This is a genomic window from Bacteroides sp. D2 (assembly GCF_025147085.1).
GTDB lineage: Bacteria > Bacteroidota > Bacteroidia > Bacteroidales > Bacteroidaceae > Bacteroides.
On sequence record NZ_CP102261.1, the window covers coordinates 6,285,924 to 6,343,594 of the forward strand.

Consider the following 57,671-nt stretch of genomic DNA (forward strand, 5'->3'; position numbering starts at 1 on the left):
ATAAGACAAAGAGTATACTTATTCCCCTGTTTTCCCACCAGAAGGCAGGGGCTTTCTATATCTGTACATAACTAATATATAGCACTCCCTACTGTCATCTGATATACTGTCTCCCTGATATTTTTAATTTTTATTTTCAATTTCTGTAAACTTGATACCTACAAGTGCACTCTAAGTCACAAAATCTCCCTCCCCTTACCTTAAGAGTGGGATATCCCCCCTGTGCATATTGGGGATTATTGGATTTACATTATAAGCTCATTACAGTTAGCTCATTACCCCACCATAGTAACTGAATCAACAGCAGCAGAATAGTCTGTCTGCACAACAATAAAATTACAAGATTATGGAAAGATTAAAGTTCTTAGAGACAGTGACAGTGAATGAGTTCAAGGCTCAAAAGGGAGTAAGTAAGATTGAAATCAAGCAGAATCCTCATACAGGGAAGTGCTTCTTTGTTTATGGCTGTGAAACTGGAGCAGTAAGTGACAAGTTCATTAATGGAGAGGTTACCAATCCTGTTATCTCCCAAGTATGCTCACCTGATACAGGTGACATGTTCTATATGCTGCATCAAAGAGGTGAAGGTGGAGCTATGACACTAGCAACTCTATGATGGTTGTTAATGTTGACCTCAAGGAAGTAAGTCTATTAGGGCTTGCTTCCTTTTTTCTTTATAGATTATACATCAACTATTAATATTATTCAGATATGTTGAACTTAAGAGTTTCATCCAAGAAGCAGGCTAAAATTAAGCTTGCTTTACAAGGTTGTGCAGGTAGTGGAAAGACCTATTCTGCATTACTTTTAGCTTATGGTCTATGTAATGACTGGACTAAGATAGCCATTATTGACAGTGAGAATGGAAGTGCTGACCTTTATGCTCACTTAGGTGCTTATAATGTATTAAGTCTAAGTGATAACTTTACACCTGAAACTTATATACAAGCTATTGAAATATGTGAAGGTGCAGGTATGGAAGTTATCATAATTGATAGCATCTCACAGTGTTGGGATAACTTGCTTGAATACCATGCAGGATTACAAGGAAACAGCTTCACTAATTGGCAGAAGGTGACACCCAGAATCAATGCTTTTATGCAGAAAGTATTGCAGTCTGGAAGTCATGTTATATGCACTATGAGATGCAAACAGGACTATGTTTTAAGTGAGAAGAATGGCAAGATGATACCAGAGAAAGTAGGACTAAAAGCAGTCATGAGGGATGGTATTGATTATGAGTTTACCATAGTCTTTGACATCAACATGAAGCACCAAACTATTGCATCTAAAGACAGAACAAACCTGTTCATAGGTAAGCCTGATTTTACCATTACACCTGCTACAGGACAAATCATATTAGATTGGTGTAATGATGGTGTCAATCTGGAGATGATAAGGAGCAAGATTAACAGCAGTAAAACCATTGAAGAACTGACTGCCATCTATCATCAATTTCCTGAATGGTATCAGCAGTTAACATCAGACTTCATGCAGAAGAAAGCAGCACTTCAGGTACAAAAGAATCAACCAACTATTGACTATACCCCTAATTACATTAGATATGGAAACAATGCAGTTGCAGCCAGTCAGAGCTAATCTGATATACCCTAATAGAAATAAGGTAGATAATCCTTATATTCAAACAGTTGAGCCAATAGAAATCATCAACACAGGTATTGCATCAACAAATCCTGTGGGAGTTGAACCAATAAGCACCAGAGAAGGCAATAAGTTACCTTTTATTGAGGCTAATACAAAGGAAGTCACTATGCAGTACCTCAAGGAAGAATGTATTACACCTGTGTTCTCTAAAGATAATGAGGTTACTATATCACACTCCAGTTTCATTGAAACAGTATGGGAAGCAGCTAATAAAGTGTTCTCTAATGAGAGAATAGAAGAACCTGCCATCAGGGTAAGCCATGTTATCAAAGGCAGAATACCGGAAGCTATTCATAAACCAGTAAATCAGCTACTAGAGACAGACAAGACCATTTACTTTGAGAGAATGATGTTCTGTTTTGAGATACCTACTATATATGAAGATATTGCAGGTAACAGACTGAATTTAACCATAGGTGGAGTAAGAGCTTATAATCATGAGAACCTCTACAGCAAGAAGGGTGCAGAGAAGTTCAAGGTGTTCATTGGCTTCAAAAATTTAGTCTGCTGTAACATGTGTGTATCAACAGATGGTTATAGGTCAGAATTAAAGGTTATGAGTACTGCTGAACTATTTAATGCAGTGGTGAGGCTGTTCCAAGAGTACAATATAGCCCAACACTTGTATTATATGTCAGCTTATAAGGATAGCTATATAAGAGAATCCCAATTTGCCCAGTTCTTAGGCAGATGCAGATTATATCAGTTCCTTCCCATAGACCAGAAGAAGAAGTTACCACAGATGCTGATGACTGATACCCAGATAGGATTAGTTGCCAAAGCATATTACAATGATGATAACTTTAGCACCCTTTTGGACAGCAGGGAAATCAGCATGTGGAATGTGTACAACTTATTAACTGGAGCTAACAAGAGCAGTTACATTGATAACTTCTTGGACAGGTCACTTAATGCCACTCAATTGGCAGAAGGACTTAATAAGGCTTTATATGGTGAAAATGAATATAGTTGGTTTATTAATTAGTGCATCTTATGGATAATATAATGAATGTATCAGAGGTTCAATTGAGCTATAAAAGCAATGTCAAATCATCAACCAGATACAAGATAAATAGCTCACTGGATGCCTATGAACTATTGATAAAGTACTTCCCTGATGATACAATAGGTTACAGGGAAAGCTTTAAAGTGGTACTACTTAATCAGTCTAACAGAGTACTGGGTATAGTACCTATTTCAGAAGGTGGAATCTCTGCAACTTATGTAGATGTAAGGCTGATATTACAAGCTGCCTTACTGGCTAATGCAACACAGGTAATATTGGCACATAATCACCCTTCTGGAAGCATGAAACCCAGTACTCTGGATGATGCTTTGACTGAAAAGGTCAAGAAGGCAGCAGAACTCATGGAGATTCATATAGCAGACCATGTAATCTTAAGTCCAGAGAAGGAGTACTATTCCTATAATGATGAAGGAAAGCTATAAATACTTAACTTTCTAAGGTCTACATTACCCTACTTTCTATAAATCCATCTCTCTCTGCTGTTATTATACCATTATGATGGGAAATTTCTCCTGTCTCACTTTCTTACATATTATATATACAAAGTAAGTGAGATTAAGTAGCATACTAGAAGGTAGTCAAATTGTAGAAGATAAGTGTCTTTTCTTGTATTAGTTGAGTGCATTTAGCTGCAAAGAAGAGAGATGTACTGCTAATAACTTAACCACTTGAGGACTGATGAGGTATGTAAACATGAATTATAGCAATAGTTAGTAAGTTAGACTAAATTAAATATTGATTGAATTATGTGTGAGATTATCTTGATTCTAGTGGGGTTTGTCCTCACTAGTATGATACTTAAGGATTAAGAGGTTATATACCTCTTACTATGTGTTTTTATTGTTGTTGATAGCCCTAGTTCTGTAATGGACTGGGGCTTTAACTAGTGTATATATGACAGCATTAGATATGATATTACAGTGGCTATTATTGATAGTAACTGGTGCTCTATTTATCAGTTTTGCATATAGAAAGTGAATAATTAAGTCTACCTTTGTGCAATAAGGATATAAGCCTACACCTATGGTACTAATATGACTTGAAACCTATCAAATTATGATAGTCAGATGATGAAGTATGACTAGAAAGTTCTATCTTTGTAGCTGTATCAACTAAATGACAACTAATGAAATAGAAGTTTAACAAGACATATTAGATAAAGAAGTGTCAGCTTCTTACTTGTGACAGTCCTAAAATTACCACCTTGAAGACTAACAATCACAGCAGTAAGTAGTGGATACTCATACCATTAGGTGTGGGCTTCCCTTATATTGTGTGATTGTAAGCGTGTGGTAATGCTTTGGACTCCCAATAAGGTTAAGCTCACATCTTCTTTTTGTAGTATGCTACAAAAGGAAATACCATGAAATATTATTATGTATTATTACTAACATTAGTTATTGTATCTTGTAACAGCAACCGACAGAAATCCTCCTCATCTAATAAGGAGACACCTCAACTTAGCACTGCCCAAGATTCAGTACCAGAAGGTTGGTACAATGAAACACTCACCCCTTATACAGGTAAAGATAAAGCTGAAAAGAATATGATCAGCCAAATGAATACCTACAATCAAGCCTTGTTGAGAGGAGATATAAATAATGCTTCCCTATACATATATCCTGATGTTATTAAATATTGTAAGAAGTACTATCCAGAATTATCTGATAGAGCTATTATACAAACCTTATATAAGGATATGTCAGAAATGTATCACACTTTAAAGACCACCTATGATGAGAAAGGCATTGATTACAACATCATAGTTAGTAACATAACTAACAGGGTAGCAGATAAGGAGTATATCATTATCACATTTGAAGTGGTAGGTGTACTTACACAAGGAGAGAAGTGCATCCACGACAACCCAGAAACTAATATAGGTGTATCACATAATAAAGGTAAGAATTGGACATTCCTTGCCCTTACTGATGATGTTCCTAATATATTAAGAATGAAGTTTGATGAAGAGATAATTAACAAAATAATGAATTACTAAAAATTAAGAATTATGGAACTTATGGATTTATTTAGGAAGCAGTCCAGAGAGAAAGCTTTAAGAGAAAAAATCAGACAAGGATTTGAAGATTCAGTCATGGAAGTCATTAGGGAGGGAGCAGCAGAATCTCCAATGGGAGGATTAATTGTTAAGGCAGCTATTGCTAGCTTCTATCAAGGAATGAAGTCTAGTGAGCTTAAAAACATCTGCCTAGAGACTGGAGTCAATTTTCAGGATATACTTGATGAAGAATGCCAGAATGCACTACATAAATACCTGGAGGAATAGAATATGTGGTGGATAATAATTATAGGAATAGTAGTCATTATGCTAATTAGATTTGCCAGTGACTACAATAAGCAAGCAAATACAGTTATCAAGCAAGGTGGAATGAGAGGCAAATACAAAACTTTAATCAACCACATTTTAAGGCAAGATTCCAGTGCAAGAATAATTCAAGAAACTAATACTTTTATATCTGTTGGTCTCACGGGAATAAGTGGCTCTACTATATTCTTCATACATCAAACTTTTGGTACTGTAACAATACAATATAAGGTGGATAGTAAGGTATTTGGGAAACATCAACTAGAATGGAAGTTCAATGAGTTTGCTGACCAAGAGAAAATGATAGAAAAGATAACTAATGATATTAGTGCTTACAACAACAATATGATACAAAAATTCATGTAATATGGGATTCTTCAAGAAGCTAGTTAATGAAGGTAAAGATTATACCAAAATGGCAAATGCTGTTGGGAATGTAAAAGCTATTTTAGATGATATTGAACAAAGTTATACTACAATAGATAAAGAAACTTTTCTTATTGCAGCATGGATTTGTAGAGTAGGTATTATAGATATTATTGAAAGGAACAACTGGACAATGAATCATAAGTTACTCATACCAATCAATGGTCATTATATCAATCTAACCTTTCATGAAGTATACTTAATGACTATTGGTAGGCTTTCTATTAAGGCAGAGGAACATGGTGATAATATTAAAGAGATGGTTTTAGATGTATTTGAGAAAGGAGATTGGTTCAATCAAATAGATGCCATAGTCCCCTATGAACAAAGGAAGCTATTTCAATAATATAATGAAATATTCATTATCACATGGATTGACCTCAATAGGTCTACCTACAATCCCCGCTAAAGTAAAAGATAAATATCTTTGCTTAATCTTAGATACTGGAAGCACCTGTAGTCTGATAGACAGTACTGTAGTAGAATATTTCAAAGATATAGTAGAGCCAGTTGGTGATTATTATATCAGTGGGATAGAAGGAACTAAGCACAAGGTAGATATAGTTACTCTACCTTTTAACTTTGAAGGTCAGATATATAAGCCCAAGTTCTGTGTTAAACCTCTACTTGATACCTTTAAAGGCATTGAGGATGAAAGTGGAATACAAGTACAAGGACTACTTGGCACTGACTTTCTACTAGAGAACAAGTGGGTGATTAATTTCAACAAACTAATAGTAAGCAATTATGAATAAAATAAGAAAAACAATACTCCTTATAATATTAGCAATAGGACTTGTAGTAACAACAATTATACTATATAACCATCAAGGGTCATCAGATACTCAAAATTATATAGCTAAAATAGTACCTCTTGAAACAAAGTATATAGTAGATCTAAGTTCTGTTGAAGATAAAGGGTATAAACTCTCATATATGGATTACAAAAGTCCTGAACTTACAGCTAGAGTTATTATAGATAATGCCAGAGATTATATAATGCTATTTATGGAAAAGAATAATTATGATGAGGGTGACTTTCATCCAAAAGTATCACTATTTAATGAGTATTCTCCAGTGCTTATAATAACAAAAGACAACAAGGTGTATCTTAAAATGAAGAAAAAAGAATAATTATGAAAGCAATAAGACTTATGTTATGGTTATCCTTACCATTATAGCTACATCTCATCTATAGAGAAGGTGTTCTAAATAAATAGAAGTGTAATGTTGGATAAATCAGACTGATTTACTACATTTGCATCAACCACTTTAACAGATTAAAGTATGGATAGAACATATATTAATGAATTCCACAAGCAATGGATAGAGAGTACTCTCAAGTCAATAACCTCTTGGCAGAAGCAACCAATCTCATTAGAAGAGAAAAAGAAGCAACAGGAAATGTTGAACCAGCAGAAGGCTATAAGAGAAGGCAAATTGAAGAGCTAAAACTATTTGCTACTCAACATAACTTATGGATTAACATTAACTCTCTCCCCTTATCTTACCTTAGTAAAGGGGGAGAAAATGAAGTATTCACAGGGCATGAAGATGTTGTATTCAAATTAAACAACTTTGAGTATGCAGGTGAAGACCTTGAGAACTTCTTCATTAGGATAGAAGCTCATAACCTATTCTTTAGCAATGTCACTTATCAGATGATTGGCTTTGCGTATAACAGTCAATATGAGTTTTGTGCTGTGTTAGTTCAACCTTATGTCAGAGCTAAAAGAGAAGCTACAGAGGAAGAAATAGCAGAACACATGCAAGCATTAGGCTTTGAAATGGTCTATGAGGATGAATATCACAATGCAAAATATGAGGTTTTTGATGCAGTACCTAATAATGTGCTGTATGGTATTGATGATAAACTCTACTTCATTGATACACAAATCAGATTTAGACCTATTGAGATAACACTTTAAATAAATTTAGTTATGAAACAGAAGCAAGTAACTTAGCACATCTAAGTGTTATTGGTAGCATGATATTAGCATAGTAGTAATGCAAGAAAAGCTCAACTACAACATAAAGCCAGAGATTGTTTGGAGAACCAAACATATTCACTATATTTGCATCAATCATTAAAATCAAAAGTAATGAAGAAAGCACCTTAGAGTTTAACAGTGATTAGCAGGTAAACCTGTTACACTGACACCATATAAAATGGTGGAGAAGCTAGCCAAATTAGTAGCAATACTATCATGTTGACTAATAGTTGACTAATGAGCTAGCAAGGAGATATTTAACTTGCTGACAGTTGAGACCACTATAAGGCTACTCGTTAAAGATTGTGGTTCTGAATGTCGCCGGTTCGAGTCCGGTCTTCCACCCAACAAAAACCCTTGTAAGTTAAATACTTATGAGGGTTTTCTGCTTTCAGGAAATAGGCATCTTAGAGAGCAAATCATGCTAAATCCTACCTAATATTCCTTGTTGTTGGTCTATTGTTGACCCCCAATTAAGTAAGTTAAAATGCTAACAAATAATACATAAATCTTTCCGTTTAACCCATAAACCAAATATATTCTCTATATTTGTGTAGCATTTGCATTAAAAGAACATAGTATATCATGGAAAATGAAAAGAAATTAACCCGCTCTTCCAATCGAATGATTGCAGGTGTATGTGCCGGAATAGCCGAATATTTCGGATGGGATGCTACTTTATTGAGAATAGTATATATATTGGCTACATTCTTCACTGCTTTCGCCGGAGTGATTATATATATTATCTTGTGGATTGTCATGCCGGGAAGAAAACCTTCAGACGGATATGAAGACCGCATGAATCAACGCCTACATTGATATAAAAATCAAGAATATCGACCATATCGTCATACCGGTGTCCGATATAGATAAAAGCCTACATTTCTACACAGAAGTCCTGGGAATGGAAGCCGATACAAGCAACCAACGCTTTGCCGTCAAGTTCGGTAATCAGAAAATCAATCTTCACGTAGGAAAAGCACAGTTCCTTCCTACTGCCAAGCATCCTGCTTTCGGAAGTGCGGACATCTGTTTACTTACAGAAGGAAACATAGAGGAAATAAAAGTCGAAGTAGAATCCAAAGGAATAGAAATAGAAGTCGGTATAGTCCAGCGTCAAGGTGCGCAGGGTGCCATCCGGAGTATTTATTTCAGAGATCCGGATGGTAATCTGATAGAAGTAAGTACATTAATATAATTCCAGCCCGAACTCATCTTTCAGTTGCATCAATGCCTGATTCTTTTGAGCCATCATCTGGAATTTCTCGACACGTCCCACAGGACGTACTGTTTCTGTTGCCTCACTTACCCGCACTGTCATCATCACTTTACTGTTCTTCAGTCTGCCGCGAAGATAATCCTGCAATTCGGGAATCAAAGCTGTAAAATCCTTTGCAGCAAACTCATTATCAACCACCACTTCAAAAGTAGTTGAGTTGTTAAGCAACGCCGGACGGAGCATCTGCATACGTTTTGCAAGAGCATCCTGTTCTTTCGGCAACTGGCCGGCATACTCCTGCCAATAATAATTCAAATCCCGGTCATTGAACATAAAATCCTCTTCCGGTTGTTGCACCTTAGGAACATAAGTTGTAGTCGCATTCTGCGATACTTGGTCACGCTGCGGATTCTTGATAGATACCCCCAAGCTGGACATCTTCATCACGGGAATTTTTCGTTCTTCCTTGGCAGTCTGAGCAACTCCCGCTCCTTGTGACGGAGCAGACGAAGCCGCACCAGGAGAAGCCGGTGCTCCCGGTTGCACAGCCGCAGAAGCCTGCGGATGCTGGGCAGTAGTGCCATTAGCAGCCTGTGTTGTAACTGAAGACGGAGACGAATGAACTGGAGCCTGCTGAACCTGAGTGCCAGAAGCTACCTGCGGCTGCTGTGCTGCGGCAGGCTGAGTGAATACGGGTTTTATAGTCTTCTTAGGGCCACGCCCACCACTCACGTCATCCCCCTCGGTGGTAAGCTGTGCAACCTGTATCAAGGTCAGTTCTACCAGCAAACGCTTATTTTTGCTGATGCGGTAATTCAAATCGCACTCATTACACAGCTTCATAGCCCGGTACAAGAAAGGTAACGGACATTTCTGCGCCTGTTCCTGATAACGTTGGCGTATGCTCGCTCCCACTTCCAGTAAAGGCAATGTCACCGGGTCTTTCCCGACCAACAAGTCACGGAAATGAGACGACAATCCGGTAATAAAGTGACTTCCGTCAAAACCTTTATTCAATATATCATTGAAAAGCAACAATGCGTCGCTCACCTTGTTTTCGAGGAAGCAATCCGTCAGACGGAAATAATATTCATAATCAAGTACGTTCAGATTATCAATCACACTCTTATAGGTGATATTTCCTCCGGTGAAACTAACCACCTGATCGAAGATAGACAATGCATCACGCATACCACCGTCCGCCTTCATGGCTATCACGTTCAGCGCTTCCGGCTCTGCCGTGATTCCTTCTTTCGAAGCAACATACGACAGATGATTCACCGTATCTTCCACGCTTATCCGGTTAAAGTCATAAATCTGACAACGTGAAAGAATGGTAGGAAGAATCTTATGCTTCTCCGTCGTAGCCAGAATAAAAATCGCATGACGGGGAGGTTCTTCCAGCGTTTTTAGGAACGCATTGAAAGCAGATGCCGAGAGCATGTGCACCTCGTCGATGATATATACCTTATACTTACCAATCTGTGGCGGGATACGCACTTGCTCCACCAACTGGCGAATGTCATCCACCGAGTTATTAGAAGCAGCATCGAGTTCGTGAATATTATATGACCGCTGTTCGTTGAAAGCTACACATGACTCACACTGATTGCAAGCCTCTCCGTCAGCGGTAGGCGTCATACAATTAATGGTTTTGGCAAAGATACGCGCGCAAGTCGTTTTTCCTACCCCGCGCGGTCCGCAAAACAAATAAGCATGAGCCAGTTTTTGGGTAGCAATTGCATTTTTCAGCGTAGTAGTCAACGCCCGCTGCCCCACCACCGATTCGAACGTGGACGGACGGTATTTACGGGCTGAAACAATATAGTTTTCCATATCCGGGATTCTCTCTGTTTTTGAAATTTCGCTTATTCTGCAAATGTACACAAAAAAAGTGATAAGTAATAAGGGATAAAGAGAGAAGTTTTGAAGCCGAAGCGATAAGTTTTTAAGTTATTAGTTTTATCTTTGCAGATATTAAAAGGAGAAATTATGGGTAAACTAATCAGTATCTGGAGTTTCATATGCAGACGCAAGTACCTCATTACGGTCGTTGCATTTGCTGTTATCATTGGCTTTCTGGACGAGAACAGCCTGGTTCGTCGTTTCGGATATGAACGGGAAATCAGCCAGTTGAAAGAAGAGATAGAAAAGTACCGGGCAGATTACGAAGAGAACACCAAACGTCTCAACGAAATAAGTACCAATCCGGACGCCATCGAACAGATCGCCCGTGAAAAGTATCTGATGAAGAAACCCAACGAAGATATTTACGTTTTTGAAGATTAAAGAATGAAACAATTAGTACCCGCCCTTTTCACCGCAGGCGCCATAATGGCTCTCACCGGAGCAGCTGTGTTTATTACCGGATGGATATACGCTCCTTACATATATACTGTTGGAGCCGGATGTATCGCATTGGCACAAGTGAACACACCCGTCAAAGGAAAGAGCAAAACATTGAAACGCCTGCGTGTTCAGCAGATATTCGGCGCACTGGCACTTATCCTGACCGGAGCCTTTATGTTTACCACACGAGGCAATGAATGGATTGCCTGCCTCACAGTTGCTGCCATCCTCGAACTTTACACCGCTTTCCGTATTCCACAGGAAGAAGAAAAAGAAAGGTCATAAAAAAAGCCCGTTCATAGCTTTTCAGTCTTGAACAGGCATCACTTTTTTTAATTCGATAATGTTTCGTCCTTTTATAAAGAACGGAACAGTTTTATATCATTTATTTCTTCACAGGTGAATATCTTGCATTCAACCCGTCAACAATTTCTTTTGTAATATTGAAAGTGCTGTCAGCATAAAGCAGGTTATCGAAACCAGTGTTGCTGAAGATCAGGCTATATCCGTGAGTCTTATTATATTCTTTCAGGAAAGCGTTGATAGAATCGCGGAACTGCAAGCTATTCTTGTTGTTCTCTTCCATCAAACCATTCTGAAGTTTGTTGCTCAACTCTTGCAAATCTTGTTCCAACTTCACCAGACGGTTGTACTCTTGCTGCGCTCTATCTTGTGACAGGAAAGCATTGTTTTCAACTTTCTTCTGAAAATCTTGCTTTTCCTTGTTCAAAGAGGTAGCCTTCTGATTCAATGTCATACGAACGTTTTCGCTCTTCTTTACCATCGCCTCATTCAAGTCAATACAGAAATTGTATTTGGCAAGCAGCGTATCTATTTCAACATAGGCAATTTTCATTCCTGACAGTTCGGCATTAGCCTGAGCCGGAGCATTGGTAGTTTGATTGTCAGTTTTGCCAGCACATTGTGAAAATAAAACGATAAACGCAAGAGCAGCCAAACCGTTCATGAGGTAGTTCATTCTATTCATAATTAATAAGTATTGTTTTTAATAAATTTAATTCATACTATCGTTCAAGGCTTTTTCCAACTCGTTAATAGAAAAACGCGGCTTCTTTTGTGCTTCGCGATCTTGCGACTGTGCGCATCCGATTCCTTTCTGACGCAACGCTTTATTCCCACTCACGTGACCATTCGGGAATTTCCCACCCTTCGTAAAGAATACTTTCACCCCTAATAATACCAGGGAAATAGCAACTATTAACAAAGTTATCAGTATAGTCTCAACCATTTCTATTAATTTTGTGAGTGCAAAGATAGGCTTTAATGAGATATGAGTTCAGATAAGTCAATCAAATTAACCATATTTAGCAATAGAAGAAGCGAAAACAACCCTTCTATTCCTATTATAAAATAGAAACAGCATGGAAAAAAAAGACTTAAAGCCGGCTGGCGTATTCAAGTATTTCGAAGAAATCTGCCAAGTGCCACGCCCTTCGAAGAAGGAAGAGAAAATGATTGCCTACCTGAAGGCATTCGGAGCAAAACATAATCTCGAAACCAAGGTGGACGAAGCCGGTAATGTATTGATTAAAAAGCCCGCTACTCCGGGAAAAGAAAATCTTCAAACCGTCGTTCTGCAATCGCATATCGACATGGTGTGCGAAAAGAATAACGATGTTCAACATGACTTCCTCACCGATCCCATCGAAACTGAAATTGACGGTGAATGGCTGAAAGCCAAAGGCACAACCCTCGGAGCCGACAACGGTATCGGTGTAGCTACCGAGCTGGCTATCCTGGCTGACGACAGCATTGAGCACGGCCCGCTGGAATGTCTGTTTACTGTAGACGAAGAAACGGGGCTTACCGGAGCTTTTGCCCTACAAGAAGGTTTTATGAGCGGTGACATCCTTCTGAACCTTGATTCGGAAGATGAAGGAGAAATCTTTATCGGATGTGCCGGAGGTATTGACTCCGTTGCAGAATTTACGTATAAAGAGGTAGAAGTTCCCGCCGGATATTTCTTCTTCAAGGTGGAAGTGAAAGGTTTGAAAGGCGGTCACTCCGGTGGTGACATTCATTTGGGACGGGGCAATGCCAACAAAATACTGAACCGTTTTCTTTCACGCATGGCTGGCAGACATGATCTGTACCTTTGTGAAATCAACGGAGGTAATCTGCGTAACGCTATTCCCCGCGAGGCTTATGCCATCTGTGCTGTTCCCGAAGACGCCAAGCATGATGTCCGCACCGAACTGAATATTTTCACCAGCGAAATGGAAGACGAATTATCCGTTGTAGAGCCTGACTTAAAGTTGGTACTCGAATCGGAAGCTCCCCGTAAGATAGCTATCGACCAGGATACCACTACCCGCTTATTAAAAGCTCTGTATGCAGCTCCTCACGGTGTATATGCTATGAGCCAGGATATTCCCGGACTGGTGGAAACGTCTACCAATCTGGCATCTGTCAAGATGAAACCGAATCATATCATCCGTATTGAAACCAGTCAGCGAAGTTCTATACTGTCCGCACGCAACGATATGGCGAACACGGTTCGCGCCGTATTCCAACTGGCAGGAGCTAATGTTACGTTCGGTGAAGGTTATCCGGGATGGAAACCGAATCCGCACTCGGCTATCCTCGAAGTGGCAGTTGAATCTTACAAGCGTCTATTTGGTGTAGATGCGAAAGTTAAAGCCATCCATGCAGGATTGGAATGTGGTCTGTTCCTTGATAAATATCCAACGCTGGATATGATCTCTTTCGGACCGACACTGACAGGTGTTCATTCTCCTGACGAACGAATGCTTATTCCTACTGTAGAAAAGTTCTGGAAACACCTGTTGGACATCCTGGCACATGTACCTGCCAAGAAGTAGCGGGCAAATAAGTCAACATAAAGAAGAGTATGGTAACAGTCAAAAAAGAATAGCTGTTATCGTACTCTTTTTTACTATGATTTTATCAGGTGTAAGTTTCCTCGCTCCTTCCAATATCATTGCACAAGAGGTTCACGGCAGACAAGCCTCCTCTCAACAAGAAAGAATCTCTTTCCGTGTTGTAAGTTGGAACATAGAAAACCTGTTCGACACACACCACGACAGTCTGAAGAACGATCATGAATATCTTCCCGATGCGATACGTCATTGGAATTATAGCAGATATAAGAAAAAACTGGCTGATGTTGCCCGTGTAATTACTGCTATTGGCGAATGGAATCCTCCCGCATTAGTTGGATTATGTGAAGTAGAAAATGATACAGTGCTTCGTGACCTTACCCGTCGTTCTCCTTTAAAAGAGCTCAGCTATCGTTATGTAATGACCAACTCCCCTGATTTAAGAGGAATTGACGTAGCCTTGCTTTATCAACGGGATCTATTCAAACTATTATCTTCCCGTTCCATCTCCATTCCTCCGTTTAAGCAGCACCGTCCGACAAGAGATTTGCTACACGTCAGCGGGCTTCTACTGGCGGGAGATACACTCGACGTATTTGTCTGCCACTTTCCCAGCCGTTCGGGTGGAGCCAAAGAATCGGAACCTTATCGTTTATATGTAGCTCACATACTGCGTACGGAAGTCGATAGCATTATGAATATTCGTTCTCATCCGCAAGCCATTATCATGGGGGATTTCAACGATTACCCGACGAATCAGTCCATTCTGAAAATACTGAAAGCCGAAGCGCCTCCTGTTAAAACCAATGACCTAGCTTCAACAACCGACTCCGCCAACGCCTCAACAGTTACCCCCTCCTCACTAAAACTATATCATCTACTTGCCCGAAAAGCAAAATCAGAAAACTTCGGTTCTTACAAATTTCGTGGTGAATGGGGATTACTCGACCACTTGATTGTATCAGGCACGCTATTAAATCAATCAAATCACTTTTTCACTAGCGAAGAAAAAGCAAATGTATGCCTTCTCCCTTTTTTACTGAAAGACGACGAAAAATATGGTGACAAAGAACCTTTCCGCACTTATAAGGGAATGAAATATCAAGGAGGCATCAGTGACCATCTTCCTATCTACACAGACTTTGAATTGATTGTATATTAATTATGGCAAACGATAGTAGCCAATATTATCAGGTTATTACAAATAAAGATAGTCAACCATTATCAGAGAAGTACAAACGCCGCTACAGCATACTCTGACAAGAGACTATTCTCATCGTAGTGAGAATACTTGAGAAATATAACGCCTCATCATAGCTTCATAAATTAAATTATCAAACAAGAGTTCCGAACTTCTATTTCTCCATGTCCTCTATGATGCAAATGATGAATTAGTCCGAATACTGATAAACCTTCAAATCGAACTTCGGAACCATTGCCAGCAAATGGTCGAAGATATCCGACTGAATACGCTCGTATTCTTTCCAGACCTTATTGCGGGAGAAGAAATAAACCTGAATAGGTACTCCGTACATCGTAGCTTCTTTCTGACTGATAATCAAATCCAACTCCTGATTGACCACAGGCAGACTACACAAATAGCGTTCAATATATACCCTGTACACTTGAGAATTGGTAGGAACGACTCCTTCTTCCGGCTGATAATCCGCCATTAATGGAATTTCTTTCCGGTAACGGTCCAACATTTCCGGAGTACAGAATTGAAGTGTAGTCAAATCCAAAGTTATACTCTTCATCACCCGTCGTCCTCCCGACTGTGTCATTCCCCGCCAATTCTGAAAAGGACTGCTCACTAATGTATAAGGAGGAATAGTGGAAATGGTATTATCAAAATTCTGGATCTTGACTGTATTCAGCGTTATTTCCTGTACAATGCCATTTGCGTCACCGGAAGGAAGCGTCACCCAGTCCCCCGGACGAACCATATCGTTGGCAGAAAGCTGGATACCCGCCACAAAACCTAATATGGAATCTTTGAATACTAACATTAAAATAGCCGCTGAAGCGCCCAAGCCCGCAAACAAAGTAGCCGGAGACTTATTCACGATAATAGCAATGATTACAATCCCGCCAACAAAGAAAAGAAGCACCTGCAACACTTGGATAAAACCTTTCATCGGGCGGTCTTTCATCGACTCTCTTCCGTCATAGATATCCATTATCATCAACAGAATCCCATTTATAGCCAATAGTAAAGAGAAAATAATATAAATGACGCACGCCTTCTGGGAAATCAGCAACAGCTCTTTTCCACGGATAAAAGCCATCGGCAACAACGAATAAACCAGAAAAGCCGGGATGGTATGAATCAAATTATGAAATACCCTACGCTTCATCAACAATGTATTCCATTGATGAGGTTTACGTCTCGTATACTGTTTCATACCTCCAATAAGAATTGCCTGGCAAAGATAATTCAAAACGATAGCAACCACTATCATCAGTAAAGCCATAATAGTCTCATCAAAACGATCGGCAACTGCCGGATCTATTCCCCAATTAATGAGGGTTTTATTCATCCATTTTCCTAAATCTACTACTAACATAACTTCTGTCTTTTTTTATAAATAACAGTAAAATATTCATTTGGTTTAGAAAAAAAGAGACTAGTATCCGATTTATCAAGAATCAAGACACCGGTCTCCACTGCTACTCTCTAAGCATATCATTTTTCGATGAGGGCTCCATCAGGGAATCACCATCACCCCTATTTCATTCATATTTACTTTAGCAACGGTAGCATCAGGTGTAGTGGCCTCCAGTTTAATGAAACGTGCCTGTACTTTCTGACTGAAAGCAACCGTCTGTGGCAACGGATTATGCATAATATTGCTGAACTCTCCACTGGCAGGCACTTCTTTCCAGCTCTTACCATCCATGCTTACAAAGAATTGATAACGGAATGCCATCGTCGGCTTTGCCTCCGCTTTTGAAGGCGCGTACGTGAAACTGCTCAATGTTACCGTCTTCCCCAAATCAATCGTTAATGGAGAAGCAGCAACCTGTTTCCATCCGGAACGCGGCAAATTATTCCAGTCTTCTTTCGTTGTTTCTTCCTGCAAAGGTTCTGCATAATAAGCGGCAACCTGACTAACGTAAGCAGTCAACCGGCACTCGTCTATTCTCACCCGGAGCTTATTGGCATTAACTGCCGGAAAGCGCAACATACGTTTATATCCTATCGTCGTACCTTTTCCTACTTCTTTCCAGCCATTATCCGTCAAGGCTTCCACAGTAAAAGCCTCTACCCTCTGCCCTTTCGTTATATCTTCCTGCAACATGACCAGATTGATTTCCGATTTGGACTTCAAGGCATAGACAGCCTCACCGCCCGAAGTAGTGCTCCAGTATTTTCTTCCGTTTTTCACCCGGTTGTCAGCAAATGTTTGTTGCCGATAATCAGCAAACTCTTTCAACCGCTTGATATCAGCTTCATGAATCAGTCCCCTCCGGTCAGGTGGAATATTCAGTAGAAGCACTGAATTATATCCTACCGACTGGAAATAAATATCTGATAAATGCTTCAAAGATTTCACTTTACCATCTTCCTCCGCATGATAGAACCATCCCGGACGGATAGATACGTCGACTTCCGAAGGATACCAGAATAATTCCGTAGCTTTCTCCAATATCTTACGACTTCCCAAATCCTCTGCTTTACTGAAAACACCCAAACGTTTGTTGTTCTCTTGTGAACGGGCATATATACCGGGAGTCAACACAGTTGCGTTCCATTCCGTTTCACGGCCTACTCCTTTCTCGTTTCCGACCCAGCGGACATCATCCCCCATAATTGCCATCACAGCTTTGGGTTGGAGGCGTTGGATGGTTTGGTAAAAAGCGTCCCAGTCATACACTTGCTTCTTTCCGTTCGGACCTTCTCCATTCGCCCCGTCGAACCAGACTTCATGTACTTCACCATAATTGGTGAGCAATTCCGTCAATTGCCGAATAAAAAAATCATTGTAACGGGGAGAGTCTCCATAACATTCCGCATTCCGGTCCCAGGGAGAAAGATATACTCCAAACTTCATATCATATTTGTCACAGGCAGCACGAAGTTCTTTCACTACATCGCCTTGTCCGTTTTTCCAGGGAGAAGAGGCCACGGAATGTTTGGTAGTAGCCGTTGGCCAAAGGCAGAAACCGTCGTGATGTTTTGCAGTCAGAAGCACCATTTTAAAGCCGGCTTCCTTGAGGGTACGTACCCATTGTTCAGCATCCAGTTCCGAAGGATTAAAGAGCGCGGGATCTTCTTTCCCGTCCCCCCATTCACGTCCGGTAAAGGTGTTGATACCAAAATGAAGGAAAGCTGTTAATTCCATTTGTTGCCAAGCGTATTGCTGTGGAGTAGGTACCAGACGCGCTGCCATATCAACCTTCTGTTCGATAGTTGCACTTTGAGGAAATTCAACATGCTTCACATAGTAATTTTCTTTTTTCTGCGCCTGCGCTCCACTCATGAGAGTAACAGACAATAAAAGAGAGGTTAGTAGTTTATTCATGGTCTATTAATTATTGCAATCGTACAAAGATAAAATAAAGGTGCAGATTTCACGATCCTCATGGAATATTTTCTTACGACATTCCATCCAATCAGTGTAACCCCCACCTTTATATATAATCTAAATAACCTATTGATTTAGTATCTATTTCACCGGATAAAGGGTAAATTCAAAACTCTGTTTCTTTAATGGAACCAAGTATTGCGGTAATACTCCGGGACCACAAGTAGCCGTTCCCACACCTGCCTGTTCAGCATCCAGATGCACTGTCAACAATCCATCGCGTTCCAGTTCATTGATATGGCGGGCCTTCTCTAATAATACATCCGAGAAAGGAATGATACTAAACTGGAAAGCACGATCCGACTCAACAAAGATACCTTCGCCGGAAGTATCTGCCAACTTCACCCAACGTACATCGGTGCGGTTGCCTGTAGATTGCGGAGCAACATAATAGTGGAACATCCGTTCCGGTGTGGTCTGATATACACCGATTTTACCGGACTGATTGCGGTCAATATAGGTTTCATTATCTCCACGTCCCAAGTAAGAAACCTGATCGTAGGCGTTCGACACACGGAACGTCAATCCCAGGCGTGCCATTGATTTCACGATGGTCGTGTCGGGTTGGAAAGTTGTATGTACTTTCAGTGCACCGTTTCTATCCAGTGAATAAACAAAGTCAGCAATTCCTACCCTTTGCGTTTTTGCATTTAGAATTTCTACACGGGCAGTGGTCGAAGTCTTACTTTCCTTCAATGACACTACTTTCTGGGTCAGACAATCCAATCCCGCATCACGCCACAAGCGTGCGCCGTTCTTATCCCGGTTGTCATTATCCGTTGCCGGGCGGTAAAGGCTCAATGTCAGCGGAGTAGCCAATAATTCTTTGCCGTTCAGGTTCAATGAAGTCAGCGCGCCTGTTTGCTTATCAACGGTGAAAGTCGTTTCACCTGCTTTTTGCGGACGGTAGCCTGTGTAGTTCTTATTACCGGCAAATACAAACTGGTCGTATGCCACCTCCCAATCCTTATCTATCATTGAAGAAGCTTCACGACGGGTCCAGCTGATATTCAAATAAGCCTCACGGACTGTATTCGGAAGTTTTACAGCACCCAAAGTAACATCAACAGTAGCGTGCGGTGCACAATCAACCGTTTTTGTACCTTCCGCCAAAATCTTGCCATTATCTGCCGTCACATTCCAGTTCAGTACATACTCATTCAAGTTAGAGAAATCATACCAGTTCTTGACACGGATAGTCAGATTCTTCTGATTCGCCAGCGTTACTTTTATGTTCTGATATACTTTCTTTACTTCGAGCAAATGCGGGTGCGGTTCACGGTTGGCGCCCACCAAACCGTTACAGCAGAAGTTTCCGAAACTTGGAATTCCTTCCGGTCCGTAATCACCGCCATACGTCCAGTACCATTTACCATTCTTGTCTATTTCGCGGAATGACTGATCCACCCAGTCCCAAACGCAGCCACCTTGTGCCATCGGATTGTTTTCAAATACGTCCCAGTATTCTTTCAGTCCGCCGCAACTGTTGCCCATCGCATGAAGATATTCACAAAGAATGAAAGGGCGGTAGATGTCTTTCTCTTTTACGTATGCTTTGATATCGTCTACACTGCGGTACATACGACAGTAAATATCCGTATTATAGTTCAATTCGGCACGTTCATACTGTACAGGGCGAGTTTTCTCTACCGATTTCAGCCAGTCATAAGTACGTTCGAAGTTAATTCCGTTTCCTGCTTCATTCCCCAATGACCAGATAACGATAGCCGGGTGATTCTTAGAACGTTCATACATCCGGTGAGTACGATCCATGTGTGCAGTCAGCCAGGTACTATCCTTGGCTAGGGAAGCAGGACCATATCCCATTCCGTGAGATTCGATGTTTGCCTCATCAATCATGTACAAACCGTAACGGTCGCAAAGTTGATACCAGTAAGGATGCGTAGGATAATGCGAGTTACGCACCATGTTGATGTTGTGCTGCTTCATCAGTTTGATGTCCAGTTCCATCAGCTCCTTGCTCACGGTACGTCCCAGTTGAGAATGCTCGTGTCGGTTGGTTCCCTTCACCAATACCGGAACGCCGTTGATGCAGAAACGTCCGTCTTTGATTTCCGAGGTACGGAAACCGACTTCACAACCAGTCAGTTCGGTTACCTTGCCTTGTTCATCCTTCAGTTCGAGTATTAATGTGTAAAGATGAGGATGCTCTGCACTCCAAGCCTTTACATCGGGAATATTCTTTTCATCAAACGTGATAAAATTGCTCAATCCGCGGGATTTTATCCGGATAGCATCCTGCAGGACAGCTTTACCATTGGCGTCTTTCAGGGTATAAGCAATAGAAGTAGCTCCAGATATAGCAGAATGTCCCTCTACGGTCACTTCAAGTCCGAAAATACCATCTTTGTATTTCTCTTTTTCTAAAGAAGCATTCAGTTTATAATCCGCAATGTACTGTTTGGGAGTACTGTAAAGATACACGTCACGTTCGATACCACTCAAACGCCACATATCCTGACATTCCAGATAAGCACCCGAACTCCAGCGATACACTTCCAAAGCAACCACATTTTCGCCTTCATTGAGGACATCTGTAATATCCCATTCGGCAGCCGTCTTTGATCCCTGATTATATCCAAGTAATTTTCCATTCACCCATACATAATAGAAAGAAATGACTCCTTCACAACACAGTACTACCCTGCGTCCTTTCCAGTCGGCAGGCACTTTGAAGGTACGTCGGTAGGAGCCGACTTCATTCTCCGCATAAGGCACCAGCGGCGGATTCTTCTTGAAGTTGAACATTTTATCATCAAACTCATACGTTTCGTTGACATAGATAGCCGTGCCATACCCCTGGCGTTCCCAGTTACCGGGCACATTGATATCCGCCCATCCTCCTGCATAATAAGAAGGTTGGTAAAAGTCCTTCGGACGATTATCGGGATTCTTCACCCAATGGAATTTCCACTTTCCATTGAGACTCATATAAAAAGGAGACTGTTCATACCCTCCCGGCTTTTCAATGTCGGAAGCGTTGGCGTAAGGCCATACGTATGTGTGAGGAGCGAGTTTGTTCAGTCCCACCGCATACTGGCTTTGCCATTCGGGCAACGGTTGTTGCTGCGCTAAAGTGAAAGTAGCAGTCAGTCCTGACAATAGAACTAAAAGAGTTCGTTTCTTTAAGCTAATATTCATAAGCATGTCATCATAATTGGTTTATATAATAAATTAGGCACAGATTAAGCTGATTGACGCTATTATTTTATATACTCATCATTCTAAAAACCGTGAAATTCGTGTAATCCGTCTCTAATAATATAAGATTATTCTGCAAGAGCACTTAATTGCTGTTTTTAACTATTTGATTACTATTCTATAATCACTTCATCAAAATAGACTCTCGCTTCCTGACCGGGACGGACATGCTCGTCGGGACATATCCCCGCACCTTCCGCCGTCACTCGGACATAACGAGCAGATACTCCGCCCATATCTATCGAATAGTCATTTCTAAAAGTTCCTTCCAGATAGATTTCTTTCGGAGAGAAGTTCAATTCTCCCATAGTATGGTAGGTTCGATTGTCATCGGAAACTTCTACGCGAATCATCTTCGGTTTATGTGCTCCCATTCCATAATTCGTAATGCAACCGATGGTAAATTTATTCAAAATCTCCCGCCCCTGCAAATCTATCGTGAAAGATATAGAATCATTTTGATTCCAGTTACACCATTCAAAATCAGTATATTTCAGGCTTCCCCGCAATCCGTTGACTAATAACATTTCGTTCTTCTTATTGCCAAGCAAAGGTTTTGCCGTAGCTTTGTTCCATGTGAGTTGCAACTCTAAAGTTTCTCCCATTTGCTTGCCGTTCATAAAGGTAGCGGCTTTCACCATTTGTGTCTTCGTCACACGGATAGGTCCGTCGTAACGATGAGAAGACATTGCCGGATTACTTCCGTTCAGTGTATAATGAATCTCTACATCCGGGCGGATACATTCCAAATTCACTTCCAAATGTCCGTCCACTGATGTCACCGTCTGTTGTATGTTATACATTGAACGGGCATAGACAATTCCTTTTTCCGCAATATGCGCGTTGTATGCGTCCATCCGCTTCAAGAATCCAGACCAGTCCTTCGTTCCTGCGGGCGTCCATGCCACTTCTGCTAAAGCGGCCAGGCGGGGAAACAAAAGATAATCCACATCTTCGGGTTTATTACAGAACTCTGTCCACATACAAGCCTGTACTCCCATTAACAAAGACTCATATTCCGGTTTCCAATCCTTCTGTACAGGTTCGTAATCGAAAACATCTTTCAGGGTATTGTTGCCAAAATAGGTTACCGGTTCAAACCATTGCGGTCCCTGATAACGAATCAAGTATAAGACACGCGCCGGAGTCATGATAAAACGATGTCCCTTTTCGGCAGCTTTCAGAGCAGCCGTACCCATTCCCTGCCAGCCTAGGATAATAGATTCTTCAGGAAGAAAAGAGCTGTTTGTCAACTCATCCCAGCCAATCACTTCACGACCTTTCTTACGCAGATAATCACTGATACGTTTCATGAAGTAACCCTGCAAATCTTCTTCATTGGCCAAACGCTGTTTTTTCATCCGTTTTTGGCAAAGCGGGCATTTCTCCCAGTTTGTCTTTCGCGCCTCATCTCCACCAACATGAATATAGCGAGAAGGGAAAAGCTCTAGAATTTCGTCAAAAACATCTTGCAAGAATGTAAATACGCTATCATTTCCCGCACAGTAGATAATCTCGGAATTTCGTCCTCCCAGTCCGGGAAGTACACCGACAAAGTCTTTCACAACCGGACAGGCAAGCTGGGGATAAGCAGCCAGAGCAGAGTTACTGTGTGCCGGTACATCTATTTCCGGAATGACTTCAATCTGCCTGTCGGCAGCATAAGCCACTATTTCCCGAATCTCCTCCTGCGTATAAAAACCACCTATTGGAGTGGGTTCTCCCCGTTTCGGGTTGCGACGTGAGTGGAAAGGTACATCGGTATGATCTACTCTCCACGCCCCTACTTCCGTCAAACGGGGATACTTCTTAATTTCAATCCGCCAGCCGTTATCGTCCGTCAGATGAAAATGAAGTTTGTTTATTTTCAGCATCGCCATACAGTCGATGATTCGCAGTACATTCTTTTTAGGAATAAAGCAACGCACCGGATCCAACAGTAATCCGCGGAAACCGAAACGGGGTTCATCCTGAATGGTCATTGCGGGAACTCTCCAATCAACATTCCGGACCGGTTGTTCCGATTCTATGGCAGCTGGCAGAAGTTGGCGGACAGATTGCAGAGCATAGAAGAAGCCCTTTGTATCCGAAGCTTTAATAAGTATCTGTTGCGGTGTAATCTCCAACAAATATGCTTCACTTTTTAAAGAAGAATCCGTCACAAAACGGACTTGTCCCTCTTCACGCCCGACATTCAAAGCCGGAGTTATTCCGGCAGCATGAGTAAACAAGTCAATAAAATTGCGGGCAATCACGGCTTGTTCCTGATTTTCTACCGCAAACACCGTTTGGGCTGAAAAGGTGAAGTTGCCACGGCCCGGCACAATCTGTGTCGGGCGTGGTACTATTGAAATTAAAGGGGATGTTAAGTTATCAGCCTGCAAAAACGCTGTCAGTGGCGAAAGCAGTATGAGAATGATTAAGATGTATTTTTTCATGGCGTATGTACATTGGTATTATTCCTTGTCTCTCTCCGGTGAGAAGCGGACAGGATCATTGTATTGCTCCTGAAGTTTCAGCATTTCTTCTTTTAGTTCTTTCACTACCGGTTCATATTCAGGTTGTCCGTAGAGATTGTGCATTTCCGACGGGTCTGCCTGCAAGTCATAGAGTTCCCACCAGTTGATATCATTATAGAAATGAATCAGTTTATAGCGGTCTGTACGTACACCGTAATGACGTTTCACCATGTGTTCAGCGGGATATTCGTAGAAATGATAGTAGAGAGCCTTCCGCCAATCTTTCGGATGTTCGCCTTTCAGCAAGGGGACGAGGGATACACCTTGTATGTCTGAAGGAATCTCTGCTCCTGCCAATTCGAGGAAGGTAGGTGCATAATCGATGTTCTGAACCATTTCGGTGATGTCGCCCCTACGGTCGAATCCTTTCGGCAGACGCATGATGAGTGGTGTACGCATGGATTCTTCGTACATGAAACGTTTGTCGAACCAACCGTGTTCGCCCATGTAGAATCCTTGGTCGGAAGTATAGACAACAAGTGTGTTATCCAGTAATCCCTTCTCTTTCAGGTAGTCGAGTACACGACCAACATTGTCGTCCAGCGACTTCACCGTCTTCATATAATCGCGCATATAACGCTGGAATTTCCAGTTGGCTAGTTCCTTGCCTTGCAGGTTCTGTTTATAGAAATCGTCTATTATTGGGGTGTAGAATTTGTCCCATGCAGCACGTTGTGCTTCATCCATACGACCAATATATTTCTCATATAAGGATTTCAGACGGGTATTTTTGTCGGGACGAAGCATTTTGAGGTCATAAATCATGTCCATGTCTTTCATAATACTCATCTCTTGTGCGGCAGCGGCAGGGCGTCCTTCGTAATTGTCAAAGAAATTGTCCGGTAGCGGGAAGGTTTTATCTTCGTACAAAGCCAGGTTGCAAGTATCTGCCAACCAATTACGGTGAATAGCCTTATGGTGAATCAAAAGACAGAAAGGTTTCTCCGGATTGCGTTTGTTTTCTATCCAGTCAATGGCATCGTCAGTGATAAGGTTCGTGATATATCCATGTTTTTGGATAGTGTCATTGTTCTGTGTGATGAAATCCGGATTGTAGTAGTCGCCTTGTCCGGGGACAATCTGCCAGTAATCAAAACCGGAAGGCAAACTTTCAAGATGCCATTTACCTACCAGTGCTGTCTGATAACCGATTTTCTGCAACAGCTTCGGAAAAGTCTGTTGCGAACTGTCGAATACGCAAGTGGTATTATCATAGAATTTATTAGCACAACTATGTTTACCCGTTATCATGCAGGCACGACTGGGACCGCTTAATGAATTGGCTACAAAACTTTGAGTAAAGCGTACACCATCGGCAGCAATACGATCGAGATTGGGTGTTTCCATGTAGCGTGTGTCATAACAGCTCATCATCTGAGCTGTGTGATCGTCTGTCATAATGTAGACGATATTCAAAGGTTTCTGTTCCACAGGCTTTTGCTTGTTTGAACAGGAAGCAAAGGAAGCTACAGCTGCTACTCCTGCTAAAGGAAAGAATAAGTTTGGTTGCAATTTTTCCATAAATACTAATTTGTATAAGATTGTGTCAGCAAAGATAGAGGACAGCCATCTATTTAACTTCCACAAATTACCATTTAATTTCCAATAATCTCCATTTCTGCATAATTGACTAATAAATAGCCGGAAGCATATCGCCTTCTAACGATAGCTTCCGGCATAAAATTCATTTCACACTATTGAAAGCTAATTGAAAGAGATAGCATTAATAAAATAACTGATTAGCCCAGACTTTTTCAGCATCAGTCTGTACATAATTCTTATTTGTATAGATACGAATCCAATCAATTTCCATTCGAGGCGTATTATCATCCGTTTCACAATTGGCAATACTTTTCAGTACATTATCCCAACCTTCAGGCGCTTTACCAGCAGCCCGTTCCGAGCTTTCAGCCAATCTCATAAAGAAGTAGAGACCGGCACTGCCACCAGCAGCAGTAGCAGGATCAGGATTAGCAGTAGCAGGAGTTCCAGCCTTGTCGAATGGCCACCTGTCAGGAGATTGTGTACGATTCACAGTCAGATTGGTTGCTCCATTAATTCCTAAATTGATTATATTTTCATCCACAAGTTCCACCCAATATATATTCCATTCATTCGCTTGAGGTATTGCTACACTCTTTGAACCTATCTCATTATCAACAGTTACAGCCTGAGTAATTACAGAACCTTGAGTGTTCTTGAGAATATCGATCTCATCTTTCGTGTTCGGAAGGGAATTTTTCTGATTTTTAAGTCCGATTGTCGGAACAAAACCAGTCCGTATTCCTCTCAAACGCGCCTTCACTTCAATTCTCATACCAGGAAAGAACCGAGTATGTTGTGGGGCAAAAATACCACCAAATTTAGAACATTGCAATGCGGCGACACCGTAATCCTTGGTAGCAGTCATGGCACCAGTCCCCTGAACATTTTTATCCACCCACATATTTAAAATACCTTCATTGGTTATATTTGTACATTTTGCATTATTCACAGCTTGTATTTTCTGTGACGGTGCATCATTAATATCAGAAAAGGCCCAAGAAATACGATGTCCGAAAGCATTAGGGGTATTATTTCCGCCACTAAAACTATTATTAATATAATGGAACTCTATCGCATTGCATAATACCCAATCTTTATCTTTCAAAGCTGAAGTGGGATGAGCGCTATTCTTATTCATAGCTATTTTATCTCCCGTAAACCAACTTTCAATTGCAGTTTTATTTTTATCAGACATAAACGGCCTATCCGGGAATTCATACACCTTCGTTATATCAAACAGATTAGGATCTCCCATAGATTCCAAATCAGTCATAGTTATAGTCAGAGTAGAATTTATCATCGGATTCGCTGGAGAATCACTCTCCAGATTCAATACCAGTTGCAAATCCCCTGTCATTTCAAAATCCTGTTTAATAGTCACAGCATCACTTTTTGCCGAAGTTCTTCCTGCAGGAATTGTTAATGTAGAAGGTAAATTTTCATACCTATCTCCTTCCCCTTCTTTCGGAGTAATTTTCATATTAAGAGGTACGGAACTTGGTTTTTCAATCTTTGCAACTAATACAAACTTACCACCTTCCATTACTACATTATCCGCATTGTTCTCCAATGATGCCATTATCCGATAATAATCGGAAACCTTAATTACCTGACTGGAGCCTTCCATCTTATAACCACGGGCAAAAGCCGTAAAGTTTATAGCAGTACTACCCGTCAGTCCGGATGCCTTTATCGGAAAATCCACCTGAATCTGTTTCTCCCCCTTCGGAAAAGTGACGATTCCATTGAACTGTTCGAATACATTCGAAGCATCCTCCGTTCCGGCTTTCGCCGTAAAGTAAATATCAAAATCTTCATTTGCTACAACCTCCTTGCCATCAGCATCCGGTTCCACATTAATATTCACTTTCAAGTGTTCTCCCATCGCAAATGCGTTGTCATTGATGCTCATCGTTAATGGCACGATTTCCGGCAGAGGGCGGTATTTCGTTTCTTCCTCACACCCAGTCAACCCCATGGTCAACAAGCATATCGGAAATATTTTATATAATATGTTCTTCATATCTTTATCTATCTAATTATCATAAATGAATTTTATTCAGTTCCCTTACTTAGTCGGCCATCCCGGATTCTGATTCAGCTCATGGTCCATCTGGATTTCATCCGGTGGTATGGGTAACAAGTAATCACGATCTTCATTAAACTTGTAGCCTTCAGGCAAGTACTCTTTCAACGGATCCATCCATCCTTCATTATCTGTCAGTACATGATTCAGTCCTTCTTTCCGCAATGTAGGCGAAAAGCTCAGATAAAGTACACCGTCTTTGCCCAGATAAGCTCCACGTCCGCGTCCTTCCACACCTTTCAACGTTCCGGCTACCCTCCAACGCATCAGGTCATCCAAACGAAAACCTTGCAGAGATAGCTCTGAGCGTCTTTCCCGACGTACCTCCTGCACTGCCGGCGGCAGGCCTTGGAAAGGGAAGTGAGGATCAGCCGCCGGAGTAACATAGGCCACACCGGCTCTTTGACGCAATGGCTTCAATGTTTTCTCTGCCACGCCATCGTTATACAGCCCCAATTCGGCGGCAGCTTCAGCATAACAAAGCAATCCTTCGGCATAGCGGAACATGACATGAGCCGTTTCACAATTGCCGGTTACATAGGTCGTATCAATGCCAAGGCGAGTATGGAACCCGGTCACGTTCTTGTAAATACCATCCCCATTCAAGCGCGGAGATGAAATATCTTTATTCTTTTCCTTTTGTTCTTCTTCGGTACCTGTCTCGTCATACGCTCTCACATTCATCAAGCTATTAGATTTGAACTTACAACCGGTATGCATCACCATGGCCAAAAGTCTTCCGTCACGATCTTTAAATACCTCATTAAAGTCCTTATACTTTTCATCGGTTGGGTCAACCGGCGTACCATCCACATTCAGAAAGTTATCCACCAAAGACTTGGATAGTCCCGAAGGCTTCACATTATCTGTTACTCCACCGCTAAGCTGTTGAGTAACGGTATTGAACACGCCATCAGCTATTGAATATTTTTTCCAAAAAGTCACTTCGCTAATGTTGGAAAGATCGTTTGAATTGAATAGCTCCGAAAAAGCGTCATCTATATTGGTAGCTTTTGGATTGGTTGCTGTCATATGCAAAGTCAGTCCGACCGGGAACAAATATTGATCTCCCCAGTTCATCACTTCCTTAAAAAACTCTTCAGAGTTATCTTCCGTTGCAAAATCAGTTCCTTTGTGATACTTCTCCCACGAACCTTCGTACAAAGCAACTCGCATAGCCAGAATCATGGCCGTTTCTCTGTTGACACGCAATCCACTGTATTTACTGCGGGAATGTAAATTAGCACGAGCCTCCGGTATCAACCCAATAGCCGCTTTCAAATCGTTCAGGATGAAACGGGCTGCATCCGCACGTTTTGTCGCCGGAATTTGCAAACCGCCCAACGTAGCATTGCCATCCCAGAAGTCATCCATAATGGGAATATTACCAAAACGTGTGAGCAGATAGAAGTGCCAATAAGCACGGAAGAAATACGCTTCCCCTCTCAATGAAAGCACTTCGTCCGTCTCGTCCACCTCGGAAACTGCGTAATAATGGAAAAAGTAATTCACCATACGCAAGTTTTTATAGCCTTTATTCCAATCGTCAGAACCACTGAATTGATTATTCTCTCCATTCAGGCGCATATCATACTTTTCCGAAAGGATATTGTCACTGTTCACCTCTTCTCCTCTGACACCAATACCATATTGAGCCGGAGCCGGTAGAGAAGTATACAAATTATTTATATAGCTCTCTACATTCTCTCTGGTTTTCAAGAAATCTTCATTGTTAGGCTGCGTATAGGGTTTACGGTCCAAATAGTCGGAACACGCCGACAACAGTAAGCCTGCAAAAACAGTCAGGATAATTATTTTATTTTTCATGATAGCGTTCCTCTTTAATTAAAATGTAAAATCAAGTCCAAACACGAAATTACGGTTCATCGGATACACCTTTCCGTTACCATTCTGATTTTGAGCCGAGGTAAGTCCCGGAGCAGCCGCGTTACTTCCGCCTGCCCACGCGTTCACCTGATTAAGGGTTTCCGGATCAAACTGATTCGGCAGTTTACTGATGGTAAACAGGTTATCGCATGTAAAGTATACTTTCAGGTTACTTAGTCCAATATTCTTCAACAATTGAGGCTTAAAAGTATAGGATACTGTCAAGTTTTTCATACGCATATATGCCGCATTCAGCATATAGCGGGTAGTATTATATCCCGTATTGGCATTCGTTGTCTGGGCATCGGTCGTCAGTCGAGGTAGATATCCATTGGGATTCTCGGGACTGAAATAATCGAGATGCTCCTTGAACCATTCTTTACCACCGAATAGGTAAGTACTGGCGGCCATCGGGAAATCTCTCTTGGCAACTCCTTGCAGCAAAGTGGATATTTCAAATCCCTTATATCCTACGTTCAGATTGATACCGAAACTGTATTTGGGAGTAGCATTACCGATAATTTTCAAATCACCATGGTCGGCCAATGTACCCTTACCCGGGTCCACTTTACCGTCACCGTCAGAATCAATGTATTTCAAGTCGCCTCGTTGCCACTTGTCGCCGGACTTAAAGAAACTAAGATCTACTTGTCTGAGGTATGCGTCCACTTCGCGATTGGACAGAAAAAGATCATTCGCTTCATATCCCCAAATCTCACCTATGTCCATTCCTTCATAATATCCTTTATTAGTTGCCAAACCGGTATGATTGTTGTATATCAACCCCTCCGGATTATTATATTTGGTGACAACAGCTTTGTAATTGAATACATTGAATCCTATGCCATAGCTAAAACCACATTTCAACTGGTCCTGCCAGTTTACAGACAATTCCCAACCACGATTACGTAAAGTAGCGTTATTGACCTTCGCACGGTCATCCGTACTAATACCTCCGAGATTCGGAATAGCTTCAGCAGGTCCAATCATGTCGCGCGTGGTACGCTGATAAATATCGGCAGTAATAGACAGTCGGTTATCCAACAACATCAAGTCGATACCTAAGTTGGCATTATCCACCTTCTCCCACGTAATATACGAACTGATCATCTTAGGCGTAGTGGCTAAAGTTCCTTTTTGAGGAGTAGCTTGCACACCGGGCAACAGCCAAGCATTGGGTGAATCGGAGGTCAAACTCTGAATCCCAAGGTAATCGTAGAGTCCCGCTCCGTTCTGATTACCCAAGCGACCGTAAGAAACACGTACTTTCAATTGAGAAACCGGCAGATTCAAAGCTTTGAAATAGTCGGTACGAGAAATGTCATAACCGGCTGAGAAAGAAGGGAACAATCCCCAGCGATTTCCCGGAGCAAAACGGGAAGAACCGTCATAACGTCCACTGAATTCCAGAAAATAAATCTCCTTGTAATTCCAATTCAGTTTAGCGTACATACCCATTGTAGCCCAATGCGTCCGGTCTTCACCTGCTAATACTTGCCCGTTAGCATTCACAAAAGAGAATATATCACTAGTCAGCAATCCGTCTTTATAAGTATAACCATTCGAATTTTCTTGCAGTTCCATCTGGAAACCCGCCATCGCCTTAAAGAAGTGGTCGCCCCAAGCATGTGTGTAGGATGACGATACGTTTGGAGACAGGTAGTAGTTGAAAGTATTACCGCGTGTATAAGAGCCCCAATTAGAGTTTTTCCAGTTCATGCCCGGATATTGATACCCCTGCTTGGTTCCCTTACTTATATCCAACGTTCCGTCAGGCTTTTCAGCAGTGGGATATCCGCGTTTGAAGTCATTGTTTTCCACATCGAAGCGTACTTTCATTTCACCTACAATATCCCAACCTTCCAGCGGAGTAATCGTAGTGGCAAACGACATCGCATCAGAAATTCTGTTCTGCACATAATGCGATTGTTTCAGATAACGGTATTCGGAATTGTCATTATATTCCGACTTTACAGGAAGATGGGTAGGAGAATTCGGAAAGCTGCTTCCGATAGTTCCATAAAAAATGGTCTGGTTAGCCATCGGACGCTTCAGTATATTCAGCGAAAGGTTATTATTGAAATTAAACTTCAACCATTTATTGGCTCGGATCTGAAACTTCGAGTTTACATTGTACTTACTCAAGTTATCGTCCACTTGATCCAGTAATCCTTCCTGGTAAATATATCCCAAACCTACGTAATAATTAAATTTATCAGAACCTCCCGTTACGCTCAGATTATGAGAATGACGGATGGAAGCTTTTTTAAAGTAGTAATCATACCAGTCGGTATTGGCATACACAGCATCTTTAGAACCTGCCCAACCGGTACCGTCCGCATTAGGTCCTATGCCCGGGAACTTTTCCGAATAAGGATTCTCCATAAAGCCCTGCATCTTTTCGATGAGCGCATCAGGAATCGAGTGTTTTACTCCATCGTTATCATCTCGTTCGTTCAGATAATTGGCAAATTCAATGGAATTCATCATTTGGGGCATATTAATAGGAGAACTGAATCCTACAGTACCACTGTATGATATACGTGTTTTTTCCTTTTTACCACTTTTGGTAGTGACGATAACCACACCATAGGCGGCACGTGCACCATAAACGGCAGCAGCAGAAGCATCTTTCAAAACACTGATGGTTTCAATGTCGGCAGGATTCACATTCTGCAAACTTTGCTCCACTCCGTCTACCAATACATAAGGTTCGCCTCCATTGATAGAACCGATACCACGAATATTGAATTTAATTTCGGCACCGGTCTCACCGCCTACCCCATTAGCAACCGCATCAGAAGAGAAGTTTAAACCGGCTACATTACCCTGAAGGGCACTCGTGAGGTCAGTAACCGGACGGTTGACAATAGCATCGGAACCTACAGTAGCCACCGCCGCCGTAATGGTGCTTCGTTTCTGTTTATCCATACCTACTACTACCACTTCATCCAAGACTTTTGTATCCTCTTTTAACGTAAATCGGTTGCCTTCTGCTTTTGTCACCTTTATTTCAAGGGGAGTAAAACCGACATAAGAAATAACCAATGTGTTACCTACTTTCCCTTTCACGGAAAAGTTACCGTCAATGTCAGTCAGCGTCCCATCTTTAGAACCTTTCACCATCACTGTGGCGCCGATAATGGTTTCACCTTTATCATCTACCACTTGTCCTTTTATCATTTGTTGCTGTGCCAACGCACTCAAAGGAAAGGATAGCAGGAGTATCAGAAACAGAATCAAAAATTTCTGTACTCGCATGAACTTCTTTTTTTCCATAATATTGTATTTGATTAATTTAGATTCTCTTTTATTCTGTCGGATTCGCATAGTATTCAAACTCTTCTTTTATGGCCTTCAACAAAGACTTATTATTGGTTACGTCAATATCCGTTGCCAAATCCCAACTCATAATACCTGCAAAGCCTTCTTCACACACATATCTCGCTTTCTTGCGAATCGTTTCTACACTGTTGAAAGTATATGTATTTCCTTTATATGTATATGTATCCTCAATCGTAGTAGCCAGACCGTCATTCACGAAATCATAATAGGCAGCAATCAGACTACCCGTAGAACCATAGAAAGGGACTCCCATCACTAGTTTATTCTTAGGAATTCCATATGTTATAGCCATTTCTCCATCTTTTACAAATTGCTCATAAGGAAAACGCATCACTGCAGGGCCATAACATTGATAAGAGATAAAATCCAGTGCATCAATAGCTTCCGGAGATATTTTAAAAGAAACCGGATGCAAAGACGCAGTGAAGTAAACATACTTTCCTAATGTAGAACGCATTTGGATAACTGTTGCACTATAATTATTAAATTCATTCGTATTTGTAGGCCATTCAAAATCAAAATCAACTCCATCAAAATCATATTGTTCGATAATCTTCTTCACCTCGGAAGCAAATCTTGTGCGAGCAGTGGCATCAGCCATCATCTTTTTCCATTCTCCACCGGCAATGCCCAAGCGCAATCTTCTATCTCCCTGTTGTCCCTGTAAAGCGGTACGTATATTATTCAAACGCCCCAGCCAGGAATGTGAATCCTTGCCAGGTTTCGTGGCATCATCGTATTTCCAGTAAGCAAGTATTTTGGAATTATTCCAATTGTCAAAGGTGATAGGATTTCTACCTGATGTACCTACTACCAGACTGCTTACAAAAGTTTCATCTAAATAACCTTTAAATTTATCTCCAATCAAAAAATCAGTACGTGTATTAGGTACTTCATTAGGGAGAGCACCTACAAAACTTATTGCAGTATTGTTTGTATCCACATAAAGTTTCGCCGTTCCCTGTTCATAAGTCAGCCCAATATAGTGCCAGCCTGTTGCCAGATCAGGAGTGGTAACGGTTGCAACCGAACTTCCAATAGACAGTTTCAAACTATTAGCTGTCGCACCCATTTGAAAAGCAATGATCGTGGAGTTTCCATCCATTTTCTTAAAGAGAAAAGCTCCGTCCACCCATTCACTTATATATATATAGGTACCAAAGGTGAATTTATTAAAGGCCCCATCAGCAGAGTGAAGTAATCCATCACCGCCATTCATAAAACTTGTTCCTTCAAATTTAACCACTCCATTACGACCTTGAAAAGTGCCTGTATGAGATACGTTTGTCATCGTCGCATCATTCAACGGCAATTCAAAAGCTACCTCACCATTTGCATAAGGACGCGCTGCCAAATAAATCAAATCTGTACAAGCACCCATACTGGCTGCCGAAATACGGTTTATTTCAAAAAAATCCCCCCGAATGTAAGAGCAATTAATGAATGATTTTACAGTAGGATCATCCGGTTCTTCCGGTTCACCAGGTTTTCCTGTGATTGCACCTTCAGGAGGAGTACCAGTTGGAACGTCTACCCATTTTGTGTCTTTACAAGCTGTCAACGTTCCAAAAAGGAAGAGACAAAGAAATAGGAATTTGTTTCTCATAAATTTAATAATTAAGATTAGCTTTATTTAATAATTGTGCTGTCCCTTTTGACAATCACGATCACAAATGTAGGCTATATTAAAGGCAAAGAATGTTCTATTTTAGCTACGATTCTTCCAAATTTGTCTAAAATCGTCCATTTCATCGATATATCTAAACATCATAGACATTGTTGGACATCTTACGAATCAAAAAAAGAAAGCGGAAGTATTCATTCCTGAATATTCCCGCCTCTTTTATATTTTATCCTAATATAACTACAACAATTTTCCTACGAAGATATATTATAGGTTTTCTATATCAGAAGATTGAAGACCCGTGTATTTGATAATTGTATCAATGGATATTCCGTCCTCCCTCATCTTTCGAGCAATTTCAATTTGCTTCTTTTGCTCTCCTTTCTCCATCCCTTTCTCCATTCCTTCCTTTATTCCTTCTCTTATCCCTTCCTTTAGCCCTTCTTTCATCCCTTCTTCAGCCGCTTTTCTCCGCATCTCTTCGTTTTTGCGCCGTTCATCCTCCTCTACGATTTGATTGACTCTATATCGATCTAATGCCTTATCATAAGCGATACGATTTTCTTCCGAAAGATCGGCAACTGCTGCCAATCTCGCCAGATGTTCAAACACTTGTTCTTTAATTGATTGATCACAACCATGAAAGCCAACAACAAGATTAGAACGACGTGAGTATAATGTTTCTTTCATCTATAAATTTTGGTAAGTTCACCTGATTTAGAGACTATTCCAGCTTTTTTTAGAAAAGATTGGGCATTCCTTTTATTAGCTGTAATTTTCTTCACTACCTCAACTCTAAGTTCTTCCCGAGTTTTTATTTTCTTTGTAGCAGTCATTATATACCTCCTTTCTTGTACAAAGATAACTATTTAAATCCATAAACATAAAAAACAATCCCAAACTTTACGGATTTATAGCCTTTTATAGTAAGCCGTCTCCCTTTCAATTCCTCCAAACAAACAAGAGAAATGTTCTATTTTTCAGATTAAGAAAGAAAACAAAACTATTGAAGATGGGAATCCGGAATTAAAAGCATCCATATTATCACATATATATGCATATTACTGCCACAATACAGCATATATTTTCAGATAATATGCGTTTTCTTTAAAGAAATAAATGATTTTCCTCGGTGAGCAATAAGCCATTCCTCGGTGAGGAACACATCCTTCCTCACCGAGAAAGCCTTCCATACTCACCGACCAAGTTATAAAAGCCCTTGGAAAAGCCCGTTTATAGGCTAGTTCATCATCACATGCGCACCAAAAAAGAATGATAAAACAAACTACATACGGGCAAACAACAAGCATATAGATAGCAATACAGAGGAATTATTTATTTTTAGACAGGAATTATCCAGGATAACAAACAATCCTACATTCTTTCATCCAAAATGCAGAGCGTTTTTTCCTTCACCACAAACAAGTGACTGATATATTAAAAACAGAAAGAATAGAATATACCCTTTTTCAGATCAGCACATTTCTAATCCCATCCTTTCAACAACCATACTCTTTCAGCGTCTGCATCAACTTCGCGCCATTGATCGGCTTCACCAGATAATCATCACAACCGGCTTTCAACGCAGCTACCCGGTCAGCATCAAAGGCATGAGCAGTCAGGGCGATAATTGGAATTTCAGCATTGAACTTCCGGATCTCCGAGGTTGCAGTACGTCCGTCCATAACAGGCATCTTCATATCCATCAGTACCAAATCCACCGGTTGGGTACGGACAATCTCAACTGCCTCCAGTCCATTCGGTGCGTGTAACAACTGGCATTTGTTTTTCAAGATAGAAGATACCAAAAAGAAGTTACTTTGTATATCTTCAACGACCAGTACTCTTTTAGGTACTTTTTTTGTTTCTTCGGAGTCAAGAATATTTTCTTTATTCGCATCCTTCTCATTGTTCCGACGTGAAGAAGTCGGTTCGCTGTTAACCGATTCGAACTGGCATGGCAAAACCGCCCAAAATAAAGACCCTTTATCAAATTCTGACTCAAAGCCTATCTCTCCTCTGCAAGCCTCAACAATGGCTTTACAAATGGACAATCCCAATCCGGTTCCCTGTGCAAATTCATCCAGTTTCTCAAAACGATGAAATACTTTATCTTTTTTATCCTCCGGTATGCCGATACCTGTATCGCGAACGTAAAGACGAATATTTTCGTCTATCTTCTCATACCCCATTTCAATAGTTCCTTTGGAGGTATATTTGATAGCATTAGTTACAAAGTTAGTGAGAATCTGCGCTAACCGGTTTTTATCCAAACGAACGGTACAAGTTTCATAAGGATTCACGGGAACTAACCGAACCTGCGGATTTACTACACGACGATGCATCGAAGCAGCTAATTCGTTGAAATAAACAGCCAAATCAAAATTTTCGTATTTCAGTTCTACCGAGCCGGCTTCTATTTTCGAAAGATCCAGTATGTCGTTAATCAGCTTCAAAAGCAACTCATTGTTGGCATTGATAATCTGAATAAATTCTTCTTTTTCTTCTTGATCTTCCGTCACCATCAATAAGTCGGAAAAACCAACGATAGCATTTAACGGTGTACGAATTTCATGGCTCATATTTGCCAGAAAGGCGGATTTCAACTTATCGGATTGTTCAGCGCGGCTCCTTGCCTTTTCAAGTTCACCAATCATGTGCTGCCGCTCGGTAACATCATCTACACGAATCACGACACCGTCAACATCTCCCTGTTCATTAAATATGGGAGTAGCAAAGACTTCTATGACATGCTTGTTATCCAGATTAAACAAGATAGACTCTACCTGACCGGATTTCCGGGCACGTTGCATCACACAATTCTCACAAGGAGTGGTGCGATTATGGGCTGTCAGATAGCAAGGTTCTCCTTTTTTGTAAGCCTCATAAGAAAGGCTTTTACTACAAAGCGAGATATTCTCCCATTGTACGATATAGTCGTTCGCAATATATGCCAATCCCGAATTAATATTGTTCAATACCAATTCATTCTGACGAATCAAATGGATCATTCTTTGTTCGCTCTCAAGAAGTTCTTTTTTCGAACGCACAACCTCTTCGTAAAGATTATCATATTTGTTTTGCCACAAAACACGTTCGGTGATATCTTGAGTTATCACCATATAATTGGTAATTTCAGACTTATCATTATGTACAAAAGAAACGGTAATCTCGAAGAATTTTATACCGGACAGATTAGTAGGAAAAAGACGGCACAAGTCATCAAAATCATATTTTGCCATGAAACGCACTGTTTCTCCTTTTCTGATCTGTTCCTTGATTTCATCAGAGAAACTGGTGTAGTTGAATAGATTATAGCCCAAAATATCCTTTTTGTCTTTTATCCCCATTGATCTCAACCGTGAATAATTGACATCTATCATGAGACCGTCCTTATCATACAATTCCAAGCCTACAGACAAGTCATTAAAGATATTATGCAATAAGTTATCAGCTATCCCATTTACCAAAGTCTGTTCCATGCAGCAAAATTTGTATAGTATTACAATATTGATTGTTTATCCAAGCAAAGTTACTTTAATATTTTGTTACATAGAAAGAAAGAGGCCTTTTAGCCTCTTTCAGTATCTTTATTTCGCATTTTGGTATAAGAAGCCTTCTGCTTTCGCTAATGTTTCCGGTTTGCCTATATCAATCAGATGCAACTTTTCTGTCAAGTAACCACCATAGTTTACTTGCCGGCAAGTGGCAAGATAGAAATCCATGATAGAGAATTTTCCATCCCATGAGGGAGAGGTCATCCATTGAAAAATGGCGGGCGAAAGTACATGGATGCCACTGAATGCATATTCTTGATAAAGGGAAGAATCATACTGAAAACCTTCCGGTTTCACTTGTTCCGTATCCTTGTTTATCCATCCGCAAAGTCTCTTATCTGTATCAAAAAGAAGATAGCGGGAGGTTTTACGTTGGCTGGCCAGTAAAGTGGCAACAGCACCGCTTCGTAAATGGTAGTCATATAATTCTTTCAGATTCACGTCTGAAAGAATATCGACATTGTGTATCAGGAAAGGCTCATCGGAGTTTTCAAAGAAAGAACGGGCTTTCTTAATTCCCCCACCGGTGTCGAGCAACAGATCGCGTTCATCGGAAATATGTATGATAAGCCCAAAATTCTCATTGGCTTCTAAGAAATCAAGTATTTGTTCGCCAAAATGATGGATATTAATCACTATTTCTGTGAATCCGGCAGCTTTCAGTTTTAAGATCACATGTTCCAACATCGGATGTCCGGCTATGGGAACCAAAGCCTTCGGCATGGTATCGGTGAGCGGCTTCAGCCGGCTACCCAAACCGGCTGCAAATATCATTGCTTTCATTCTTTCGGTTACTTTCTTCTTTAATATTTACTCTTCTTAGATTGTTGCCTCAAACGTATGTTCGATATTCTGTTCCCGATGCACCAGTTCGACTTTCACACCAAATTTCTGATTCAGGTGCTCTGCCAGATGCTGGGCAGAATAAACAGAACGATGCTGTCCGCCGGTGCAACCGAAGCAGACGGACAAATTGCTGAATCCGCGTTCCATATAACGTTGCACGGAGGCATCCACCAAAGCATAGACATGATCGAGGAAACGGAGTATTTCTCCATCTTCTTCCAAGAAAGTGATTACAGGTTCATCCAGTCCGGTGAAAGGTTTGTAACGCTCATACTTACCGGGATTATTCACGGCGCGACAGTCGAATACATAACCTCCTCCATTGCCGGTAGAGTCATCAGGAATTCCTTTCTTATAGGCAAAACTCATTACTTTGACGGTTAACTGCCGCTTTTTCAGATCGTCCGTAAATTGTTTCAGTCCGGTAAGCTCTCGCAAAACGTTACAGAGATACGGATATTCCGGATATTCTTCTTTCAACAATTCACGCAGGTTTTCGATGGCATAAGGAACACTTTGGATAAAATGCGGTTTCTTTTCAAAGTAACCACGGAAACCATAAGCTCCCAGCACTTGCAGCGTACGGAAAAGGACAAAGTGACGAAGCTGGCTATAAAAATAGGATTCGTCAATCGGTTGGTATTTGCGAAGAGCTTCCATATACTCTTGCAGCAGTTCTTTACGAAGACTATCGGGATATTTCGCTTTCGCTTGCCACAGGAAAGAGGCTATGTCATAATAGAACGGGCCTTTGCGTCCTCCTTGAAAGTCAATAAACCACGGTTCGCCGTCTTTTATCATCACATTACGGCTCTGAAAATCACGATACATAAAAGTAGCGGAAGAACTACGAAGCAAGACATCACTCATTTTCTGGAAATCATCTTCCAGTTTATCCTCCTGAAACTCCATACCGGTAGCTTTCAGGAAGCAATATTTAAAGTAATTCAAATCCCACAAAATGGAACGTTGATTGAACTCCGGTTGAGGATAACAACGGGAAAAATCAAATCCATCGGCCCCGGCAAACTGAATAGCAGGAAGCAGACGAATCGTTTTGCGGAGCAACTCTTTCTCCTCTTCTGAAAAGACACTGGTAGCACGTCCTTTCTCTATGGCATGAAACAATAGAGCATCTCCCAAATCTTCCTGCAAATAATAGGTTTTATCTTCCGAGACAATGCGAACTTCGGGAACAGGCAGACCGCACTTACGGAAGTGCCCCGCCATATAAAGAAATGCTTCATTCTCATCTATTGAAGCCCCGTAGACTCCAATCAACGGCTGAATACCCGTCAACCGAAAATAACGACGGTTGGAACCGGAAGACGGTAATTCTGTTATGTTTTCAGCGGGAACGCCCGTATATGACTGATAAAGTTTCTGTAGTTCTTCAGTAATCATAGTCGTATATTTTCGAGCAAAGATAGAGAATCTAGTTAAATAATACTATCTTCCCGCTGATAAAAACCGCCTACTTTACCTAATCTGCTGTGTACAGGCCTTTACTTCCAATAAGCCGGTTATTTAAAATAGTTGTTGGAATGGCTCCCTATGAATATAAGATGAAGAATTAGCAAATCTCATTGTATTCAAAGATTTTCAGTGCAGAGATTAAAGATTTTCAGTACAGAAATTTATAATAGTTTATGCAGTCGAGTAGTCATCTCTTTATAAGGTGACGATAGTCATTTTGTAAAGTGACAAATAGCACCCTATAAGATGACTATTATCCCATTACAAGGGGACAAACTATTCTTAAAAGGTCGGAAAGCTTTAAAGATACAAAATTAAATAGAGAAAAGCAAGTAAATACCACTCTCTTACTTGAAGGAATGCAAAATAAGTTTGCTTTTCAACCAATATTCATCCGAATGTATTATCTTTGTTTTAGTTTAACTGACCTAATCTCATGAGAAGAAAGACCTTTTTACTACTATGCATCGCATTTATCACACTGTTTATCGGCGTTTCCCCTCTTCAAGCCGGTCATTATTACTATAAGCAAATCTCACTAAAAGATGGCCTTCCTTCCACCGTGAGATGTATTTTAACGGACAAACAAGGTTTTGTATGGATTGGAACCCGCTCCGGACTGGGACGATATGACGGACATGAACTTAAAAAGTATGTCCATCAGTCAAACAACCCTCATTCCATTCCTCACAATTTAATCTACCAGCTGATAGAAGATGTACAAAACAATATATGGATTCTGACAGATAAGGGAGTGGCACGTTATCAGCGGCAAAGCGATGACTTTCTTATACCGACTGATGAAACAGGAAATAATATCATCGCCCATTCCGTCTGCCTGACTGATGATGGAGTGTTATTCGGTTCGAAAAATAAAATCTTTTTCTATAATTATCAGGATGCCACTTTCCGCCTCCTGCAAACGTTTGACCTAGAGCCCAATTATAATGTGACTCTGCTAAGTCTATGGGATAAACGAACATTACTTTGTTGTAGTCGCTGGCAAGGACTACTCCTGCTTGACCTGAATACCGGAAAATGCCGCCGTCCTCCTTTCGATTGCGGAAAGGAAATAATGAACGTACTCATAGACTCACAAAAAAGAATCTGGGTAGCCCCTTACAACGGAGGGCTGAACTGCCTGACACACGACGGTAAACTACTGGCTACATATACTACCCACAACTCTTCTCTAAGTAACAATGTTGTACTAAGTCTCGCCGAACGGGAAGGAGAAATCTGGATTGGAACAGACGGAGGAGGCATTAATATTCTCGACCCGGAAACCGGACATTTTTCTCTGCTGGAACATGTGCCCGGAAGTGACAACTATTCACTTCCCGCCAACTCTATCTTATGCCTATACAACGACTACAACAACAATATATGGGCAGGCAGCATCCGCAACGGACTAATCAGCATCCGGGAAGTTTCCATGAAAACATATACAGACGTACCACCCGGCAACGACCGGGGACTTAGCAACAATACCGTTCTAAGTCTTTTCCAGGAATCTCAAGATCAAATCTGGGTAGGCACGGACGGAGGAGGTATCAACAACTTTAATCCGCTCACAGAGAAATTTACTCATTATCCCTCAACCTGGGAAGACAAAGTTGCCTCTATCTGTCAGTTTACTCCCGGTAAATTATTAATTTCTATTTTCTCACAAGGAGTATTTATTTTCAATCCGGCAACTGGAGAAAAACAACCTTTCACCATTGTCGACGCTGAAACAACAGCACTCTTATGCAATCGAGGCAAGGCTGTAAATCTACTCCGGAACACTCATCACAGCATTCTGTTCCTTGGAGAACATATCTATATATATGATTTGAATACACGTACTTTCAGTACCGCTATAGAACAGGAAGAACAAGATATTATCGGTGCTCTCCTGCCAATCGGCAATTATAGGAACACCACTTATCTAAATGATACGAAGCACATATATGAACTGGACAACCATACAAACCGGCTGAAAGCCCTATACAGATGCTGGAAAGACACGACCATCAACTCCGTTTCAAGAGACGAAGAGGGAAACTTCTGGATTGGGAACAATTACGGATTGGTACACTACAATCCCGCCACCAAAATACAGACTCCGATCCCGACCTCTCTATTTAGTGAAATCACTTTGATCGTATGCGACCAGCAAGGAAAAGTATGGATAGGAGCTGACAGCATGCTTTTCGCTTGGCTTATCAAAGAAAAAAAGTTCGTTCTATTCGGCGAATCAGACGGCGTAATCCAGAACGAATATCTTTCCAAACCCCGCCTGTTAAGTATGCAGGGAGACGTCTATATGGGTGGAGTAAAAGGTTTACTGCACATTAACTGCAAAATACCATTAACAACTTCTGAACTTCCCCAACTCCAATTATCCGATGTCATCATCAATGGAGAATCCGTGAATAACGAATTAACCAATCGACCAACAGGGATCTCCGCTCCCTGGAACAGTAATATCACTATCCGGATCATGTCGAAAGAGAAGGACATTTTCCGACAGAAAGTGTACAGATACCAGATAGAAGGGCTGAATGACCAGCAAATCGAATCGTACAATCCCGAACTGGCTATACGTTCACTTCCTCCGGGAAGTTATAAGATTATGGCTTCATGTACAGCTAAAGATGGCAGTTGGATTCCCAGTCAGGAAGTACTGGAACTAACCATTCTCCCTCCCTGGTATCGGACATGGTGGTTTATTCTTAGCTGTACCGTTCTTACTGCTGCCGCTATTATTGAAACTTTCCGAAGAACTCTAAAGCGTAAGGAAGAAAAACTGAAATGGGCAATGAAGGAACATGAACAACAGGTATATGAAGAAAAAGTACGTTTCCTTATTAATATCAGTCATGAGCTGCGCACACCTTTAACGCTCATACACGCACCGCTTAGCCGGATACTGAAATCGCTTTCTGCCGAAGATACACAATATTTACCTATAAAAGCAATCTATCGCCAGTCACAGCGAATGAAAAACCTTATTAATATGGTACTCGATGTACGCAAAATGGAGGTTGGGGAAAGTAAATTGCAGATACAGCCGTATGCTCTCAATCAATGGATTGAACATGTATCCCAAGATTTCGTCAGCGAAGGTGAAGCTAAAAACGTCCGTATCCGCTATCAGCTTGACCCACAGGTCAATACTGTAAGTTTCGATAAAGATAAGTGTGAGATTATTCTAAGCAATCTGCTTATCAATGCCTTGAAACACAGTCCACAAGATGCAGAAATAACAATTACATCGGAGTTGCTTTCCGAGAAAAATAGCGTACGTATCTCCATCATTGACCGGGGAAACGGATTGAAACAAGTAAATACACAAAAACTCTTCACCCGTTTCTATCAAGGTACAGGAGAGCAAAGCGGCACAGGTATCGGATTATCTTATTCCAGGATTCTGGTAGAACTACACGGAGGCTCCATCGGTGCACGGGATAATCAGGAAGCTGGTGCAACATTCTTCTTTGAACTACCCTTGAGACAACAATCGGAAGAGATCGTCTGTCAGCCGAAGGCATATCTGAACGAATTGATGAACGATGATAGCAAAGAACAGTTACCGGAGGAAAATACGTTCGATACGAGTCCTTACAGTATTCTAGTGGTGGATGACAATCCGGATTTGACGGATTTTCTGAAAAAGTCACTGGGAGAATATTTCAAACGGGTAGTGATTGCTTCCGATGGTGTGGAAGCCCTTCAACTGACCAGAAATCATGCTCCGGATATTATCGTCAGTGACGTGATGATGCCGAGAATGAATGGATATGAACTTTGCAAAAATATAAAGGAAGATATTACGATCAGTCACATTCCTATCATTCTGCTGACAGCAAGAGATGATAAACAAAGTCAGTTGAGTGGCTACAAGAATGGGGCGGACGCTTATCTGACTAAGCCCTTTGAGATAGAAATGCTAATGGAAATCATTCGCAACCGATTGAAAAACCGCGAATCTATCAAGAAAAGATATTTGAATACAGGATTAGTCCCTGCGCCGGAAGAGAGCACTTTCAGCCAAGCAGATGAAACATTTCTGCTGAAACTGAATAAAATTATTCAGGAACATCTGGATAGCAGCAATCTGGACGTCACTTTTATCTGCAAGGAGATAGGTATGAGCCGGGCTTCCCTTTACAATAAGCTAAAAGCTCTGACCGATATGGGAGCCAATGATTACATTAATAAATTCCGGATGGAGAAAGCGATCACATTAATCACCAGTACGGACATGTCGTTCACGGAAATTGCCGAGAAGGTCGGCTTCACTACTTCACGCTATTTCAGTACGGCTTTCAAACAATATACAGGAGAAACGCCAACTCAATATAAGGAGAAGAGAAAACAGGAACGGAAAAAAGAGTAATGAGCAGCTACCCGAAAAAACAAATATTCTTTAGGCACGGAATTCTAAGACCTGAGCAAATAATCCGTGCCTAAAAATTTTAATATACTGCAAGTTTCATTACTTACTTAACCATTGACTTTTTTATAGTCTTCCAGAAACTTCTTCAATCCCGAATCCGTCAACGGATGATTCAATAAACCCTTGATAGCACTCAACGGACAAGTAGCAACGTCTGCTCCCACTTCCACACATTCGATAATATGTTTCGTATTGCGGATAGAAGCAGCGAGCACTTGTGTCTTGTAATCATAGGTACGATACATACGTACAATATCTCCCACAAGCCCTACTCCATCTTCACAAATATCGTCCAGACGACCGACAAAAGGCGAAACATAGGTAGCTCCGGCTTTAGCTGCCAGTAATGCCTGTCCTACTGAAAAGACTAATGTACAGTTAGTACGGATTCCCTTTTCCGTGAAATGTTTGATCGCTTTAATGCCATCGGCAATACAGGGGACTTTTACTACAATATGCGGATTGAGCGCGGCAAGTTCTTCACCTTCACGAATCATTCCTTCATAATCGGTTGCTATCACTTCGGCACTGACATCTCCGTTGACAATCTTACATATCTTGATATAATGTTCACGCTGATTCTGCGTTCCTTTGATACCTTCTTTCGCCATCAGCGAAGGGTTGGTAGTCACTCCGTCAAGTACTCCGAGGTCATAAGCCTCCTGAATTTGCTCCAAATTAGCTGTGTCAATAAAAAATTTCATACTCTTAATTTTTAATAGTTAACGATCTAATAGTCAAAGATAATAATTTATTTCCATTCATCTCTGATTATGCAATCGTTATTGACGAATCAAGATATACATCCTGAATAGTATTCAATAATTCCACCCCTTCGTTCATTGGTTTCTGGAACGCTTTACGTCCGCTAATCAATCCCATACCTCCTGCACGTTTGTTGACTACAGCTGTAATGACTGCATCACGCAAATCGGAAGAACCGTGAGATTCTCCACCGGAGTTAATCAAACCAACGCGTCCCATATAGCCGTTGGCTACCTGGTAGCGGCAAAGGTCAATCGGATGTTCGGAAGCAAGTTCGGTATACATACGCTCGTCGATCTTTCCGAAACCGATAGCTTTGAAGCCACCATTATTAGTCGGAAGTTTCTGTTTCACAATATCAGCTTTGATAGTCACTCCCAAACGGTCGGCCTGTCCTGTCAGGTCGGCGGCAGCATGATAATCGACAGCACCTTTCTTGAAATCATTATTGCGCAGGTAACACCAAAGAATGGTTGCCATCCCCAGTTCGTGAGCATATTCAAAAGCTTCGGCTATCTCCACGAGCTGACGGCGACTCTGTTCCGAACCGAAATAGATAGTGGCGCCTACCGCTACTGCTCCCATATTCCAGGCTTCTTTAACGGTACCAAACAATACTTGGTCGAAACTGTTAGGATAAGAAAGTAATTCATTGTGATTCAACTTAACGATAAAAGGTATTTTATGGGCATATTTACGTGCTACGGATCCAAGAATCCCAAAGGTAGAAGCTACTCCATTACAGCCTCCTTCAATAGCCAGTTTTACGATATTTTCCGGATCGAAATAGATCGGATTGGGGGCAAACGATGCTCCGGCAGTATGTTCGATGTCCTGATCGACAGGAAGTATAGACACATAACCGGTATTTGCCAGGCGGCCATGTCCCAACAACGTTTGCAGACTGTTCAATACTCTGATGCTCCGGTCCGAATCAATCCAGATTTTATCTATTGTATCGGGAGACGGAACATGAATCAATGATTTATCAATGGTTTCGCAAGTGTGGTCCAGGTAATAACAGGCCTTATCTCTTAATAATTCTACTACTTTACTCATAACTTCTTTTTTTAATGTGTAACTTTTCTATTTTTTCTTTCCCTGATTGGCTACTGCTTCCATCAGTTTTTTGATCTCTTCCGGGTTTCCCAGGAAATAGTCATTAGCAACGTTCAGGTTTTCATCAAACTCAAATACGTAAGGCACAGCCGTAGGTAGATTCAGCTTGACAATATCTTCATCGGAGATGTTTTTTAGATGCTTGATGATGCCTCTCAAACTATTGCCATGAGCGACCACCAACAGCGTATGAGCTGTTTTCAGACTAGGAAATATATCACTTTCCCAATAAGGCATAATACGTTCAATGGTATCTTTCAACGATTCAGTACGAGGCAACTCCGCATCGGGTACTTCATGATAACGGTAATCAAAACGGGGATTTCTCAAATCACTTTCTGAAAGAGGATGGGGAGCTATATCATAGCTACGACGCCACACTAGCACTTGTTCTTCTCCATATTTCTCGGCAGTCTCGGCTTTATTCAATCCCTGCAATTCACCATAATGCTTTTCATTCAAGCGCCAGCTTTTCTCTACAGGTATCCAGTCCAGATTCATCTTATCGAGAACACAGTTCAAGGTTTTCACCGCACGCTTCAAATAGGAAGTATAAGCCTTATCAAAATTGAAACCATATTCTTTCAATGTCTCTCCGGCTTTTTCAGCTTCGGCAACTCCCTTTTCTGTCAGATCTACATCTGTCCAGCCCGTAAAACGATTTTCTTTATTCCATGCACTCTCTCCGTGACGAAGTAATACTATCTTTTTCATTTCTAAAATTCTCCTTTCTTCTTTTTATATATACAACAGATTGTTTCTTCACAAAGTTCACTAGAAAATAAATAGTTGTCAATACCCAGAAATAATGATTCTTTCTACAAAGAAGCGGGATGCAGTAATCAGGGATATAAAAAAATACCCTCCTCTAATTCTAAGCTTGCATTATGGATGATGATTCATCAAAGCAAGGTTATCATTAGAGAAGAGTAAGTCTGTAAAAGTAAAAAGAGAGAGTTTATATATACAAGAAAATCTGTTCTACTTTTCTATTTTTTTCTATTCTTCGTTTTCCTCAAAGCTATTTATCAGAAGACCGCGTATCAGCATCTTTTCCATAATATCCTTCTTTTATTTTCTGAACGTTGCGCAGCAATGCCGCATAATGCCGGTAATTGAGATCTCCCTCCTTAGAAGCAGCAAGTTGCTCTTTTACTGACTCTTCAATCTTATCTAAATGCTGTTCTACAAAAAGCTGAATATCAGAACGGCTGATTGCCAGATTTGCATTGGCACCATCTTTGCTACTAGGTTTAATCATTCCTTCGACAAACCCCAGATAAGTCCGGTGCAACTGACGGCGGAAATTATTCTCCAGTTCATTGGGATCATTCAACGGTTTCCATATTGCAGTAAATACATCGTTCAAATAATCATCGAGTGCATACGATTCCGAAGAACACAATGAGGTTGAGTAAATATTATACAACATTCCCGGTGCAAGTAGCAAAGCTACAACAGAGCTTTGGCGGTCACGAATCTCATCCACCGGTTTGACTCCGGTACGACTCACCACTTCATCAGGGTAGAGCCAGAGTGGAGCTACAAACAAATTGCGTCCCAACCATTCAACAGCTTCTTTCTGCAAACTGCGTGGCAGATAATCATGCACTTTGAGATCCGGCAAATTATTGGTATAGCGTCCTCCTATGTTCTTCTGCACTTGCAGGGTATACTTCAGATGTTGGGCACGAACCGAATTATAAATGGTGGTTAAGTCAGTGTACTCTCCGTCAGGCTGTGCTGTCCAGGTCAGTATGTTTTCCATCACTCTTTTCAGGTTCTTTATACCATATTCATTGGCTTTCATATTATTGTCGCCCAAGTCCTCACTCTGGCTACGGGGATCAAATCCCTTTCCTTCATCACCAACAAACCACAAGCGATGATCTCCCCGCAGTTTTTTGGTTACTTCGGCACGTAATACGTCTTTTTCTTTATAAGGATCCTTAAATTCCGGACGATAGCGATATCCCCATTGGATAGCCCATTTGTCATAAACACCGATACGAGGGAACAATCCTTTTTCGGAAATCCGATCTTCCGGTTGGGCTACATAATTAAACCGCGCATAATCCATGATTGATACCGTATGACCATTGGCTTCTACCCAAGCTTTATCACGCAGTTTCTCTACCGGAGTAGCCGAACTGGCTGCCATATTGTGCCGTAAGCCGATACTATGCCCCACTTCATGTGAAGAGACAAACTGAATCAGACTGCCCATTAATTTGTCGTCAAAAGTCATCGTGCGTGCGCGCTTATCCAGTGGCCCGCACTGCACCATATACCACTTTTTGAGTAAGTTCATTACGTTGTGATACCAACAAATATGACTTTCCATAATTTCTCCACTACGCGGATCGACAATACGCGGACCGTAAGCATTCTCCGTTTCGGAGGGTAGATAACGTATCACACTATAACGCGCATCGTCCAAACTCATATTGGGATCGTTCGGCCATTCTTTAGCTATTATAGCGTTCTTGAATCCGGCAGCTTCAAATGCTGTATTCCAGTCTTCGACACCTGCTTTAAGATAAGGTATCCACTTCTTCGGTGTTGCCGGATCAATGTAGTAGATAATGGGATTTTTCGGTTCGGAGAGTTGTCCCCGACGGTAACGTTCCGGATCTTTCGGTTCCAACCGATAGCGCTGGATGATGGCTCCACGATCGGTAGTCTGCTGGTCGTCCGAAAATTCGGTCAACGAGTTTTGGAAAAATCCCACCCGGTCATCGGCAAACCGTGGCTGCATCGGTTCTTTGGGTAACATCACGATGCTTGTATTCAGTTTCACAGTCACCGAACCAGTCTGTGCAGCCGGTAGTCTACCAGCACTAATACTATAAGTACGCAAAGTCACTGTCTCCACGTTGATAGGATAGGTTTTTATCGTATCCATAAATGTGCGGTCCTGGGCTAAAGTACCGATGCCAAGAATGGAACGGTCGCTTGAGGTAAAGCCACACAATTTATTATCACCTAAAAAAAGTTTTGATACATCAATGAGCTGTGCCTGAGTCTCCGGATTTCTACCGATTACATCAAACTTATAGATTACAGGATCTACAGTCGATTGTTTCAATGCCTCGGCAATGTTATCACCCGGACGGGCAAACTGTGATTGCACATATTCGCGTAAAAAGAGAGTCTTATCATCATGCTGTTCCCAATAAACAACACTCCGGTTCACCTCTTCTCCGCTAAGCATTTTGAAACCCTGTGGCACTGCTTTAAACCGGGTCACAGCCAACAACAACCGTCCTAAAAGAGTATCCGGCACTTCAAAATACCAGTTATCTTTGATGTGGCGTACCGTAAACATACCCTCACATTCACTTCCTCCATCTTTCAACAGTTTTTCATAAGCCGTTACTTTCTTAACAGTGTCTTTCTTGACCGTATCTTCCTGTGCTACCAGTTTCTTCTTTCCACTTTCCAGAAGAGATATACCACTGGCACGAGCTCCCACACCTTGCAAGGACAGGAACGCCAACACAGCCATCATCAAAATCTTTCGCATAGTTTTCTCTTTATTTTTTTCATTCGTTAGTGTTCATTGTCAGGTTCGGATTTTTTTCACGGGCAGCCAACGGGAATGGAATGATATACAACCGTGAATCCGGCTTCAACGTATATGTCTTTTTCTCGACATCCGTAGATACCAGCGGGAAAGTACGGGTGATTGTCTTTGCGTAATCAGCTTCCGTATTGTATCGTTTCAAATCCCAGAAGCGACTAAATCCGGAGATTAACTCCTTACGGCGCTCATCAATGATTGCCTGCACCATCGCACGTTCGGTAGCAGGTTCCGGCAATACAGCTTCGGCTCCCTTGATTCGTTTTTCACGCAACTGATTCAATGTTTGGACAGCTCCCGGTATATCTTTCAGCCGTGCTTTCGCTTCTGCCAGAATCAGGTAAACTTCGGCAGTACGCATTCCCACAGACATAGGCTGAAACTTAGAATAAGTAATCGAAGTATTCCACAAAGCAGCTCCTGAACCTTCGTCAAAGTAGTATATACTGTTGTCACTCGTTTTAAAGAATTGGTTCAAACGTTCATCATTCTGCCCGAAAAGTTGTACCATCTCCGGGCTAAGCATACCATAACAAAAGGCCAAAACTTCAGTAGGACCACCCATATAAGCATAGTTCAGCACTTCCGGGTTACCGCCTTTGGCATAAGTAGTAACCTTAGTCGGACCTCCTTTAGCTCCCAAATCAATATAATCAATCAGGGTATTATTCAACTTCAATGATTCTTCGGCAGCTTCTTTTGCTTTTTTCCAATCTCGATGGAACAGATAAACACGGGCAGCCAACGCATATCCAAAAGCTTTTGACGGATGATATACATTCACCGGCTCTTCCTGTAAATAAGGAAGCGCTTCTTCTATATCCTTAATAATAAAATCGTATACTTGAGCAACCGTAGATTTGGTTGGAGTAGCCTCCAAATCATATTTATCAATGATAGCAACTCCACCGTCAGTGGCTGCAGTTTCCGGATTATATGCTTTCGCAAATGTATTTATCAGAATAAAGTGATCCCAGGCACGCATGATCTTTGCTTCCGCTTTTGCCAATTCCTTAACATCTTTATCACCCAGACTAGCATCAACCAATGAAATTACGATATTTGACCGTAGGATATATGTATAACAATTTTCATATAAATTGTTATCACTTAGCTCTTTCCGGTTAGCTGCCTCATTAAAAGTCATGTTAATACCATCCCATGAAATAAATTCATTACCTATGATATTCGATTCTTTCGACCAGACATTATCGCTCAACAAGGCAAAAGCTGCCGGATGGTAGGCCCGGTTGGGCAGGGCTATCAATTCATAATAAGTATCAGTAGAATCCACCGTTTTCTTGCCTGTAGGAGTAATATCCACATAGTCTTCACAGGCTGCAAAACCCAATATGAGAATAACTGGCAATATATAAAGTAATTTACGCATATCTTATATCTTTTAAATGGTTAGAAACTTGTTGATAATCCGATGGAGTAAGTCTTAGGAGAAGCGATGCCACGTGTACCGTCATTCATTCCATAGCTTTCCGGATCAATATCACTTCCTGCCTTACACCAGGTAAACAGATTATTTACCTGCACTTTCACTTTCAGAGAAGAGAGGCGGAGGTACTGGCAAACCATAAACGGCAAGTTATATCCTACACTCAAACTACGCAATTTCACATAACCTGCATCTTTCACATTGATGTCACCAAATTGCCACCAATCCTGGAAAGTTGTTGCATAAGTTTTTACCTGTGCCGGTATATCGAGGTACATACGTACCTGTGCATTCGAATCATCCGCAGTCCAACGGTTGGCAATTCCTTTCAAGGTTTGAGTACCTAACTGGTCATCCATTTTTAATACACTGTTACGCAGTTTATTACCACCAGCATACACAAAGAATGCATTCAAATCAAAATTCTTATAGTTGAATCTTAACCCTACTGACCCGCTGAATTTCGGAGTCAGCGAACCAAGGTTCACCAAGTCATCAGTACCTTTGAGCGAAGAACCAGAAGTGATACTGGCTACCGTACCATCTTCATTGAATTTCACCAGATCATTTCCATCTTTGTCCACTGCTACCGGATATCCATTCTCCATACGATCTATACGGTAAGCCCATAACGTATTATAACTAGTACCTTCCATAAAATAGTTCAGCGGACTCTTTATAAAGAGGCTCGCATTGTCGGATTCACTATGATCCACCTTCAACATTTTGTTCTTATTATGGTCAAAGTTAAAATCTACAGCGAAGTTCCAGTCTTTCTTACGTATGATATTGGCTGAAAGGGAAAGCTCTACACCACGATTACGCATCTCACCATTATTTACTACACGTGAGCCAGCTCCTAAAGTCGGATCCATATATCGGCGTACCAACAAATCAGATGAGTGACGATTATAATACTCCAGAGTTCCACTTATCAGATTCTTGAAAAGACGGAAATCTAATCCTATATTGTAAGTAGCCGTTTTCTCCCAGCGAAGCTTCGGATTCGGCAGATCATCATCCTCGTAAGTCAAATAAGTCGTTTTGATGGGATTGCTCTGTGTTTTTTTCTTTACAACAAAATAGGTAGTCGAAGCTTGATCTACATTACCGTTAATACCGTACGTCATACGTAGTTTAAGGTAATCCAGCCAGGAAATCTCTTTCATGAATGATTCTTCCGACAGAATCCAAGACGCACCGACTGACCACAAAGGATGGCGCTGATTACGTATATCGAGCCCGAACAAATCGGCTTGATCCCAACGAATACTTCCGGAAAGATTATAACGTGACAGATAAGAGTATCCTGCATTTGCATAAAAAGACGCATAACGATGGCGTGACTCGTGCAAAGTAGCAGACAGCCCCGATAAAGTAATCGTTCTGTCAGAAAGAGCACTGGTTCCTACACCGTCACGATAGGCTTGCCAATTCATAAAATCAGAAGTTAATGTCTGCGGATCGTAGCCATACAACAATTGGCGGGCAGGTGTCGGAATCTTATTTTCACGAAATTCCAGACCGGCAATGGCAGTTACTGCATGGTCCTTCCAAGTTTTATCAAAGTCTATTTGGTTTCGTACCGTGTAACGCTTACTTTCAACTTCTGTCTGAGAAAAACGTCCCCCTTGCGGCAATTGTGCTTTTCCATTTGTATCAACCATACTGTTATGTAGCATACGCATTGCATAAGTATTTTCCGACTCAAATAGTTCACTCTTACCTTTATTCCATTCATATTGATACATGAAGTTGTATTTGAACATTTTCAGGAAACGAGCCTGTAAACTTACAAACGGACGAATACTAACATCATGTGACTTTGTTATGCTTTCCTCCAATGCATCAAGTACATTGAAACCAAACGTTCTATAAGGTGAGACACCTTCAGCTTTTCTTACAACACTCCCATTATAGGAAGGATATGCACCTACATTCACATAAGGAGAAGTATAATGGTTACCGTCGGCATCCAATATCCGCTCATATCGTTGTTGCAGGGTATAGCTGGTATAACTGCTATTCGGAGTATGACTACGTCCCATACGTACGTCCACTCCGGCATTCAGATTCAACCAGTTTGTGACCGCATAATTCGATTTATAGTACAAAGAAATTTTATTGCTTTTACCGCTAATAACGCGCTGACTATCCTTTTCATAATTGAAAGAAAGGAAATGATTGCTATTTCCGGCTTTCTGTGATACAGTTACATTATAGCGCTGGGTTATAGCCGTACGCCAAGCATTATCACGATATTCCTTATAATAATCATTATTACGCCATTGTCCCAACGTAGCATTTACTTCACTACTGGTAATATCTCCATTGGCCTGATCCAGATAGAGTTGGAACAAGGGATTATAATAATTGTACTGAAAAGAAGATAAAAAATTCGCCGCACTTCCTTTTTCCGCTACATTAGCATCAAAAACAGCTGTTTGATAATCAATAATATCACTTGTTGAAGCTAAGTTCAAGCTCTTGAAACTTGGTTTGGTAGTGATAAACCAGTCTGCATTAATACTCACGTGCGCACCTTCTTTCTGAGCTTGTTTCGTGGTCACTACAATAACACCATTGGCTGCCAAAGCACCATAAATACTAGCAGCGGCAGCATCTTTCAAGACTGTGATACTTTCCACATTATAAGGATTTATCTCGCTCAAGCTTAAATTGGTTGGCATATCGTCCACAACGATCAGCGGATTTGTTCCTACGTCATCCGAGAACGTACCTACTCCACGAAGAATAGGACTCATATCACCCGTATTCGGATTAATATTCATACGCAAACCTGCTATCTGCCCTTCCAGAGATGAGGCCAGGTCACTGTGCATCTGTCTGTTCAGTTGTTCGGAATCAACGAAACCGAAAGCTGCAGTAGAACGTTCACGGCTAATACGCTGATAGCCCGTCACCACAACATCCCCCAATTGTTGCTTGTCCTCATGCATTATCACCCGGACATTGTTACGGTCTTTAACAGAAACCTTTTCCGACTGCATACCGACGAAAGACACTTCTAATGTATGTACATCTACCGGAACTTTACAAGTAAAGTTTCCCTCTGCATCTGCAATAGCACCAAAAGGACTATTGAGCACTTTGATATTTGCTCCCGGCAAAGGATTACCACCCTCATCCACTACCTGTCCCCCAACATTTCTGAACTTACCTGAAGCAGTTGTCGAAGTAGCTTTCACTTTACGGACAGTGATGAAATTTTGTTTCACATCATACTCAAAAGGCTTTCCTTCCAGAATCTTCTGAAGTGCTGCAAAAGGAGCCATCTGATATATACTCACAGTTACACGATAGGGTGCAACGTCTTCACTGGGAAAATTCACCTTATAACCAGATACATTGCTGAACTGTTTCAAGGCTGAACCGAGCGGTTCGTTTTTCATCTCTAAAGAAATCTGCCTGTTTTCTGCATTCTGCGCCCATCCTTGCAAGTTTGTTGCTGTAAATACCAGCAATAGAAAGGCAGTTTTCATCCACACAAGCTTTCTTTTAATTCTTTTTTCTAATAATGTAATTTGTTGCTTTTTCATAAGAGTTGTATTTGTATAGTTAAATCTGCTTGATTGTAATGGTCCCGTCCTGATAGTCCACCTGCACTTTCTCCAACTTATTCAGCAGTTCCAATGCTTCATCCAAATGGGTATTTTTATTAGCCCAGAAGTTCAACCTGATATGGTACAGTTCGCACCGCTCAAAATCGATATTCACATTATACCATCTTCCCAAAGCACCCATGATTTCTTCCAACGGCACATCCTCAAAGTAGAACATTCCCTCTGTCCAGGCTGTATATGTAGCGATATTCACTTCTGATACTTTTTCCTCTCCGGTTTCCGTATAGGTCAAATCCTGTCCCGGACGTAATGTTACCGACTTATTGTTAGCTGTGTTTGTGACCTGCACCTTACCATTCACCAAAGTTACATGACGATCTTCAACACTATAGGAACGCACGTTGAATTTAGTTCCCAGCACCATGGTATTCATGCCATTAGCACATACAATAAACGGATGTTCGGCATCTTTTGCCACTTCAAAGCAAGCCTCCCCTTCTAGTTCCACACGTCGTTCTTTTCCATTAAATGCCACAGGGTAGCGCAAACGACTTTCAGCATTGAGCCATACCTTAGTCCCATCAGCCAGTACCAGCAGAAAATCTTTTCCACGTGGTGTAGTCAAAGTCTGACAGCATACAGTGTCTGCCGAGACAGTTTTCCAGTCTTTCACATCCATCACACTGTCTGTCAACAACTGCTGTTCACTACGACCATCCATTTGTAGGACCACATGTTCATCATTGTTGTTCGCAGCAAAAAAACGTATCGGCTGTTCTACAGGTAAAGAAGTGGAAGGAAGCAAAGAAGGAATCAGAAAAGCCAGTATCAAGACAGCTGCAGCAGAAGAAGCAATTGCCAAGATACGCATTTTCTTTCTGTACTTGCGTTTCCGTTGCAGATTCTCACGTATCACAGCTTCCTTACAAGCCATTAATTCCAAGAAAAGTTCTTTATTTTCAGGTATACCTATCCACTGAAGAAATTCATCAGTTTCTCTTAATTGTGGATGTTGTATGGCACGAAGTGCATAATCTAATTTTTTATCTGAATGGTCTATCATAGTGTCAATAGTTTCATTAAACACGTAAAGGTTACTGAAACTGATGACACCCCGATAGGATTTTTTTTAAAAAAAGATGGTTAATTGTTTTCGGAGTATCTTTAAAGCTCTGGCAATGTGCGTTCTAACGGTATTATCACTAATACGTAACTTTTCACTGATTTCCGCACATTTCTTTTCATTTAAGAAGAATTCTTCCACTACGGTTCGCATTTGTGGAGCCATCTGGCGAATGCTCTCCTGCATCCGGTTTATCTTGTCTTCATACTCACGGTATTCTTTCACAGTCCAGCCACTGTAAAGTTCTTCCAGATATCTTTCCGCATTTTTATGCACCACGTTCTGATGACGTATTTGGTCAATACAACGATTTCGCACCATGACGAAGAATAACGGCAGCAGATCCTCTTCCGTTGTCAACCGTTCGCTGCTCTCAAGCACCGAACAAAAGACATCGTTCACCACATCTTTTGCGCTTTCCTCATCATTCAGCAGATTATATGCATGAATATAGAGTTTTTGCCAATGTTCCCTGTATATAACAGTTATAGCATTTTGACTATTATTCATGTATTTATAGTTACTTTTTGCGTTTCATAGAGCGCAAAGATAACCAATTGGAGCAAAAAACATTCTATTTATTAAAAAAGATTATAATTCATATAAATACATTTGTTGTTATAGACATATTCTATTCCCATCGTCTGACTCTTAATATTTTGACACTATGTTTCTCTCCAGAAAGATACGATTCACAACTATATCCGGCCGTTTCCATTCATCTGGACGTTGATTTAATCTTCGCTTTATCTTTACGCGTACAGAATGCTTCGATTACTTTTTTTACACGAAGATAATTTATTGATACTCTGCTCATATATGCCCATTTTCTTTGTAATACATACTTTCCTTGTGATACAATCATACTATCTTTTACTTTTTTAAGGTGGAATTCAACAAAAATGATTATTTTTACGAGCAAATTATTGTCTAACTACCTGATAATACAGACATACCTTGAAAATAAACGAACAAAACGAAAGCGAATTCCTACAAAAGCTTATGAACAAAGCGAATATAGGATGGTGGGAAGCTGACTTGAAAGC

Annotated in this window: 43 protein-coding genes (1 of these 43 only partly in view); 19 read left to right on the plus strand and 24 right to left on the minus strand. The window is 41.1% G+C overall.

Translation table 11 applies throughout. The features are described from left to right. The first annotated feature begins 346 nt into the window (after positions 1 to 346). The 13 genes from NQ505_RS23855 to NQ505_RS23915 all read left to right on the plus strand — a co-directional run bounded on the left by NQ505_RS23855 (position 347) and on the right by NQ505_RS23915 (position 8,633). Entirely contained in the window at positions 347 to 616 is a 270-nt protein-coding gene (locus tag NQ505_RS23855) for a hypothetical protein (protein ID WP_008999862.1), read from the plus strand. A gap of 95 nt (positions 617 to 711) precedes the next feature. Beyond that, positions 712 to 1,599, plus strand: a complete 888-nt coding sequence (locus NQ505_RS23860; protein ID WP_008999861.1) for an AAA family ATPase — start codon at positions 712 to 714, stop codon at positions 1,597 to 1,599. Next, on the plus strand, positions 1,565 to 2,650 hold the full coding sequence (locus NQ505_RS23865; protein WP_008999860.1) for a DUF3871 family protein: 1,086 nt from the start codon (positions 1,565 to 1,567) through the stop codon (positions 2,648 to 2,650). Before NQ505_RS23860 ends, NQ505_RS23865 begins: the two co-directional genes overlap by 35 nt. Before the next feature lie 8 nt (positions 2,651 to 2,658). Further along, on the plus strand, positions 2,659 to 3,114 hold the full coding sequence (locus tag NQ505_RS23870; RefSeq protein ID WP_008999859.1) for a JAB domain-containing protein: 456 nt from the start codon (positions 2,659 to 2,661) through the stop codon (positions 3,112 to 3,114). A gap of 941 nt (positions 3,115 to 4,055) precedes the next feature. Further along, positions 4,056 to 4,691: a hypothetical protein gene (locus NQ505_RS23875; RefSeq protein ID WP_008999858.1), complete on the plus strand. Its 636-nt coding sequence runs from the start codon at positions 4,056 to 4,058 to the stop codon at positions 4,689 to 4,691. Positions 4,692 to 4,703: 12 nt separating this feature from the next. Beyond that, positions 4,704 to 4,979, plus strand: coding sequence for a hypothetical protein (locus tag NQ505_RS23880; RefSeq protein WP_008999857.1), 276 nt, complete (start codon positions 4,704 to 4,706; stop codon positions 4,977 to 4,979). A gap of 3 nt (positions 4,980 to 4,982) precedes the next feature. Beyond that, positions 4,983 to 5,384, plus strand: coding sequence for a hypothetical protein (locus NQ505_RS23885; protein WP_032853681.1), 402 nt, complete (start codon positions 4,983 to 4,985; stop codon positions 5,382 to 5,384). A gap of 1 nt (position 5,385) precedes the next feature. Beyond that, the gene (locus NQ505_RS23890; protein WP_008999855.1) at positions 5,386 to 5,790 is read left to right on the plus strand and encodes a hypothetical protein; all 405 of its coding nucleotides are present in this window, start codon (positions 5,386 to 5,388) and stop codon (positions 5,788 to 5,790) included. 4 nt (positions 5,791 to 5,794) lie between these two features. Then, positions 5,795 to 6,199 (plus strand): hypothetical protein, encoded by a 405-nt coding sequence (locus NQ505_RS23895; protein ID WP_008999854.1) that lies wholly within the window; start codon positions 5,795 to 5,797, stop codon positions 6,197 to 6,199. Continuing rightward, positions 6,192 to 6,578, plus strand: a complete 387-nt coding sequence (locus tag NQ505_RS23900; protein WP_008999853.1) for a hypothetical protein — start codon at positions 6,192 to 6,194, stop codon at positions 6,576 to 6,578. The genes NQ505_RS23895 and NQ505_RS23900 overlap by 8 nt, the downstream gene beginning before the upstream one ends. Before the next feature lie 188 nt (positions 6,579 to 6,766). Further along, entirely contained in the window at positions 6,767 to 7,372 is a 606-nt protein-coding gene (locus NQ505_RS23905; RefSeq protein WP_008999852.1) for a hypothetical protein, read from the plus strand. Positions 7,373 to 8,020: 648 nt separating this feature from the next. After that, entirely contained in the window at positions 8,021 to 8,254 is a 234-nt protein-coding gene (locus tag NQ505_RS23910) for a PspC domain-containing protein (protein WP_004300799.1), read from the plus strand. Position 8,255: 1 nt separating this feature from the next. Next, complete coding sequence (locus tag NQ505_RS23915) at positions 8,256 to 8,633, plus strand: VOC family protein (protein ID WP_004311379.1); 378 nt, start codon at positions 8,256 to 8,258, stop codon at positions 8,631 to 8,633. Here the strand turns inward: NQ505_RS23915 and NQ505_RS23920 are convergent. Further along, positions 8,625 to 10,490, minus strand: coding sequence for a DNA polymerase III subunit gamma/tau (locus tag NQ505_RS23920; RefSeq protein ID WP_008999850.1), 1,866 nt, complete (start codon positions 10,488 to 10,490; stop codon positions 8,625 to 8,627). The genes NQ505_RS23915 and NQ505_RS23920 overlap by 9 nt on opposite strands. Before the next feature lie 156 nt (positions 10,491 to 10,646). Between NQ505_RS23920 and NQ505_RS23925 the strand changes: the two genes are divergently transcribed. Then, complete coding sequence (locus NQ505_RS23925) at positions 10,647 to 10,943, plus strand: FtsB family cell division protein (protein ID WP_004300802.1); 297 nt, start codon at positions 10,647 to 10,649, stop codon at positions 10,941 to 10,943. A gap of 3 nt (positions 10,944 to 10,946) precedes the next feature. Then, positions 10,947 to 11,288, plus strand: a complete 342-nt coding sequence (locus tag NQ505_RS23930; protein WP_004300803.1) for a hypothetical protein — start codon at positions 10,947 to 10,949, stop codon at positions 11,286 to 11,288. A 100-nt stretch (positions 11,289 to 11,388) separates the two neighbouring features. Here NQ505_RS23930 and NQ505_RS23935 read toward each other — a convergent pair whose 3' ends face one another. Both NQ505_RS23935 and NQ505_RS23940 read right to left on the minus strand, forming a co-directional pair. Next, the gene (locus NQ505_RS23935) at positions 11,389 to 11,991 is read right to left on the minus strand and encodes an OmpH family outer membrane protein (RefSeq protein WP_004300804.1); all 603 of its coding nucleotides are present in this window, start codon (positions 11,989 to 11,991) and stop codon (positions 11,389 to 11,391) included. A gap of 27 nt (positions 11,992 to 12,018) precedes the next feature. Then, on the minus strand, positions 12,019 to 12,252 hold the full coding sequence (locus NQ505_RS23940; RefSeq protein ID WP_004300805.1) for a hypothetical protein: 234 nt from the start codon (positions 12,250 to 12,252) through the stop codon (positions 12,019 to 12,021). 133 nt (positions 12,253 to 12,385) lie between these two features. Between NQ505_RS23940 and NQ505_RS23945 the strand changes: the two genes are divergently transcribed. Further along, positions 12,386 to 13,846, plus strand: a complete 1,461-nt coding sequence (locus NQ505_RS23945) for an aminoacyl-histidine dipeptidase (RefSeq protein WP_004300806.1) — start codon at positions 12,386 to 12,388, stop codon at positions 13,844 to 13,846. Beyond that, complete coding sequence (locus tag NQ505_RS23950) at positions 13,827 to 15,026, plus strand: endonuclease (RefSeq protein ID WP_008999849.1); 1,200 nt, start codon at positions 13,827 to 13,829, stop codon at positions 15,024 to 15,026. The genes NQ505_RS23945 and NQ505_RS23950 overlap by 20 nt, the downstream gene beginning before the upstream one ends. 229 nt (positions 15,027 to 15,255) lie before the next feature. Here NQ505_RS23950 and NQ505_RS23955 read toward each other — a convergent pair whose 3' ends face one another. From NQ505_RS23955 to NQ505_RS24015, 13 genes are all read right to left on the minus strand, one after another. Then, on the minus strand, positions 15,256 to 16,431 hold the full coding sequence (locus NQ505_RS23955; protein WP_004311434.1) for a mechanosensitive ion channel family protein: 1,176 nt from the start codon (positions 16,429 to 16,431) through the stop codon (positions 15,256 to 15,258). A 141-nt stretch (positions 16,432 to 16,572) separates the two neighbouring features. Continuing rightward, positions 16,573 to 18,390 carry an alpha-L-fucosidase gene (locus tag NQ505_RS23960; RefSeq protein WP_004304358.1) on the minus strand — a complete coding sequence of 606 codons (1,818 nt, stop codon included), beginning with the start codon at positions 18,388 to 18,390 and terminating at the stop codon, positions 16,573 to 16,575. A 144-nt stretch (positions 18,391 to 18,534) separates the two neighbouring features. Beyond that, positions 18,535 to 21,621 (minus strand): glycoside hydrolase family 2 TIM barrel-domain containing protein, encoded by a 3,087-nt coding sequence (locus NQ505_RS23965; RefSeq protein ID WP_008999848.1) that lies wholly within the window; start codon positions 21,619 to 21,621, stop codon positions 18,535 to 18,537. Positions 21,622 to 21,788: 167 nt separating this feature from the next. Further along, a complete protein-coding gene (locus NQ505_RS23970) occupies positions 21,789 to 24,113 on the minus strand; it encodes a glycoside hydrolase family 20 protein (RefSeq protein WP_008999847.1) in 2,325 nt (774 codons plus the stop codon). Between the two features lie 18 nt (positions 24,114 to 24,131). Next, complete coding sequence (locus NQ505_RS23975; RefSeq protein WP_008648810.1) at positions 24,132 to 25,715, minus strand: sulfatase; 1,584 nt, start codon at positions 25,713 to 25,715, stop codon at positions 24,132 to 24,134. A gap of 202 nt (positions 25,716 to 25,917) precedes the next feature. After that, entirely contained in the window at positions 25,918 to 27,762 is a 1,845-nt protein-coding gene (locus NQ505_RS23980; protein ID WP_008999846.1) for a DUF5006 domain-containing protein, read from the minus strand. A 45-nt stretch (positions 27,763 to 27,807) separates the two neighbouring features. Continuing rightward, a complete protein-coding gene (locus NQ505_RS23985) occupies positions 27,808 to 29,652 on the minus strand; it encodes a RagB/SusD family nutrient uptake outer membrane protein (protein ID WP_008999845.1) in 1,845 nt (614 codons plus the stop codon). A gap of 18 nt (positions 29,653 to 29,670) precedes the next feature. Continuing rightward, positions 29,671 to 32,991 (minus strand): SusC/RagA family TonB-linked outer membrane protein, encoded by a 3,321-nt coding sequence (locus NQ505_RS23990; RefSeq protein WP_008999844.1) that lies wholly within the window; start codon positions 32,989 to 32,991, stop codon positions 29,671 to 29,673. Between the two features lie 31 nt (positions 32,992 to 33,022). Beyond that, entirely contained in the window at positions 33,023 to 34,663 is a 1,641-nt protein-coding gene (locus tag NQ505_RS23995; RefSeq protein WP_004304365.1) for a glycosyl hydrolase family 18 protein, read from the minus strand. Between the two features lie 285 nt (positions 34,664 to 34,948). Next, positions 34,949 to 35,371: a hypothetical protein gene (locus tag NQ505_RS24000; protein WP_008648815.1), complete on the minus strand. Its 423-nt coding sequence runs from the start codon at positions 35,369 to 35,371 to the stop codon at positions 34,949 to 34,951. Between the two features lie 809 nt (positions 35,372 to 36,180). Beyond that, entirely contained in the window at positions 36,181 to 38,163 is a 1,983-nt protein-coding gene (locus NQ505_RS24005) for a response regulator (protein ID WP_004300820.1), read from the minus strand. Positions 38,164 to 38,271: 108 nt separating this feature from the next. Further along, a complete protein-coding gene (locus tag NQ505_RS24010; RefSeq protein WP_004300821.1) occupies positions 38,272 to 39,021 on the minus strand; it encodes a nucleotidyltransferase family protein in 750 nt (249 codons plus the stop codon). A 36-nt stretch (positions 39,022 to 39,057) separates the two neighbouring features. Continuing rightward, positions 39,058 to 40,488, minus strand: a complete 1,431-nt coding sequence (locus NQ505_RS24015; protein ID WP_008999842.1) for a phosphotransferase — start codon at positions 40,486 to 40,488, stop codon at positions 39,058 to 39,060. A 508-nt stretch (positions 40,489 to 40,996) separates the two neighbouring features. Between NQ505_RS24015 and NQ505_RS24020 the strand changes: the two genes are divergently transcribed. Next, positions 40,997 to 44,944 (plus strand): two-component regulator propeller domain-containing protein, encoded by a 3,948-nt coding sequence (locus tag NQ505_RS24020; RefSeq protein ID WP_008999841.1) that lies wholly within the window; start codon positions 40,997 to 40,999, stop codon positions 44,942 to 44,944. A gap of 107 nt (positions 44,945 to 45,051) precedes the next feature. On the opposite strand, the gene fsa is transcribed toward NQ505_RS24020, so the two are convergent. From fsa to NQ505_RS24060, 8 genes are all read right to left on the minus strand, one after another. After that, a complete protein-coding gene (gene fsa / locus NQ505_RS24025) occupies positions 45,052 to 45,708 on the minus strand; it encodes a fructose-6-phosphate aldolase (RefSeq protein ID WP_004300824.1) in 657 nt (218 codons plus the stop codon). Between the two features lie 67 nt (positions 45,709 to 45,775). Next, positions 45,776 to 46,828, minus strand: coding sequence for a class I fructose-bisphosphate aldolase (locus NQ505_RS24030; RefSeq protein ID WP_004300825.1), 1,053 nt, complete (start codon positions 46,826 to 46,828; stop codon positions 45,776 to 45,778). Positions 46,829 to 46,855: 27 nt separating this feature from the next. Next, on the minus strand, positions 46,856 to 47,602 hold the full coding sequence (gene gpmA / locus NQ505_RS24035; protein ID WP_004300826.1) for a 2,3-diphosphoglycerate-dependent phosphoglycerate mutase: 747 nt from the start codon (positions 47,600 to 47,602) through the stop codon (positions 46,856 to 46,858). Between the two features lie 307 nt (positions 47,603 to 47,909). Continuing rightward, positions 47,910 to 50,414 (minus strand): zinc-dependent metalloprotease, encoded by a 2,505-nt coding sequence (locus NQ505_RS24040; protein WP_008999840.1) that lies wholly within the window; start codon positions 50,412 to 50,414, stop codon positions 47,910 to 47,912. A gap of 19 nt (positions 50,415 to 50,433) precedes the next feature. Then, positions 50,434 to 51,861: a RagB/SusD family nutrient uptake outer membrane protein gene (locus tag NQ505_RS24045; protein ID WP_008999839.1), complete on the minus strand. Its 1,428-nt coding sequence runs from the start codon at positions 51,859 to 51,861 to the stop codon at positions 50,434 to 50,436. Positions 51,862 to 51,881: 20 nt separating this feature from the next. Further along, the gene (locus NQ505_RS24050) at positions 51,882 to 55,478 is read right to left on the minus strand and encodes a SusC/RagA family TonB-linked outer membrane protein (RefSeq protein ID WP_032853680.1); all 3,597 of its coding nucleotides are present in this window, start codon (positions 55,476 to 55,478) and stop codon (positions 51,882 to 51,884) included. A gap of 19 nt (positions 55,479 to 55,497) precedes the next feature. Continuing rightward, on the minus strand, positions 55,498 to 56,565 hold the full coding sequence (locus NQ505_RS24055) for a FecR family protein (RefSeq protein ID WP_008999837.1): 1,068 nt from the start codon (positions 56,563 to 56,565) through the stop codon (positions 55,498 to 55,500). 66 nt (positions 56,566 to 56,631) lie between these two features. Continuing rightward, a complete protein-coding gene (locus NQ505_RS24060) occupies positions 56,632 to 57,135 on the minus strand; it encodes an RNA polymerase sigma factor (protein ID WP_008999836.1) in 504 nt (167 codons plus the stop codon). 492 nt (positions 57,136 to 57,627) lie between these two features. Here NQ505_RS24060 and NQ505_RS24065 point away from each other — a divergent pair, with 492 nt between their 5' ends. Continuing rightward, positions 57,628 to 57,671: the 5' portion of a PAS domain-containing sensor histidine kinase gene (locus NQ505_RS24065; RefSeq protein ID WP_004311422.1), read on the plus strand. The gene runs 1,777 nt beyond the window's last position; 44 of the gene's 1,821 nt are visible here — the first part of the coding sequence; it begins with the start codon at positions 57,628 to 57,630; the stop codon falls past the right edge of the window.

Excerpts from the sequence above, each read along its gene's own strand:
- NQ505_RS23855 (WP_008999862.1), top strand. The coding sequence starts at position 347 with ATGGAAAGATTAAAGTTCTTAGAGACAGTGACAGTGAATGAGTTCAAG.
- NQ505_RS23860 (WP_008999861.1), top strand. The coding sequence starts at position 712 with ATGTTGAACTTAAGAGTTTCATCCAAGAAGCAGGCTAAAATTAAGCTT.
- NQ505_RS23865 (WP_008999860.1), top strand. The coding sequence starts at position 1,565 with ATGGAAACAATGCAGTTGCAGCCAGTCAGAGCTAATCTGATATACCCT.
- NQ505_RS23870 (WP_008999859.1), top strand. The coding sequence starts at position 2,659 with ATGGATAATATAATGAATGTATCAGAGGTTCAATTGAGCTATAAAAGC.
- NQ505_RS23875 (WP_008999858.1), top strand. The coding sequence starts at position 4,056 with ATGAAATATTATTATGTATTATTACTAACATTAGTTATTGTATCTTGT.
- NQ505_RS23880 (WP_008999857.1), top strand. The coding sequence starts at position 4,704 with ATGGAACTTATGGATTTATTTAGGAAGCAGTCCAGAGAGAAAGCTTTA.
- NQ505_RS23885 (WP_032853681.1), top strand. The coding sequence starts at position 4,983 with ATGTGGTGGATAATAATTATAGGAATAGTAGTCATTATGCTAATTAGA.
- NQ505_RS23890 (WP_008999855.1), top strand. The coding sequence starts at position 5,386 with ATGGGATTCTTCAAGAAGCTAGTTAATGAAGGTAAAGATTATACCAAA.
- NQ505_RS23895 (WP_008999854.1), top strand. The coding sequence starts at position 5,795 with ATGAAATATTCATTATCACATGGATTGACCTCAATAGGTCTACCTACA.
- NQ505_RS23900 (WP_008999853.1), top strand. The coding sequence starts at position 6,192 with ATGAATAAAATAAGAAAAACAATACTCCTTATAATATTAGCAATAGGA.
- NQ505_RS23905 (WP_008999852.1), top strand. The coding sequence starts at position 6,767 with ATGGATAGAGAGTACTCTCAAGTCAATAACCTCTTGGCAGAAGCAACC.
- NQ505_RS23910 (WP_004300799.1), top strand. The coding sequence starts at position 8,021 with ATGGAAAATGAAAAGAAATTAACCCGCTCTTCCAATCGAATGATTGCA.
- NQ505_RS23920 (WP_008999850.1), bottom strand. The coding sequence starts at position 10,490 with ATGGAAAACTATATTGTTTCAGCCCGTAAATACCGTCCGTCCACGTTC.
- NQ505_RS23925 (WP_004300802.1), top strand. The coding sequence starts at position 10,647 with ATGGGTAAACTAATCAGTATCTGGAGTTTCATATGCAGACGCAAGTAC.
- NQ505_RS23930 (WP_004300803.1), top strand. The coding sequence starts at position 10,947 with ATGAAACAATTAGTACCCGCCCTTTTCACCGCAGGCGCCATAATGGCT.
- NQ505_RS23935 (WP_004300804.1), bottom strand. The coding sequence starts at position 11,991 with ATGAATAGAATGAACTACCTCATGAACGGTTTGGCTGCTCTTGCGTTT.
- NQ505_RS23940 (WP_004300805.1), bottom strand. The coding sequence starts at position 12,252 with ATGGTTGAGACTATACTGATAACTTTGTTAATAGTTGCTATTTCCCTG.
- NQ505_RS23945 (WP_004300806.1), top strand. The coding sequence starts at position 12,386 with ATGGAAAAAAAAGACTTAAAGCCGGCTGGCGTATTCAAGTATTTCGAA.
- NQ505_RS23950 (WP_008999849.1), top strand. The coding sequence starts at position 13,827 with ATGTACCTGCCAAGAAGTAGCGGGCAAATAAGTCAACATAAAGAAGAG.
- NQ505_RS23955 (WP_004311434.1), bottom strand. The coding sequence starts at position 16,431 with ATGTTAGTAGTAGATTTAGGAAAATGGATGAATAAAACCCTCATTAAT.
- NQ505_RS23960 (WP_004304358.1), bottom strand. The coding sequence starts at position 18,390 with ATGAATAAACTACTAACCTCTCTTTTATTGTCTGTTACTCTCATGAGT.
- NQ505_RS23965 (WP_008999848.1), bottom strand. The coding sequence starts at position 21,621 with ATGCTTATGAATATTAGCTTAAAGAAACGAACTCTTTTAGTTCTATTG.
- NQ505_RS23970 (WP_008999847.1), bottom strand. The coding sequence starts at position 24,113 with ATGAAAAAATACATCTTAATCATTCTCATACTGCTTTCGCCACTGACA.
- NQ505_RS23975 (WP_008648810.1), bottom strand. The coding sequence starts at position 25,715 with ATGGAAAAATTGCAACCAAACTTATTCTTTCCTTTAGCAGGAGTAGCA.
- NQ505_RS23980 (WP_008999846.1), bottom strand. The coding sequence starts at position 27,762 with ATGAAGAACATATTATATAAAATATTTCCGATATGCTTGTTGACCATG.
- NQ505_RS23985 (WP_008999845.1), bottom strand. The coding sequence starts at position 29,652 with ATGAAAAATAAAATAATTATCCTGACTGTTTTTGCAGGCTTACTGTTG.
- NQ505_RS23990 (WP_008999844.1), bottom strand. The coding sequence starts at position 32,991 with ATGGAAAAAAAGAAGTTCATGCGAGTACAGAAATTTTTGATTCTGTTT.
- NQ505_RS23995 (WP_004304365.1), bottom strand. The coding sequence starts at position 34,663 with ATGAGAAACAAATTCCTATTTCTTTGTCTCTTCCTTTTTGGAACGTTG.
- NQ505_RS24000 (WP_008648815.1), bottom strand. The coding sequence starts at position 35,371 with ATGAAAGAAACATTATACTCACGTCGTTCTAATCTTGTTGTTGGCTTT.
- NQ505_RS24005 (WP_004300820.1), bottom strand. The coding sequence starts at position 38,163 with ATGGAACAGACTTTGGTAAATGGGATAGCTGATAACTTATTGCATAAT.
- NQ505_RS24010 (WP_004300821.1), bottom strand. The coding sequence starts at position 39,021 with ATGAAAGCAATGATATTTGCAGCCGGTTTGGGTAGCCGGCTGAAGCCG.
- NQ505_RS24015 (WP_008999842.1), bottom strand. The coding sequence starts at position 40,488 with ATGATTACTGAAGAACTACAGAAACTTTATCAGTCATATACGGGCGTT.
- NQ505_RS24020 (WP_008999841.1), top strand. The coding sequence starts at position 40,997 with ATGAGAAGAAAGACCTTTTTACTACTATGCATCGCATTTATCACACTG.
- fsa (WP_004300824.1), bottom strand. The coding sequence starts at position 45,708 with ATGAAATTTTTTATTGACACAGCTAATTTGGAGCAAATTCAGGAGGCT.
- NQ505_RS24030 (WP_004300825.1), bottom strand. The coding sequence starts at position 46,828 with ATGAGTAAAGTAGTAGAATTATTAAGAGATAAGGCCTGTTATTACCTG.
- gpmA (WP_004300826.1), bottom strand. The coding sequence starts at position 47,602 with ATGAAAAAGATAGTATTACTTCGTCACGGAGAGAGTGCATGGAATAAA.
- NQ505_RS24040 (WP_008999840.1), bottom strand. The coding sequence starts at position 50,414 with ATGCGAAAGATTTTGATGATGGCTGTGTTGGCGTTCCTGTCCTTGCAA.
- NQ505_RS24045 (WP_008999839.1), bottom strand. The coding sequence starts at position 51,861 with ATGCGTAAATTACTTTATATATTGCCAGTTATTCTCATATTGGGTTTT.
- NQ505_RS24050 (WP_032853680.1), bottom strand. The coding sequence starts at position 55,478 with ATGAAAAAGCAACAAATTACATTATTAGAAAAAAGAATTAAAAGAAAG.
- NQ505_RS24055 (WP_008999837.1), bottom strand. The coding sequence starts at position 56,565 with ATGATAGACCATTCAGATAAAAAATTAGATTATGCACTTCGTGCCATA.
- NQ505_RS24060 (WP_008999836.1), bottom strand. The coding sequence starts at position 57,135 with ATGAATAATAGTCAAAATGCTATAACTGTTATATACAGGGAACATTGG.